Below are 57,671 nucleotides of genomic sequence, written 5' to 3'. Positions count from 1 at the left end.
AAATTTCTGGTGAAGAACGATACAAATTAGTACGAAACAGATATCTCGAATTTAAAGAAGATGAAATCTTTGTACAAGACGATACCCCATGCTATTATGTGTATAAAATTGTAAATCGGGAACAAGAATCTTTTTGCGGTATCGTAGCTGCTACAAGTGCAGAAGATTATGAAAACAATGTTATCAAAATTCACGAAGACACTTTACAGCATCGCGAAAACACCTTTAAAGAATATCTCAAGACTGTTGGTTTTAATGCAGAACCTGTATTGCTAACTTATCCTGATAATAATACCATAGAAAAAATAATTGATCAAACCACAGCATTTAGATCAGAATATGAATTTACCACTACCTATCGGGACACTCATTATTTATGGAAGATAGACGATCAAACATCTATTGAAACAATACAAAAAGCATTTTCTAAGGTAAAGACAATTTATATCGCAGATGGCCATCATCGCTCGGCTTCCTCATATCTTTTGGCAAAAGATCTTAAGGAAAATAATCCACAACATACCGGAGAAGAGCCTTACAACCATTTTATGAGTTACCTTATTCCTGAGTCTGATTTAAAAATATATGAGTTTAATAGATTAGTAAAAGATCTTAATAGTTTAACCAAAGAGGAGTTTTTAATACGGCTTGACGAATGGTTTAGAATTGAAAATAGAGGTATCGAAGTCTATAAGCCTTCAAAACCTCATCATTTCAGCATGTATCTAGATGGTGAGTTTTACTCACTGTATCTTAGAAAAACTATATATAAATTCGATAATGCTTTAGAGGAATTAGATGCTCAAATACTTTATCAAACCGTACTCAAACCGATCTTAGGAATACTTGATCTTCGAACCGATACCAGAATTGAATATTCACATGGTAAAAATGACATTATTTCCGTAAAAAGTAAGATCGACAATAACGAATACCAAGTAGGTTTTGGGTTGTTTCCGGCATCAGTAATACAAATGAAAAAAATCGCAGACGCAGGTTTAAAAATGCCCCCTAAGAGTACCTATATAGAACCTAAATTACGAAGCGGTATTACCATTTACGAATTTTAGAACATCTAACACTATTCTTTCATCCTATCTAAGGCTCTAAGTAGTTTACATTAAGCAATATTACTTTATGGATTTTAGATATCTTTGCAAACTATGAATGACATTGAACAAAATCTTCAAAGCATAAGGGAATCAATCCCAAATGAGGTTACTCTGGTAGCCGTTTCCAAAACTAAACCAATAGAAGAATTAATGAAGGCCTACAGTGCTGGGCAACGGGTTTTTGGAGAAAACAAAATTCAAGAAATGACCGAGAAGTGGAGTAAAATGCCAAAAGACATCAGTTGGCATATGATTGGGCATGTACAAACCAACAAGGTAAAATATATGGCTCCCTTTGTAGATCTTATTCATGCGGTAGACAGCCTTAAATTATTAAAAGAGATTAATAAACAAGCAAAAAAATATGATCGAGTTATCGGTTGTTTGCTACAGATAAAAATTGCTGAAGAAGATAGCAAATTTGGACTTTCTACCGCAGATGCTGAACAAATTTTAGAATCCAAAGAGTTCGCTGAGTTATCCAATATTCGTATTCAAGGACTCATGGGAATGGCAACATTTACAGATGATCTTGACCAAATTAAAAATGAATTTAAGGTAATTAAGACTCTTTTCGATAAATTGCAACCTAAATACACTAATTTTCAAACACTTTCAATTGGCATGAGTGGTGATTATAAGACTGCCATTTCTAGCGGAAGTACAATGGTTAGGATTGGAAGTTCTATATTTGGAGCAAGAAATTATGTGTAACATAAAACTATTTTGATTAATACAAAAAAGAGCTACTGAATTTAATATGTACGCAATTTTAGATATAGAAACCACTGGTGGAAAATATAATGAGGAAGGGATTACCGAAATTGCTATATATAAATTTGACGGACAGAAAGTCGTAGATCAATTTATTTCTCTGGTGAATCCTGAGCGTCCCATACAACCTTTTGTAGCAAATCTTACTGGAATAAATAATGATATGCTACGAAACGCTCCAAAGTTTTATGAAGTAGCCAAACGAATTGTAGAAATTACTACCAACTGTGTAGTTGTAGCACATAATGCCAATTTTGATTATCGTATTCTAAGAACGGAATTTTCAAGATTAGGTTTTGATTTTGAACGACACTCTTTATGCACCGTAGAGCTTTCTAAAAAATTAATCCCAGATCAAAAATCATATAGTTTAGGAAAACTGGTACGAGGTCTAGGCATTCCTTTGTCAGATCGACATCGTGCCAATGGAGATGCACAAGCTACCGTTAAACTCTTCAAACTTTTGCTTACAAAAGACACAGAGAAAAATATTATTAGTGATACCGTGCGAGTTGATCCCAAAAAGCAAATAGATGATAAACTTCTACGACTTATAGAGCAAGCTCCTTCTGCAACTGGAGTATATTACATGCATCGTGAAAACGGAGACATCATCTACATTGGAAAAAGTAAAAACATCAAAAAAAGATTGAACCAGCATTTTACCAATGATAATAGAAAGTCACGTAAAATTCAAGAAGAAGTTGCCAGTGTATCTTTTGAAGTTACTGGTAGTGAACTCTTAGCCCTTCTAAAGGAAAGCGAAGAAATAAAACAAAATAAACCCAAATATAATAGAGCTTTAAGAAAAAGTATATTTGATCAGGCACTCTATCATTTTACTGATAAAAACGGATACATTAATCTTAAAGTAGAAAAAGCATCTACTAACAAAGTGAGCATAACTACCTTTACCAATAAGCAACAAGCAAAAAGCTTTTTACACCGTTGGACAGAGGAATTCAATCTATGCCAAAAGCTTGTAGGACTTGATAAAGGAAAAGGGAACTGTTTTCATCATACTATAAAACAATGTGAAGGCGCTTGTATTCAATCTGAAACACCCGAAGATTATAATAAAAGGGTGCAAAAACTTATCGATCAAAACTCCTTTATCAGTCTAAATATGATGATTATAGATCAGGGAAGGGATATTGACGAACAGGGGGTCATATTAATTGAAGAAGGAAAATTTAAGGGTTTTGGATATTTCAATCTTAATTATCAAATTAATAATATTGAAATCCTAAGGTCTATTATCACTCCTATGCAACATAATAGAGATGCCCAACATATTATACAAAGTTATATTCGCCAGAATAAAAAAATAAAGATTATTCCAATTCCCAAAGTTTAATTTTTAAGTTTTAGTACATTTATTGAAAACCATAAAGTTTGACCACAAAAACAGAACATAAAAACTGGAAAAACAAGTTGCACGAGATTATCTATGAAGCAGATACTCCTCTAGGAAAAGCATTTGATGTAGTCTTACTCATTCTCATTGTTTTAAGTATTATTTTCGTAATGCTAGAAAGTGTAAAAGGTTTACCTATCAAAACCTATGAATTTTTATACTATGCAGAATGGATTATTACGGTATTTTTTACGTTTGAGTATATTGCTAGAATTATTTCTATAAAACAACCCTCTCGTTATATATTTAGCTTTTACGGTATCATCGATCTATTATCTACCTTACCACTGTATTTATCTTTTTTTATTACCGGAACGAGCGCACTGCTAGCTGTAAGGGCATTAAGACTACTTAGAATCTTTAGAATCTTAAAGATTTCGAGATATATTGGTGAATCTAATCGTCTTGCCAAAGCCATCCGTGATAGTGGAGCAAAAATATCTGTCTTTCTGTTTGCTGTTCTAGTACTTTGCATTATCATGGGTAGTGTTATGTATTTAGTAGAAGGAGAAGAAAGTGGTTTTAGAAGCATCCCGATAAGTGTCTATTGGTGTATCGTAACATTAACCACCGTAGGATATGGAGATATTGCCCCCACTACTCCTTTAGGGCAATTTCTCGCGGCTATTATTATGATTATGGGTTACGGCATCATTGCTGTACCAACCGGTATCGTGAGTGCAGAATATGCCCAACAATCCAAAAAAGTACATCTAAATACTCAATCCTGCAGTAATTGCCATGAAACAGAGCACCAAGATGGTGCCAAATTCTGTCACAGATGTGGAGAAAGCCTATACAATGAATAACAACCTTATTGTAATTGTTGGACCAACTGCTATTGGAAAAACAAGTTTAAGTATAAAATTAGCACAGCATTTCAAATGCGAAATAGTTTCAGCAGATAGTCGGCAATTCTATAAAGAGATGTATGTAGGAACTGCAGTGCCATCTCCAGATGAACTTAAAGCAGCACCCCATCACTTCATACAACATAAAAGTATTAAGGATGCTTATAATGTTGGAGATTTTGAAAAAGAAGCTCTGGAAAAGTTAAATGATCTTTTTAAAACCAATCAATATGCAATTTTAATTGGTGGATCAGGTTTGTATATAGATGCCGTAATCAAAGGATTAGATTATTTCCCAGAGGTAGATGCTTCGATAAGAATGAAGCTCCAAAAAGAACTAGAAAACAAAGGAATTTCCTTTTTACAAGAACAACTAAAAACCCTGGATCCTACATACTACAAAATTGTTGATCTTCAAAACCCACATAGAGTAATGAGGGCATTAGAGATATGCATAGGCAGTGGAAAACCTTACTCTTCATTTATCACATCTACACAGAAGAACAGACCTTTTAATTGCATCAAAATTGGTATTACCGCAGATAGACAAACTATATATGACCGAATTAACCAAAGAGTTGATATAATGATCCAACAAGGTCTTATTGAAGAGGTAAAATCATTATATCCAAATAAGGATTTAAACGCGCTAAATACGGTTGGATACAAAGAAGTATTTAATTATTTAAACAACGCCTGGGAAAAGGATTTCGCTATCTCAGAGATTAAAAAGAATACCAGAAGATTTGCCAAAAGACAACTCACCTGGTTCAAAAAGGATAGTGAAATTGAATGGTTTGATTACCTAGAAAATATTACAAACATTATCAATCATGTACAAAAAAAAACACTATGATTATAGTCTCATAGTGTCTTTAATTTAGTATGGTTACCGTTATTGTTAAAGTCTGTCCTATCCTTCTTCTCCTCTTACTACTAATCTAAATCCTTCTCCATGGATATTTAGGATTTCTACATTTTCATCCTTTTTGAGATACTTTCTTAATTTTGCAATGTAAACATCCATACTTCTAGAAGTAAAGTAATTGTCATCTCTCCATATTTTGGTTAACGCCAATTCTCTTGGCATTAAATCATTGAGATGTAAAGCTAATAAACGAAGTAACTCATTTTCTTTTGGAGATAATTTGATAGGGTCTTCTTCTTTGAAAGTTAAGAATCTGAGTTTAGAGTTTAAGTGAAAACCTCCTATTTTAAACTCAAACTGTTTACTATCTGCAACTGATTCTGTACTTTTTCGTTGCATTATAGCTTGTATTTTCATTAATAGCACTTCACTATCAAAAGGTTTATTTAAGTAGTCATCGGCTCCTACTTTATATCCCTTTAATACATCTTCTTTCATCGCTTTTGCGGTCAAAAAGATAATTGGTATTTCTTCGTTTTTATCCCTAATCTCTTTGGCTAGGGTAAATCCGTCTTTATAAGGCATCATAACATCAAGGATACACATATCATAGTCATCCTTTTTAAATTTTTCGAAGCCTTCCATACCATTTTTAGCATGCACTACATCATAATCATTCATTACTAGATAATCCTTTAACACGGTTCCGAAGTTTGGATCATCTTCTACAAGCAAAATCTTTTTGTTTTCTGTTTCCATATTTTATGATATTAACGGTAATTTAATTATAAATGTGGAGCCTTTTCCCCTTTCGCTCTCCACCCATATCTGACCATGGTGGTCGTCAATTATTCTTTTTACGTATGTTAACCCTAAACCATGACCTTTTACATTATGAAGATCTCCTGTGTGTTCTCTAAAAAACTTCTCAAAAATCTTCTTCTGTGCCACTTTACCCATACCAATACCTTGGTCACGAATCTTAAGGACAATACTATTTTTTACGTTTTCAGTATAAATATCTATTTTAGGTTCTTTCTCAGAATATTTTATCGCATTATCTAAAACATTTACCACCACATTGGTTAAATGGCTATCATTTGCCAATACAGTTGTTTTAAGCGCACCTAAATGTGTTTTTATATACCCTTCTCTATTTTCCACAATTAAAGATACATGTGTCACAGCATCTTCTATAATATCATGCAGTTCTTGCCTGTCTTTTTTGATATTAAGTTCGTTTTTCTCTAATTGCGAAATTCTCAATACATTTTCAACTTGAGCGTGCATACGTTTGTTCTCTTCACGTATCATGCTCATATAACGCTGAACTTTTTCCTGATCACCCGAAATTTTAGGGTTTTTCACAGCGTCTAATGCTAAATTTATTGTAGCAATAGGTGTTTTAAGTTCATGTGTCATATTGTTAATAAAATCGGTTTTAATTTGCGATATCTGCCTCTGCTGCATCAATTGTGATAAAGCACTTGAATACGCTACCACAATAATCAAAGTGAATATTATAGACAATATGGCCATACCTTTAATAGTCGATAAGACATACTGTTTCTTACCAGTGAAATTCACAAACAATTGATATTCACTAGCTCCTTGATCATCTACAAATAATGGTATTGCATATGTAGCAGGGTGATCTAAACTAAAATCTTCAGAACGTACTTTTGTAGCTAATGATTTGCTATAAATAGCATATTCAAAACCTACTTTTATATCTCTTTCTTCGAGTTCTTTTTTCAGTAGATACTCAACTTCTTTCTTTTTTACCCTTCTATGAATTGGGATAAAACTAGCTATCTCACCAATTACAATTTCATAGTCTTTTCTTTGAAGATCGGTTAACCCTTTTATTCTTCTTTCTAATTTAGACTTAGAATCGAGTTTTAAACCTCCTCCTGTTTCCTCTTCAATTGCGCTATCTACATTACGGTTTAAAATATTTTTTAACTTAACCGTATCTATATTAAAATTTATGAACGAAGAGAACAACTTAGAATCTTCATCCAAAATATCATTGGCATAACCAAATGATTTAGTTGAATTGTCGATACTAATATTTAAGAGCTGTCTTATTGTTCTATTATCAGGTTCTTCTATACTATCCAGAATTTCCCTTAAAGGAAAAAACATTTCTTCAAATTCTCGATACTGAATCCCATTGGATACTGAAATTAGAATTTGTTTGGCATTATAAGAGAACTGCTCTTCATTATTCTCTACTGTGTTATTAATCCAATATCCCTGAACGAAAATAATCCCGATCAGTGACAAACTCATAAGGATTATCAGCAATACGAATAACCTTTTGTTCATAGATCAAAAGTAAGACTTTAACATTTAGCTACTTTACGGTTTAACCAAATGTTAACAAAATGAAGGATTAGGATTACACGGATCTTTAGAAGACAACTCTCTATGAATGCTACTTACTTGATTTTCAGTTTTTTCAATATCTATATTAGGTACAATATAGTCGGCCAAAGGAATTTTTTGATCATCCTCCCATTGGTTATTCATCCTAGAAATGACCTCTTCTCTGGTGGTTTTATCTCTATCGAGAACTCTAAGTATTCTTATTTCCTTGGGAGCTGTAACCAAGATTGTGAAATCACACTGCTTATATCCTTCGTTTTCAAAGAGAATTGCAGCTTCTTTTATCACATATTTACTTTTTTGCTTCTCTTTCCAGGCCATAAAATGACGTGCTACTGCAGGATGAACAATTGCGTTTAATTTATCTAATTGTTCTGCATTATTAAAAACAATACCTGCAATATAATTCCGATTAAGCTGTCCGTCGATATAGGCGTTACTTCCAAATAAATCTATAATTTGTTTTTTTAGAATTTCATCGGTGTTCATCAATTTTTTTGCTTCAACATCTGCAATATATACAGGAATCCCGAGTGTACTAAACATTTTTGCCACGGTAGATTTTCCACTTCCTATTCCTCCTGTTAGACCAACAACTATCATAACATTACCCTTTATTTAAGTACCACAAATTGAATCTGCTTTTCTTGCAAACGAACATCATGAATAGCAGTGGGTTTATTTGTAAGTTCCAAAGTCAGAAAAGCACTCTCTTCTGAAGCTTTTGCATAATCTGCAACTACTCTAAAGTCCCTCTCACTGATTTCATTATACTTATCTAACCCTACTCGGTAGACCACAGAAATTTCTTTTGGAAATATTTTAATCTCAACCCCTTCCGGAACATTATTCAAAGTAATAGGGATTTTTTGGCTGCCTTCGGTAAATTTACTTACCAAAACACTAGCTTGTACTGTGCCTGGACTTACTGTTATATTGGTCGGCAGCTGTTCGATATCAAGTTCGAGTTCTGAAACATAATTTAGATTAAGTCCTTCTAGATCCAGTAATTTTGTTGAAATACTTTCAATGGTATCTACAACTTTTAAAGCTCCACTTATTAATACAGAATCTGGAGTTACTTCAACCCCCTTATCGCTACCATAACCCACAGCATATTGAATGTTATGATTAATTTTGATAGGAATTTTCTTTTCTTGATTAATATCTAATCGTAATCGTATTGTGTCTTTTTTTAATGCTAAAACCCTACCTTGAAAATCTAATTTACTTTTTAAGATGGATGATTCTTTATTTACATAAAAAAGATACTCCTCGTCTTCATTTATAATGGCGTCTTCTACATTAAATTCTAGTACTGGTTCTTTCCAATTATGATTTATAAGCCGGAATCCATTACCATTTAATGTCATTCTTAATGTTTGATCACTATCTTCATTAAATATTTTACCTTCAGGAATATTGGTATAGCGCACACCAACTTCTACTTCTTTAGTATAGTTTTTTGAAAATTGAATCAACAGCCATAAAATGGAAGTAAAAACCAGGAAAAATAAAAAGGTCTTTACATTGGTTCTTTTAAAAGAAAAGGGTTTTCTTTTTCTACTAGACATAACGATTACTTTGAGAAAAACAATGCTGGGAATTGTTTTTCTGGATCTCTTTTCAATAGATGAATATAATAATAAGATTTAAAGAATCCTTTTCCATATCCGTAAAATTGAATAAAAACAGCCAAAATAGATTGCAAAGCAATAGATATACTTCTATAGGTAAACAGCGCTCCAATAAAAATCAAAACGAAATACACCCCTAAAAAAGCAGCAAAATACCACCATCCACAAAACACAGTGACCAAAGCAAACAATATATAGCATAAAAACATTGAAGGTAACCAATATGTTAGCTTTGCGGTTTCGGGGTGCCATTTATTTAAAATAGGACGTACCAGACCAAACTTATGGACCTGAATATGAAATTTTCTCCAGGAAATTCTTCTTTTATGAAACACTATTGCATCTGGAATTAACGCTGTATCATATCCTAATTTCCATAGTCTTATGGTAAGATCGGGATCTTCTCCAGGATGTATTTGACCAAAACCTTGCGAAGATTTAAAAGCATCCTTAGACAAGCCCATATTGAAACTTCTGGGCTGAAACTTTCCCATCGTATTTTTTCTACCTCTTATACCTCCGGTAGTAAGGTATGAAGTCATACTATAACTAATAGCTTTTTGCAAATTTGAGAAACTTTTATGAGCATCATCTGGCCCTCCAAAACAATGCACAAAGTTTCTAGACAAAAATTCATCAACCTTGGACAAGTAATCCTCTGGTAAAATCACATCACTATCAAGAATAATAAAATAGTTACCTTTTGCTTTACTCATCCCGTAATTACGAGAATCTCCAGGTCCTGTATTCTTTTTATAGTAATAGCTTATAGATAACTTATTTTGATACTTTTCTATAACTCTTTCTGAAGTATCTGAAGATCCGTCTTCTACAATTACAATTTCAAATGGTTTATTATAATTCAACACCATCATACTTTGTAACAATTCGTCTATTTCTACAGGACGATTATATACCGGAACTATAAAAGAGAAATTTAGCTGCATTTTATCTATGAAAAGACTAATCAAATAAAAATCCCATTATAACTATTAATGGGATTTTTAAAGATAACTTTATTTAGTACTTTTTATTTTTCTTCTACAAACTTATCCATCACCATTTGGCTTACCCCCATATTTGAGAAGCCACCATCATGATATAAGTTTTGTAAAGTTACTTTTTTAGTAAGATCTGAGAATAAGGTAACCGTATAGTCGGCACATTCATCTGCAGTAGCATTTCCTAATGGAGACATCTTATCTGCATATTCTATAAAACCATCGAATCCTTTTACTCCTTTACCAGCAGTAGTAGGTGTAGGCGATTGAGAAATTGTATTTACACGAACTTTTTTATCTCTTCCGAAAAAATACCCAAAACTACGCCCGATAGATTCTAAATATGCTTTATTATCTGCCATATCATTATAATCAGGAAACACACGCTGCGCAGCCATGTAAGTAAGAGCAACAATACTACCCCACTCATTCATAGCATCCTTCTTGTATAAAGTTTGCATAGTCTTATGAAAAGAAAGTGCAGATACATCCCATCCTTTTTCACTCCAGCTATAATTTAAATCTGTATAGTGACGTCCTTTTCTTACGTTTACAGACATTCCTATAGAGTGTAAAACAAAATCTATTTTGCCTCCCAAAATTTCCATTGATTTTTCTACTAGATTTTCTAAGTCTTCTAGCGAAGTAGCATCTGCAGGTATAACCTGAGAATTGGTTTTTTCTGCCAACTCGTTGATCGCTCCCATTCTCATAGCAACAGGGGCATTGGTAAGAACAAAACTCCCACCTTCTTCAAAAACTCTTTCGGCAGTTTTCCAGGCAATTGAACTATCGTCAAGTGCTCCAAAAATAATTCCTCTTTTACCTTTTAATAAATTGTGTGACATTTAGATGTAAATTAAAGTATGGTTATACGAGCGGTAAAGATAACAAAACCCTATTAATAGCTACACAAGAAAACAAATTTTAGGGCAATCCTTAAATTGACCTTTAGTTTAATAATGCAACAGAGACTTAGCATGAGTCAAAGCAGTATCTGAAATATCTTTACCCCCTATCATTTCGGCAATTTCTCGTACTCGTTCTTCCTTAGACAACAACTTGAGCTGTGTAACTGTAGTATCGTTTATATCTTCTTTAAAAACTTTGTATTGACTTTGGCCATTGGCAGCTATTTGAGGTAAGTGAGTAATGCTAAACACCTGCAAATTGGAACTCATATTCAACATAAGATCTGCCATTTTATGTGCTATTTCACCAGAAACCCCGGTATCGATTTCATCAAAAATAATGGTTGGCAATTGCGTATACCTAGAAAGAATAGTTTTAATAGCCAACATAATTCGAGATAGCTCTCCTCCCGAAGCTACTTTCCTAAGTTCTCCAAAACTCCCTCCTTTATTTGCTGAAAAAAGAAATTCTAGTACTTCCTTTCCATTCGAGAAATATTGCTCTCGCATTTTTACTGAAGCCTGAAAAGTAGCATTAGGCATTCCCAAAGCTTTAAGAATTTCCTCTAACTCCACTATCAATGCAGGTAGTGCCTTTTCTCTTTTCTTATGAATTTTAACAGCTACCTCATCTAATCGATCTTTGGTTGATTGAATTTCTGTCTTAAGTTTTTCAATATCTTCTGAAAGCGATTCTGTCTTCGAAACCTTTTGTTGCAACTCTTCTTTCAATTCTATCAACTCCTCAATTCCTGATGCACTATGCTTTACCTGAAGATTATGTAATAATTGAAGTCTTTGATTGGTCTCTTCCAATTTTTGTGGATCAGCTTCCAATTTTTCTAGTTCATCGACCAATGCCGTATGCACATCTTCTAATTCTATTGCTATACTTGCTACACGACCCGAAAGCTCTTTCAACGATCCAGAATACAATTCAATTTTAGACAGGCTTGCTTTTACCGTGTTTAATTGATCTGATATCCCAATATCTTCTGAAGAAACCATACCAATTGCACTTGACAATCGTTCCTGTATTTCCTCTATGTTATTAAGTTTTTCATATTGCTCTTCGACCTCTTCAAGCTCTCCCGGTTTTAGTTTTGCATCCTCAAGCTCTTTTAAAAGAAACGAATTATAATCATATTCTTTGGTGAAGTTTTCTTGGTTAGCAATTAATTGCTGCACCTCTTTTTCCTTTTGCTTAAGGATACGAAGTCCTCTCTTGTACGACTCTACTTCTCTATGAGTTTCTGCCAAAGCATCAAGCACTGTAAACTGAAAATCATTACTAGTTACTTCTAACGTTTGGTGTTGACTGTGAATATCTATAAGTTTTTCTCCAAGAGCCGCCAATGATTGCAACGTTACTGGAGTATCGTTTACAAACGCACGTGATTTACCTGATGGTAAAATCTCACGCCTTATTATAGTTTCATCTTCATAATCTAAAACTTCTTCTTCAAAAAGCTCCTGTAGTTTATATTGCTGTATAAGAAACTCTCCTTCTATAATACATTTTTGAGAACTATCTTTTACACTACTTAAATCTGCTCGTTTACCAAGTAACAAACCTAGTGCTCCTAGTAATAAAGATTTACCTGCTCCTGTTTCTCCGGTAATTGTTGTTAAACCAGAATCAAAAGAAACTTGTAATTGTTCTATTAACGCAAAGTTTTTTATAGAAAGTCCTCTTAACAAAAGGTAGAAAAATTTTAAAGTTCGAAGTGGTAAAGATAATATAGTTTACAAAAGAATGTATTCGCTTGTTTCTAATTTTTTAAAACTTTATATCTTTCCAATTATCTCTGTAGGTGGGTGCAATTTTATTTAATACCTGAATTGTATCTGCAATATTTACTGATGGTCCTCCTGACAATATACTAGAAACCTCTACTGCTTTAGCGTCAAAAAAGACTCTCATAATAAAAGAATTAGGTCTCACACTATGTAGCTTTTCCAAAGTTTTCATAGCTTTAGTGATCACTTGTTTTCCCTGCTTTACATTATTATGCATCACGTCTAACCCTTCTCTATGATAGGTATACATTGCCTCTCTATACCCATCGAAGGTTCCAGAAAGTAAATCATCGTTAAGTCGAAATCTAGACTGTAAACCATCTGCCGGATTCCAACCAAGCGCATTGCTACTTTGGGCATTTCCAACTATATTTTTAGCTTCTTGGTAATAACTAGTTCCTCCGTTAAGTTCGAAAGTATCTGCATCAACACCAAGAATAGTATATAGATAATAAGATACTACGGAGATTAGGTTAGACTCGAAATTATTCGGATTATAATTCAAAGGTTGAAATTCGAGATAATTAAAATTAAATTGACGATCATTAACATTCAAGATCGTAGTAGAATAGTTAGAACCATATACCGGACGCGAAGCCTGTACCTGAACTGTTGCAGTAAACGCATCGTTATCATACCCAACTATGGTTACAAAAAAACTGCAGTCTATTCTCTCTTCTGTTCTATAATCAACTGTCGTCCAAACCGTATTATTGATAAATTCTGTCAATGATCTTTCTAAGGTCTTAAAAACTTGTAAATTGGGATTTCCTGTCTGCTCTGCATTAACAACAACAGTCGCATTAAATTCCTGACCATAAATGGTACTCCCAAAAACAAGCAGCAGTAAAAGAAGGAATTTATTCATCTTTTTTAAGTTGATTAATTGTATCGAATATATCTTTGGCAACCTCAGATTTTGTTTTTAGTTCAAACGCTTTAATTTCTAATTTATGATTAATCAAGGTTACTTTATTTGTTTGTCCTTTAAAACCTGCTCCTTTATCATTGAGAGAATTAAGAACTATCAAATCTAAGTTTTTCTTCTTTAATTTACCTATTGCGTTCTCCTTTTCATTTTCTGTTTCTAAAGCAAAGCCTACCAAAAATTGATTTTTCTTTTCTGCACCCATCCACTTTAGGATATCTTTGGTTCTTTCTAATTCAATAGAAAATTCAGTATCGGCTTTTTTTATCTTTTGATCTGAAACATGCTTTGGTCTGTAATCTGCCACCGCAGCAGAAGCAATAGCAATGTCACAATTTTCATAACGTTCTATCACCGCTTGATACATATCCTCTGCACTAACCACAGGAATAACATCAATCAAACCATGACTTACCGTTAAAGATGAAGGACCGAGAACCAAATATACTTGTGCTCCCAGGTTTGCTGCAGTTAAGGCCAATTCGATTCCCATTTTACCGCTTGAATGATTCCCTATAAATCGAACTGGATCTATAGCCTCATAAGTTGGCCCTGCAGTAATAAGAACTGTTTGTCCTTTTAAAGGAAGTTTTTCTAAAATATCTTTTTCGAGAAAATCAATAATATTTTCTGGTTCTGCCATACGTCCTTGACCTACCAATCCACTCGCTAGCTCTCCAGATTCCGCAGGAATCATGATATTTCCAAATTCCTGAAGTTTTTCAAACGTTTCATGAGTAGATGGATGATTATACATATCAAGATCCATCGCAGGTGCAAAGTACACCGGACATTTAGCCGAAAGATATGTTGCCAACAGTAAGTTATCACTGTTACCACTTGCCATTTTAGACAAGGTATTGGCAGTAGCTGGAGCAATGAGCATAACATCTGCCCAAAGACCAAGCTCTACATGATTGTTCCATAAGGCGTTTTCATCTTCTTCATCAAAGAAAGAAGATACTACCGGATTTTTTGATAATGTTGAAAGGGTAAGTGGTGTTACAAAGTCTTTGGCAGCGGGTGTCATCACCACTTTCACTTCGGCTCCAGACTTTATAAAAAGTCTGACCAAAGAAGCTGTTTTATATGCAGCAATACCAGCGGTAACACCTAATAAAATCTTTTTACCGCTTAAAATCGACATAAATTTATAAAGATTCTGAGTCTGTCTTTGTGTTTCTATGATAGATCTTATCTTCCAACCATTCCTGAACTGCTAATGCATGTGGTTTTGGTAATCTTTCATAAAACTTAGATACCTCAATTTGCTCTTTGTTTTCGAAAATTTCTTCAAGACTATCATTATAAGTAGCAAATTCATCTAATTTTTCTAACAACTCTTTTTTAATATCTGTATTAATTTGAGTAGCTCTCTTAGAAATAATAGAAATTGCCTCATAGATATTACTTGTAGGCTGATCTATTAGGTTCTTATCTATAGTAGTTGTATTTACCGGCGCATTGCTTTTTTTCAAATCCATCGTTCTACTTATTTTCTATTTATATTGTTCTAATCTTTGTTTTATGTCCTCGGCTATAGTTTCTGCTTTTTCTGTAAGCTCTCCTTCTTTATAGTACTTCTTGTAATTTTTGTAATACCCTTGAGCTACTTCAAGCCTTTCCTTCACTAAATCTTCATAACTACCTATAGCAAGTAAATATTCTGACTCTAATTTGTAATAAAGTACTTTTTCTCTGTATATGGAACCAGGATAATCTACCAAATAGTTATCAAAAGCAGAAATAGCTACTTTATAGTTTTCTCTATGGTGATACTGCTTTGCTATTTCATATGCCTTTTTCTCTTTTTTCTCTCTAAGCTCTGCAACCATTGCATTCGCATCTTTCAACTTATCGCTTTCAGGGTATTCGTTTATATATGCCTGAAGTTTCTCGATAGCCTCGGTCGTCTCTTTTTGGTCAAGACTATATCTAGGAGATAGCTCGTAGTAGCTTTTCGCAGATTTAAAGGCTGCTTCTTCTCTTTTCTCACTTCTAGGATATGATTTTGTAAATCTCTCAAACTGATATCCTGCCAGATAATGATCCCCTAGTTGATAATAGGTGTCTGCATAATAGTACATGATTCGCTCTGCCTGAGGCTTCCCTCTGTATTGCGGAACAATCTGTTCAAAAAGTTTCAAAGCTTTTGCATACTTACCCTCTTTATAAAGGTTTTCGGCCATCTTATATTTGGGCGGAACTTCCTCTTCTCTTAAGACCTTTTGATATTCGCTACAAGATCCAAAGAACAATACACAAATAAGTAAATACAATAATCTCTTCATACGTAAAAAAACATCTGGCAAAAATAGATATTTCTGCCGTATTACAAAAACTTTAATTCATCAATTAGTCGATCTTGCTTCACATCACAAGCAATATGACCTCAATTAGGATACAAGATTCAAATAAGAACAGAAACAAACCCATTCTTATTTCAATAACTCATCAATACAAGCATTGTTGCAAAACTTAAAAAAGACTTTTAACAAGATGAAGCTCTTAATCTTTAGTATGAAATGAAGATGTTTTATCTAATTTATTATGATCTAATATAGTATACCCTTCCTCATCATGATAGAAAGCAGGCATAAAATCCTCATCTATCTTTATATTTTTTAATAGATACGAATGAACTTGATGTACTTCTTGTGTATAGGATTCATCATAGTAGCTCACCAATATTAAAACTTCTCCATTTAGAGTTTTTAAGCTTTTTCTGTTAAACTCGTGTAACGGACTAGATTCCTTTATAGCATGCACTACGGTCCAAGTTGTGGGGAGGTAAGTAATATTATCTCGTTCTAACTTAAGTCGATAAAAACTATTGGTAAATTTACCTGTTTTATCTTTTTGCGACAGTGCCAAAGTTGCCTCTATACGAGGTTTAATCATAACATTAGCGCTCCTACTCATAAGCCTAAACATAATACAATCAACGTCGTTATGTTTTTTCAGAATAATAGTCTTACTAAACTGAATATTTGCCTTAGGTTTAGAAAACCTTCCATAGAGTAATCCTGTAACAAAAGAAAAACTAAGTAATCCTATTAATGCTTCAAACGAAGAAATCAGTCCGAAAAGCAATCCTTTTGGAGCCATTGCACCATAACCAACTGTTGTTAAGGTTTGAGCTGAAAAAAAGAATGCGTTTAGAAAATCTCTATAAACACTCCCTGTAGGCTCTGCGATTCCTGAAACCCCTAAAAAGGTATAAATAAGAGCAAATAGGGTATTCAAAAGTGTGTACCCCAAAATCACCCATAGGAAAAAGCTTGTCCAACTAATGCTCGTCAGATAATTATAACTTTCTGACAAAGTTCCTGGTCTGTTAATGTGCTTGATATTAAAAGAACCATCAGAATTAATAAACCTCTTCGCATCTTTAAAAGAAGATTTACCAATACCTGGATCTTTTATTTTTCTAGCCATTTACCAAACTATTTATTTGCAATAAATTTTTTAATCTTATCAGACAACTTCGAAGATACCGCAACCAAAGGCAAACGAACATGATCTTCGCATATACCTTTCACTTCAAGAATATGTTTTATACCCGCCGGGTTCCCTTCTTCAAAAGCGTAATCTAGTACAGGTAAGAGTTGATATAGTATATCAAAGGCTTTTGCGGTATCTCCCGACAATCCAAGTCGAATCATTTCTGAAAACTCTTTCGGAAATCCCTGCCCTACTACACTAATTACCCCATCGCCTCCTGCAGCTACGGCCGGTAAAGCTAGAGCATCATCACCAGAAATCACCAAAAAACCTTCAGGTCTATCCTTAATAATTTTAAGAACCTGAGTGAAATCTCCCACTGCTTCCTTGATTCCAATCACCTTATCCATTTCAGCAAGACGCAAAGTAGTTTCTGCAGTCATATTCGTTCCTGTTCGTGAAGGAACATTGTACAACAAAATCGGGATTGGCGCAACCTCGTTTATAGCTTTGTAATGCTCGAATATTCCATCCTGAGTGGGCTTGTTATACATAGGCACTACAGAAAGTATAGCTGCAAAATCAGATAGATCAGTGTTTTTTATCTCGTTAATTACCGAATGCGTATTATTTCCCCCAATACCTAATACCAACGGAAGTCGTTTATTATTTACTTTTATAATATGTGCCACCAACTCTTCCTTTTCTTCTTTTGAAAGAGTTACAGATTCTGCAGTAGTTCCTAAAACTACCAAATATTCAATATTACCTTCAACACAGAAATCAACCAACGATGATACTCCATCGTAATCTATTGAACCATCTTTTTTGAAAGGTGTAGCCAAAGCTACCCCAGTTCCCCTCAGAAAACTACTCATATTACTTGTAAAATTTTTAGATACTTTTTAAGTTCAATTATAAATAAATTAGTGTTATTCATAGTCGCTCCAATAATGAGATCATTAATGCGATGATCTACCTCAGCAAAACCAACCTTTAGTTTTGCCTGTGATGCAGCTGCTACAAAATTCAACTCTACTCTATTTTCGTTGTAAAAATTAATTAAAACATCATAATCTTTTTTAACGAATCTTGAAATGACTTCACTTTTTACAGAACCATTTACTCCGAAACTCTTTTCCGTATAATAAGAAGCGTCTTTATCCTCCACAACATCCTTTTCTTCTTTATACCCAATTATGGTAAGATTTTCTGATGTAACATTAAGCTCATTGGCCATTTTCACCAAAGCTAATGTATTTACAGGTTGAGAAGCATCAACTAGAATTGCCAATGTAACAAGGTTAGAAATACCCTGAGAAGAAGAATCTCTTTTTTGTAAATGAGATTCTATATTTTTCTTTATTGCATTTCTTTTAAGACCTTTTAAAATCATTTATCAAAAAGATTAAGAAGCCACAAATGTAGCTATTTTAAGGCTTAAAACCATCTTAGGCCTCTTAAGAAAAGGAAAGTCACTGATTATCAATACAACTCAAAAGAATTCCTTATCTAAAGAACGTGTAGTTAAGGGTTTTGTTTCAATAAAAAAGCTTGTAAAAAAATAGAGCCCTGCAATTTCTGCAATATTAATAAGCGTGGTAAAAACTCTAGTATAATAATATAGTTCATTAACAGCAAGAAGAGCATCAACAAAAAGGGTACAACAGGCTGCTATGAAAAGAAATACAGATTTTTCGAATCTATCTGCTGTATAGATAAAAAAACAAACACCTACAAAAGACACCAAACTGACAACAATAATAGCAATTGAGCCCACAGAATTTTCAATTTTTGGTAACACCAACTCTGTAATTGAATATACCAAATAAGAGATCAACAGAACACTTACAACCACAGGGGGTGAAAGTAGTTTTTTAAGCACTATATCCTTTCGAGCAATATACTTTCTTAAAGAAACAATACAACATGCATAAAATAAAGCTATTAACAATGCTATAAATTCATAATACTCCAGAAAATCTATGTATGTAAAAACATCGGTCACCAAAATTACCAACATTGCTAATAAAAAAAAGTAGCTTACCTTTTTGACATATTGAAGATGTAAAATGATTAAAGAAATAGGAACTAAAGGCTTGAAATATATCAAAAGTTGTTTATCGAAAAACACAGATAAAACAAGAACAACCAAAAAAGAGAAATAAAACAGTAAATATGTAATCGTGGTATACTTCAAAAGATTTTAACAATTCTAATATTTATTCAACTCCAAATCCCTGTAAACCTAAGGTTCTTTTAAAAAAAATCCTCCTCATTGGGTGTTAATTTATGCTGTTCTATAAAAAATTTAACTAAGAAAAACTGTCCAAAGACCTGCAAAAGGTTTCCAATGACCATAAAAACTTCTAAAAAAACATATAATTTATATAGAGCAGTAATAATATTCACAATTAAAAAACAAGATGCTGCTACCATTAGAGAAGAACTCACCACTGTTTTACTGTTTAGATAGATATAATAACATGAACATACAAATACGGTAAAAAATAGAATAAGAATAACAAGATACATGCGATCATCATATACACTTGGCAATATAAGCCCCGCAACTGAGGCCAATACATAAACAATCAAAGCCATCGTAATTATAAGCTGAACTGTAAACACCTTGTTTAATCTGATTTTAATTTTCTTTAAGCTTTTCCAGAGTAAAATAATATTTAACAAATAATACACCGACAACAAAACATTAAGCACCCTAAAATACCTTATAAAATCTTTCATAGATAGCACCTCTGCAACCAGAATCACGCCCATTGCAATTAAGACCAGGGCGTTTTTATGCTCTGCCCTAAGAATATAAATAGCAGATAAAAGAAGTAGTACTACAGGCTTTAAAAAAATAGAGAGATGCTCCATAAATATGGAAGCGGTTATAAAGAGCAAACTCGTGAAATAGAATAGCTGATATGCATAATTTTCTGTTTTCATTTGCTGTTGTTTAGAACCTGTAAACCTCCAAATGATATATCTAAAGGCTTTACATTCAATTAATTTAATAAAAAAATCAATGCAACAGATATTACAACCAACATAATAACTTTAAAATTGGCTGATTGAAAACAAAAAAATCCATAAAAACTCACTTTACAATTCCTTCAACTTAAGAGGAGTGGCACTTGAGATCTTAAATTGTACTAAAAAGAAAACTGCAAGTAACTGGTAAATGGAATTTATAATTTCAAAGTGAATAGAAGAGACATAAAACTTATTGAGAGCAAAACAAGAATCACTTATTACAAAATTTAAGACAGCTATTAAAAACCAAAGAGATTTTGAAGACCTTACATTAATATAATGAATCACAGCACCAATAAGTAATAAATACAGAATAACTATATAACCAATCCCATAAGGACGAATAGGCCCCATTTCTTTTTCGGTAACCTCATAAATCTCATACACGATGAAGGTCCATGCAACAAAAAATATAGCCAGATAAATAATATCTGTAATATTATAATCAATAGGCTTATAATTTTTGTATAAATAATAGAACAGTATGAGATAACACAAGGTATAACTTAATAGCACATAAATAAAACTATTCTGTATGTCGGTAAGTAAAAAAATATCTCCAAAAAAACACAGCAATAGAACAATTAAAAACAGCCCATCAACCTTTTTCACATTAAACCAATACAACATAAAAAACAGTGGAACCGTAGTTGGTTTAACATACAACTCTAGCTCTGACCACTGCATTGCTGTGCTTAATACACACAACCCTCCAGTAATTAAAAGCAATATTTGTATTAAGGTTCTAATTTTCATTTTATTTTAAGAAGAAAATCATCTTCTCCGATAATTGGAATTTCTAATTTATTCGCTTTTTCTAATTTACTAGGCCCCATATTTGCTCCCGCTACGACAAATGATGTCTTAGATGAAATAGAACTCGATACTTTACCTCCATTATCTTCAATCATTTTTTTGAGTTCATTACGTGATATTTTCTCAAAAACACCAGAGACTACAAACGTTTGCCCCTTTAAAGTATCGGTTTGGTTGGCCAACTTTTCTGCCGATATTTCCAGTTGTACTCCAAAATCTTTTAATCGAGTCACCAACGTTCTATTTTTTTCCTGACCAAAAAATTCCCGTACACTTTCTGCTATTTTTATCCCTATTTCATCTACATTTACCAAATCTTCTTCAGAAGCATCTATAACAGCATTAATAGTTTTGTAGTGCTTGGCCAACTTCTTAGCTACGGTTTCTCCTACATAACGAATACCCAAACCAAATAACACTCTTTCAAACGGAATTTCTTTTGACTTCTCGATTCCTGTAATAAGATTATCTGCACTTTTCTCTGCCATTCTTTCTAAAGGAATTACTTGCTCCTTTTTCAGTTCATACAAATCTGCATAATCGGTAATTAGGCCTTCATTCACCAACAAAGCTACTGTCTCACCTCCCAAACCTTCTATATCCATGGCCTTACGAGATATATAGTGTTGAATTCTACCTATAATTTGAGGAGCGCACCCATCTACATTCGGACAATAGTGCTGAGCTTCACCCTCTTTTCTAATTAATTCGGTTCCACACTCCGGACAATGGGTTATATATTGAGTAGGTTTCGATTTTGAATCTCTTTTCTGAAAATTTACTCCTACTATTTTAGGAATAATCTCTCCTCCTTTTTCTACAAAAACCGTATCTCCAACTCTTACATCTAATTTTTCAATTTGATCAGCATTATGTAAAGATGCTCTTTTTACTGTTGTACCTGCTAGCGCAACTGGAGCTAGATTTGCCACAGGAGTTATAGCACCTGTTCTACCTACCTGATATGTAATCTCTTCAAGAATTGTAGATGCTTGTTCTGCCTTAAATTTATACGCCATAGCCCATCTCGGGGCTTTAGCGGTAAAACCAAGCTCGTCTTGTTGTAGCAAGTCATTTACCTTGATAACCACTCCATCGGTTTCATAAGGAAGCGCATGCCTGTGCTCGTCCCAATAGTTCACAAACTCTAGTACTTCATCTATAGTATTGACCAGTTTTGATTCAGCAGGAACTTTAAACCCCCAGTCTCTAGCTTTTTCCAAATTCTCAAATTGCGTCGCAATCCCCAGCCTTTCACCTACAATACTATATAACAAACAATCTAATGGACGTTTTGCCACCTCACTACTATCTTGCAATTTTAAACTGCCAGATGCTGTATTTCTTGGATTTGCATAAGGTTCTTCACCCAAAGCAATTCTCTCCTCATTCATTTTGGCAAACCCTTCAAAAGGTAAGATGATCTCTCCTCTTATATTAAATTTAGGCGGATAATTCCCATTCAATTTCAAAGGAACAGATTTAATTGTCTTTATATTGGTAGTCACATCATCACCTTGTATCCCATCACCTCTGGTCACAGCCCTAACCAGCTCACCATTTTCGTAGGTCAAATTGATGGAAGCACCGTCATATTTTAGCTCACAAGTATATTGAATCTCACCATCAACCATTTTTTTGATTCGTTTCTCCCAGTCTAACAAATCTTCTTTGGAGTATGAATTATCCAACGAATACATACGTTGTTCATGAACTATTGTATCAAAATTTTTGGTAACAGCACCCCCCACCCTTAAGGTAGGTGAATTTGCATCATAATACTCTGGATACTTTGCTTCTAGATCTTGCAGCTCTTTGAGTTTCATATCAAACTCATAGTCACTAATTGTTGGAGCATCTAGTATATAATAATTATGATTATGCTGTCTAAGCTCATTTCGTAATTGATCAATTTGTTGTTCTATACTCATTTGTGTCAATATATATAACGTAAATCAAAGATAATGGCTGCAATATCCCCAATCTAGTTTACAATTTTATTCTCTACTAATCTATTTATATTATGTACGATCTGGTTTTAACCATTTTGGAACTTGAACAGGTTTGAATTCCCGCATTTTCTCTAACAACCTATCAATATCATTATCTACCAAAAGGAGTTCATAATTCTCCATTTTCAAAAAACCTCTCTTTACCATATTTTCTAACAATTCCAGTAAATCATCGTAGAAACCTCCTGTGTTTAACAACCCAATTGGCTTTTGATGTAATCCTAACTGAGACCAAGTAATAATTTCAAATAGTTCCTCCAATGTTCCAAAACCACCAGGTAAAGTAATAAACCCATCACTTAGCTCCTGCATTTTCATCTTTCTTTCATGCATATTTTTGGTGGTTACTAATTCCCCTAGACCTTGATGAACGACCTCTTTCAATTTAAGAAATTCTGGAATAATCCCAATTACTTCTCCTTTATGCTTAAGGGCACCCTTTGCGACTTGGCCCATAACTCCAATTTTTGCAGCTCCATACACTAAAGTAATTTCCCGTTGCGCCAGTTTTTCTCCGAGCAAAAAAGCTTCTGATATGATTTCATTATCATTACCTTCACTACTCCCACAAAAAACACAAATCGACTTTAACTTATTCATAATTTATTATTGTTTAAACTAGCCCTTATCATTCGGTCATTATCATATATATCTTTTCGTAACGTAACCGATTCATAACCATAACTTTCAATCATATTTTTGGTTTCTTGCCCCAAATATTGATTAATCTCAAAATACAGAACCCCTTCCTCTTTTAACCTTTCCTTGGCTAACTGAGTAATTCTTTCATAAAACACCAACGGATCATTATTAGGCACAAAAAGTGCCTGCGATGGTTCATTATCCAAAACATTAGGTTGCATTTCTTTCTTTTCCAACTCTCGTACATACGGAGGATTCGATACAATTATATCAAAATCTTTTTCTTCTATGTCTTCGTTTAATACATCTAATCTGACATAGTTCACAACCACATCATTCAATGTTGCGTTATTTTGAGCAACAGATAGGGCTTCGCGTGAGATATCAATAGCATACACTTGTGCTTTTTCTAGTTTTTTGGCTAAGGTAATCGCAATACATCCGCTACCGGTTCCTATATCAAGTATTTTGACATTTCTCTTCCCCTTATGATCCTTTACAATCCAATCTACCAATTCCTCCGTCTCAGGTCTCGGAATTAACACATGCTCATTTACCAAAAATGTAAACCCATAAAAGCCAGTGTCCCCTATGATATATTGAATAGGTTCTTGTTCTTTTAAGCGTCTTTTTGCTTCAGAAAAAAAACTTACAATCTCTTCTTCTACCACATGTTGCAAATGCAAAGCAATATCAACTCTACGCCAACCTAGCTTTTTTTCGGTAAGCATATAAAAGAAAGACAACACTTCTTCTGCATCATACGTCGCAGCTAAAGATTTTAGAAAACTATTCCTTAATTCACTAATATTCAATGTCCCTAAATAAAATTATAAATCTTTGATCATCCAGGTTTGACAACTATAATGCCCCGTGTCCCCAACAGGCTCTGTTAATGCTTTAAAACCAACTTTCTTATAGAGTTTCCTGGCAGCCTCCATATACGGCATAGTTTCTAAATAACATTGAGCATATCCCTGTTCTTTTGCAAATTCAAGGCAAGTTTGTATCATTTTTACTCCAATTCCTTTTCCTCTTACCTCTGGAAGAAAATACATTTTCTGGAGCTCACAAATTTCTGAAGAGGCTTTTTCCAAAGGAGCAATACCTCCTCCTCCAACAACTTTACCACCTTGTTCTAAAACAAAATAAGAACTTCCCTTTTGCGTGTAGGTTTCAAACATCTTATCAAGCGATTCATCTTCATAGGCAGTACCCACTTTAGGTACTCCCATTTCTAACAAAACCTCTCTAATTATCTGAGCCAAAGCACTATTGTCTTCAGACTTTATTGTGCGGATTTTAATTGTATCCATTATAATTTTTAAACTACTTTTGTGCTATTATTTATCAATATGATTTTAACCTTAACTATCCTTTCCCAATAGGATAAATTATGTTTAATAAATGATATTGAAAGATACATTAAATCTATGCAGGAATCAATGAAGAAAATTCTAATATTATCAACAATATTAATAGGTATAACTGCTTGCTCTTTTTCTAAAAAACCTACATTTAAATATGTAGATAATCTTTTTGTTAAAAATGTAAGTATGCGTGAAATAACCTTGAATGCAGATGCTATTTTTGACAACCCAAATCACTTAGGAGGAAAACTATCTGTAGAAGATATTCATGTTTTTGTTGATAACATTGATGTGGGCACTATTTCTGCACAGGAATTTAACGTTCCTGCAAAAAGTGAATTCTCAATTCCTTTGCAAGGTACTTTCTCACTATCAAAGATTTATGAAGAAAATAAAAATTCACTTTTAGGCAGTGTATTAAAAGTTATTCAGACCGATTCTCTTCAAATTCAATACAAAGGAGTTATTCGGTATCACTTAGGCAACTTTTCTTACCCTTACCAAATCGATAAACAGCAAAAAGTAAGTTTAAAAAAATAAATTGGTGAATCACGAAAAATACATACAAAGATGTATTCAACTTGCAAGAAACGGATTAGGAAGCACCTACCCTAACCCTCTTGTTGGAAGTGTTGTTGTCCATAATAATAAGATTATTGGCGAAGGGTGGCACTACAAAGCAGGGGAAGCTCATGCAGAAGTGAACGCTATAGGCTCTGTTAAAAATCCTGAGCTTTTAAAAGACGCTACCATATATGTAAGCCTGGAACCATGTAGTCACTTTGGTAAAACACCTCCGTGCAGTGACCTAATTATTAGTAAAGGCATAAAAAAAGTGGTTATTGGCACTATAGATTCTTTTGCAAAAGTATGTGGCGCAGGAATACAGAAACTTATGAATGCAGGCTGCGATGTCACTCTTGGTGTTTTAGAAAACGAATGTAAGGATCTAAACAAAAGGTTTTTTACTTTTCATGAAAAAAAGCGACCATATATTATCTTAAAGTGGGCTGAAAGCAATGATGGATTTATAGCTCCAGAGAACATTCCTGACAGAAAACCTGTTTGGATCACCAACAAACAGTCCAGGCAAATTGTTCATAAATGGCGTGCCGAAGAACAAGCGATTTTGGTAGGAAACAATACTGTCACAAAAGACAACCCAAAACTCACTACAAGAGATTGGGATGGGGATAATCCCACTAGAGTCATCATTGATAAATCTGGGATAATCCCCAATGACTCCAGTGTTCTTGACAACTCAACACCTACTATTATCATTACTACAGATATGTTTAGAAAGACTAACACCTCCAACATCATATATGAAACCGTAGATGAAGCAAAAAATATTGCCCAAGAAATTTGTGATATACTATATAAACATCAAATTCAATCGGTAATAATAGAAGGAGGCTCATTTACACTACAATCCTTTATTGATAAAGACTTATGGGATGAAGCCAGAGTTTTCGAAGGATCTACTACCCTAAAAAACGGTGTACTTGCCCCTAATATTAATGGAAACATTGTTACCAAACAACAGATAAAAAAAGACACCTTAATAGTTTACAGAAATGATTAAAAACATAATATTTGATTTTGGAGATGTCTTTATAAATCTAGACAAACCTGCTACTTTAACAGAACTTTCTAAATTAGGAGAAATTAATGATTGGAAAGATTTGACTAAGGTTAATCAACTTTATGAAACAGGTGAAATTTCTACAGAAGAATTCTTACAACACTACCACAATGAATTTCCCAACGCCACCAAAGAACAATTAATTGATGCATGGAATGCAATTTTGATTGATTTCCCCGAGTATCGCTTAGATTTTCTTGAAGAGTTATCTTCTAAACAAGAATTTAATCTTATCCTACTTAGCAATACCAATGCATTACATATTAATTGGATAAAAGAAAACATATCCTTCTACAATCGATTTAAATCTTGTTTTAAATCCTTTTATCTTTCACATGAAATTCATTTAAGAAAACCCAACACAAATATTTTTGAATTTGTTCTTGAACAACACCAGATACAACCATCTGAAACGATTTTTATAGACGACACTAAGGAAAATACCGATGCAGCGTTCTCTTTAGGAATACATGTTTGGAACAATAATCCAAAAACCGAAGACATCACAAACTTATTTACAATAAAATCTAATTTATTTTGATCTATTTACTACTAAGCATATTAGCCTCCAGTCTGATATTCATTATATTTAAATTGTTTTCTAAATACAATGTAGACACCTTACAGGCAATCATCATTAATTATATTGTAGCCTCTATTTCTGGTATTATCGCCTACTCTGAACCTGTTAACCTTACTACCATATCTGAAGAAGGTTGGTTTTTTGGAGCTATGATTCTTGGGGTAATTTTTATTTCAGTATTTAATCTTATGGCTATTACTACACAAAAAAATGGTCTTTCGGTTGCCGCAGTAGCTACAAAAATGAGTTTGGTCATTCCTATTCTTTTTGGAATATTTATGTACAAAGAAAGTACTGAGGTTTTAAAAATAATCGGAATTATCGTAGCACTTATTGCTGTTTATTTAACCTCAATGAAAAGTACTGGTGGAGTTTCAATCAACAAAAACAATCTTATTTTTCCAATATTAGTATTTATAGGAAGTGGAATTATTGATACTAGTCTTAAATATTTCGAAACCAATCATGTTGCCCAAAACGATGTACCTATTTTCTCTGCTTCCATTTTTGGTTTCGCGGCTATCGTAGGAATCATAACTCTTGTATACAAATCGATAACCAGCAATCTACGCCTATCCATTAAAAATGTTATTGCCGGTATTGGTTTAGGTGTTCCTAATTACTTTTCAATTTATTTTTTAATAAAAGCGCTTCGCCATGACAACATAGATAGTTCTACTATATTTACAGTAAACAATGTTGCTGTTTTAATTGTATCTACCATTGCGGGCATATTACTTTTTAGGGAAAAACTATCTTTAAGGAATTGGATAGGAATTGTCCTTGCGATGGTAAGCATCTATCTTGTAGCTCAATCTTTTTAATTATTGGAAACTAAAGACACATACAAAACAATCGCATCTCCTGGAGAAGAGGTTTTGTTTAAAGATCGTAATAGCAAATTTTTCGGCTATTCGTTTCCTGTGTCTTCAGAAGAAGATATCAAAGTAGTGATAGAATCCTTGAAAAAGAAGCACCACTCTGCCAGACATTGGTGTTATGCTTGGCAAATAGGGACAGAAAATATTAAATACAGAGTAAATGATGATGGTGAACCTTCGAACTCTGCTGGACAACCTATATATGGTCAAATTCAATCTTTTGAAATCACTAACGTTTTACTTGTTGTAGTTCGCTATTTTGGCGGAGTTAAACTTGGTGTAGGAGGTTTAATAAATGCATACAGATCTGCAGCAAAGTTGGCCATTGAATCCTCTGTCATTATTGAAAAAACTATCGACGTCTTTTACAATATTACATTTGAATATAAAGACATGAATAAGGTAATGCGAATTATTAAAGAACACCAACTGAACATCATTAAACAACAACTTGAATTAAACTGTAAAATTCAATTTTCTGTAAGAAAAAAAAATTCCCATAAAATAAAAGAGGTTTTTTCCCCGTTGTACGATATAGAAATTGAAGAATTATAAAATCAATAATTTTTTATTTTCTCAAGTAAGTAAGATGGACAGGGAATTGGTTTTTTGGTTTTACTATCAACAAATGCTAGGGTCGTAGACGCTATTGTTAATAATTCTTGATTTTGATTATAAATTTCATAGTCAAAAATTATTTTTACTGTAGGAATTTTCCGGAGCAAAGTTTTAACAGTTAAGGTGTCGTCGAAGAATGCAGATTTCTTAAATTTAAAGTCTAGAGTAAATACAGGGAGTATAACACCACTTTCTTCCATCGATTTGTAGGAGATACCTAGCCGGGATAACCAATCAATTCTTGCTAATTCCAAATATTGTGCGTAATTTCCGTGATGAACCACGCCCATCTGGTCGGTTTCGGAATAGCGAACAGTTAATTGAGTTTCTGAAGAGATTGGCATAAATTGAAATGAATAATTATTAACATTTATAAAAGTAGTACTATCAAATTATGCAAAAAAAATAATTAAAATTCAACACCTAAAACGTTTTTTTTTTACATTTTTTGTTCACATATTTGTCATGCAAAATCAGTAAGGAGTTTTTCAACAATTTCTTTTTAATAACCTAAATAAAAACAGTAAATCTAACCACTCGAATGAATGTAACTGCGCAATCGGTTTGGGATAATTGTTTATCGTTTATAGAAGATAACATTACACCACAAGCTTTTAAAACTTGGTTTGAACCAATTAAAGCTGTAAAACTTACAGACGGTGCATTAAGTATTCAAGTTCCCAGTAAATTCTTTTATGAATGGTTGGAGGAGCACTACGTTAACCTTCTAAAGGTTTCTCTTACAAGAGAATTAGGAGAAAGTGCTAAACTAGTATACGTTATTAAAATGGAAAATACCTACGGCAATAAAAAGCCGTTTACAGAAAAAATTCCAAGTGCTAACCGTACTCCGGTAAACTCTCAAGAGGTAGATGTTCCTATTAAAAGTAAGAATCCAGAATTAAAAAACCCCTTTGTAATTCCTGGAATTCGAAACGTAAAGATCGAATCACAATTAAATCCTAGCTATAACTTTGAAAACTTCTTAGAAGGAGATTCTAATAGACTAGCAAGATCTGCAGGTATGGCTGTTGCCAATAAACCTGGCGGAACTTCTTTTAATCCTCTTCTTATTTTTGGTGGCGTTGGATTAGGAAAAACTCACCTAGCTCATGCTATTGGTGTAAATATAAAAGATAATTATCCCGAGAAGACAGTTTTATACATATCAGCAGAAAAGTTTACTCAGCAATATATAGAATCAGTAAAAAAGAATAATAGAAACGATTTTATTCATTTTTATCAAATTATTGATGTTTTAATTGTTGATGACATACAACTGTTATCTGGTAAAGCTGGTACTCAAGATGTATTTTTCCACATCTTTAACCACTTACACCAAAATGGAAAGCAGGTTATTTTAACTAGTGACAAGGCTCCTGTGGACATGCAGGACATTGAACAAAGACTACTTTCTCGTTTCAAATGGGGATTATCTGCAGAGTTGCATCAACCAGATTTCGAAACAAGAGTTTCGATTATTAAAAATAAATTATACAGAGATGGTGTTGAAATGCCAGAGGAAATTGTTGAATTCCTTGCAAACAACATCAAAACAAATATAAGAGAACTGGAAGGAGCTATTATCTCTTTAATAGCACACTCTTCTTTCAACAAGAAGGACATTACTATCGACCTTGCCAAAGCCATTGTTGACAACTATGTCAAAAACACCAAACGCGAGGTATCAATAGACTACATCCAGAAAGTAGTAAGTGATTATTTCCAAATGGATGTTGAAACCCTTCAATCAAAAACTCGTAAGCGCCATATTGTTCAAGCAAGACAGCTAGCTATGTTCTTTGCCAAGAAACTTACCAAAGCATCTTTAGCAAGCATAGGTACTCAAATAGGGAAAAGAGACCATGCCACTGTTCTACATGCTTGTAAAACAGTTGATAATCTTTCTTCTACCGATAAGCAGTTTAGAAAATACGTAGAAGACCTAGGAAAGAAGCTTACTCTGTAAATTTTCCAAAATGAAAACCAAAATATTAATGGTATGCCTTGGAAATATCTGCAGATCTCCACTAGCAGAAGGCATTTTAAAATCTAAACTTAACCCTGAACAATATCTTGTTTCATCTAGCGGAACCAGTAATTATCATATTGGGAATAAACCAGATATAAGATCCATTCAAACTGCAAAAGCTCACGGTATAGATATCACCGATCAGAGAGCTGCTCAATTTAAAAGTGATGATTTTCAAATATATGACTTCATATATGCAATGGACAATTCCAATTATGAAAACATTATCAAACTAGCCAACACTCAAGAAGATAAAAACAAAGTCAAACTCATTCTAAACGAGACTCACCCAAACAAAGGTTTTGATGTTCCAGATCCCTATTATGGCGGAGATCAAGGCTTCGAAGAAGTGTTTCAAATGCTAGACGAAGCTTGCAATGTAATCGCTAGTAGACTTGAAAAAAAGAATTAACTCATCAGATACAAAGTTTTTGTATATTTAGAATTGCTTATTAAATCATAAACCTAATTAAGCAATAACTATAAACTAAAAAAAGGTTCTTAACCAAAAATACTCTATACAACCTATGGAATTTAAACCCCTAGATACCAAAGGAAAACTATATTTAATTCCAACGCGATTAGGAGACGACATCCCTCTTGAGGTTCTTCCTATATCTATCAAGAAAGTACTAGAACAGGTAAACCACTATATTGTAGAAAATGAAAAACCTGCCCGAAGATTTATCAAAAAGGTTAGTCCAAGTAAATCACAACGGTCTCTAGTTATACACACGGTTAACAAATACACCGATTCTTCAGAAATACCAGGATATTTAACACCATGTATTAATGGAGAATCTATAGGATTAATGTCAGACGCAGGATGCCCTGGTATTGCAGACCCAGGTGCCGAGGTTATAAAAATAGCCCATGAAAAAGGAATACAAGTAACCCCTTTGGTAGGCCCTTCTTCAATTCTATTGGCCATGATGAGTAGCGGAATGAATGGACAAAGCTTTACGTTTAACGGATATTTACCCATAGACAAAAATGAAAGAAAGGCAAGTATTAAATTACTAGAAAGAACTTCTTTAGAAAAAAATCAGGCCCAAATATTTATTGAAACCCCTTACAGAAACGACAAAATGCTTGACGATCTAAAAACAATCTTGAACAACAACACACGATTATGCATCGCCAGTGACATCACATTAACCTCTGAATTTATAGCAACTAAAACTATTGAAGAATGGAAAAAAGAAGAGGTTAGCCTTCACAAAAGACCAACCATCTATATCATTCAAAGAGATTTTTAGAAAAAACTTAAGCTTTCGCTTTTCTATTTGCAGAAACCGAAGAAAGATCGTACCCTGCAAATCGCTTCATGTAATACCGAATTGTAGTACCAAAAGCATCTTCAAACCCAACTACTCCTCCTGTTCGCAAGTATCTTTTTACTGCATTAGGACCAGCTAAATGTGCTGCAGCCAGGATTCCCGATTCTGTTACTTTCACCCCATTTATAGTTTTACCCACCGACCATTTAATATCTCTACGTAAAACCCATTTGTTTCTCGATAAATACGCATTAAACGCTCGCTCCTGAAGCTCTGGATTACTTAAAAAATCTTTCTTGCTTATTTGCACACCAACCAAAGCGAGAGTACCACGACCAAATTGATACTTCCCCATATAACCGAATTGATTCTCTACACCGTAATCTCCTCTAGATTCTTTAAAAGCTAACGCTTCTTTAAAACCCAAAAAGCCTTTACCAAGCTCTACAGAAACAAATTCCTCTTCGGTTTCAATTTCGTTAAAATTAGGAGCAACGTAATACAGGTCTAATCCAGCTGTACTATAAGAACTAAAGTCTATGCTTTTTTTTGTTGTAAAACTTAACAAAAGTATCCCCCCAATTGTAAGTAGTATAGATAATCCTATTATCTTCTTTATCATATAAAAAATTTCTAAGTAGACACCCAAAAAGATGTTCCCCTCTACTTAAATTTTTGCCGTGCAAATATACGGCTTTTTCATAAAATAACAACCAGATTATGTTAAAATAATTATAATGCTGAAAAACAGTTATTTACAGTTAAAAAAAACCAAAAAACCCTAAAAAAAGCTATGAAAATCAACCAAAAAACACACTTAAACGTCAAACTAAGTTCTTTTGTCGAGAAAAAGTAACATCTAATATCTAATTGAAATTCACAAAAACAATGCGATATTTGTTAATAAGTTCAGTCCTTTTTAGCAATCTCAAAAGAAAAACCCAACATTTTCTTATCAAAAAAAGGATTGATTTCTACCGCTTAATACCTTGCTTATTAACCCAATCGATATATTGCTTTTTATTACGATTGTGCTGCTGAATTGTCTTAGCAAATTTGTGATACCCAAAATTCTGAACATTAGCAACAAAAAAGTAGTAATCATGCTTTTCATAATTTAGCACAGCATCTATAGCAGATATATCTGGCATAGCAATAGGTCCTGGAGGTAATTCTGCATATTTATAAGTATTGTAAGGACTATCTAGCTCCAAATCTTTATATAAAACCCTTTTAATAACTGTTTGCCAATCTTTACGGTGTTTCTTTAAAGCATAAATTACTGTAGGATCTGCATCCAGTTTCCACCCATTTTTATATCTGTTCATATACACCCCTGCTACACGTGGACGCTCATCAATTTTGGCGGTTTCCTTCTGCACAATTGAAGCTATAGTTATCACTTCCAAAGGCGATAATTCTATCGCCTTAGCTTTGTTTATTCTAGATTCATTCCAAAATCTCTTATACTCTTTCAACATTCTTTCTCTGAACTGACTCGCTGAAGTATTCCAAAAGAACTCATATTTATTTGGGATATACATAGCTAAAGCAGACTCAGTCGTAAAACCGTTTTTCTCAACAAAAGCAGTGTCCTGGAAGACATTTATTAAAGAAAGACTATCTGCTTCAATTTGCATCGCAATCCTTCCTGCTAAATTCTGCAACCTCTCCTGATTATTAAAGCTAACCTGAACTGGCGTATTCTTACTTCTTAGCAGGTTTATTATTTCATTATTATTTAATCCTTGTTTAAGAATGTATTTACCTGCTTTAATATTATTTGCGTAACCTTTTTTTCTTGCAATTCTATCAAAACTATAGATATCTTTTACAAGGGGGGTTATCTTTTCAACTACTTCTGTATAAGTGGCTCCTGTTGGAATAAAAAGTGTAGTCGTTTCAGATTCAAAGTTAGTATTTGGTGAAAATATTGCTTGATATACATAATAAGCAAAAATACCCCCTACTACTAAACCTATTAATACTATTGCTAATAATATTTTTTTAATGTACATATATTAATTGATATAAAAATTCGTCCTTGTAATCGTTGTTAATTAGGTTCCAGTCTTTTTTCGTTCCTATTTTTTTGAAACCCTTATTTTCGAATAATTTTACACTGGAAAGATTATCTTCAGATATATTGGCATATAATTGATGTAGTCTTAAATGAGTGAAGCCATATTTAATGATCAAATCTAGTGCTTCAGATCCATATCCTTTTCCTCTATTTTCAGGCTCAGCAATTACAATCCCCACTCCTGCTCTATTATGTGTTGGATCAAAATCAAACAAATCAATAAGACCAAGAGATGCGTCATCATTAGAGCAAATCACCAATCGTAACTGTTTGATCTCATAAATATCCTGATGAGCATTCTCGAGATATTGTTTAATCAAAAAACGGGAATATGGGGTTTGCGTAGAACTCATTTCCCAAATTTGTTCATCATTTTCAATAACATAAACAAAATCAAGATCTTCGGGCTCCAAAGCGCGCAAATATATATTTTTTCCTTTTAGCGTTAGCATGTGATCTCTCCTTTGAAGACTTGTTCTGCCGGACCGATCAAAAATATATTTTTATATCCCGAAGGTTCCTTTCTAAAAGTTACTTTTAACTCTCCTCCCATAGTATCTATACTCACCTCTTCCTTCTCTGTTTGTTGAGTTGCATGCATAGAGAGTGCCACGGCAGTAACTCCAGTCCCACATGACAACGTTTCATCCTCTACTCCTCTTTCATAGGTTCTTACAGCAAATCGACTTCCGTTTTTCTTTTCTACAAAATTCACATTACTTCCCGTTTCAAAATATGGCGCACCATTTCGTATTTCTCTTCCCACATTTTCAACATCAAAACTCTGCAACCCTTCAACCATAGTAACGTGATGTGGAGATCCAGTATCTAAAAAAAGATGCGAATCAAATGTTTCTATCTCAAAAACATCTTGCATTTGCAGATATACCAGCCCGTCTTTTATCTCAGCATGATGTTTACCATCTATTGCGGTAAAAGTCGCTTTGTCCTCAATCACCCCAAGAAAAGCCGCAAAAGCCACTAAACATCTACCTCCATTTCCACACATAGAGCTTTCATTACCATCAGCATTAAAATAAACCATCGTAAAATCATCTTCTTCATTTTCAGGAAGTTCCAAAAGCATTAATCCATCTGCTCCAATTCCAAATTTCCTGTCACAAAGTCTTTTAAATAATTTGGTATTATTTTTGGATACTAATTGATCACGGTTATCAATGATTACAAAATCATTTCCTGTACCTTGATATTTATAAAATACTAGATTCATTAATTTAAAATTAAGATGACAAAGGTACAAAGAATGTAAACATAAAATCGTTGTTAATTGTGAGTTAAAAATCATAAAAAAAGTATACTATAATTGTAATTTTAAGAGTTATTGATAGTCTATAGAGATACTACTAGTTAAATCAAATAAAAAAATAAGGAGATGAAAAGATTTTTGAGTTTATTGATTGTAGCTATTTTGGCAGGAGTTCTAACCTTAGGAGCCTATAAAGTATTTTTAGAACCAAAGCCAGTGGCAATCACACAAAACGAAACCCAACCCAACGTAATACCAGCTACATATACGGTTACAAACACCAACTTATCGAGTATCGAGACGGATTTTACTGTTGCCGCAGAAAAAACTGTGAATGCGGTAGTGCATGTAAAACAGTATGGTATTACAAAAACCCCAAGAAATTTAATGGAGTTTTTTAGAAACGGTGGATCTGAAGAAAGAAGAATTCAAGGAGCCGGTTCTGGTGTAATCATTACAGAAGATGGTTATATAGTAACTAACAACCATGTTATCGATGGCGCTACCGATCTTGAAGTGACTTTAAACAATAATAAATCCTATAAGGCCGAAGTAGTAGGAACTGCACCTGAAGCCGATATTGCACTTATCAAAATCGATGCTGATGATAAATTATCATATATCCCTTTTGGAGACTCTAATGCTGCAAAAATAGGGGAATGGGTATTGGCAGTAGGTAACCCTTTTAATCTAACCTCAACCGTTACAGCAGGAATAATAAGCGCTAAATCTCGAGATCTTAATGAGCAAGATTCTAATGTTCAATCTTTTATTCAAACCGATGCGGCAATAAATCCCGGTAATAGTGGTGGTGCTTTAGTAAACGTGAAAGGAGAACTTATAGGAATAAATACGGCTATCACATCGCAAACCGGTAGTTATGTTGGGTATGCATTTGCTGTACCTTCCAATAATGCTAAGAAAATAATAGATGACATTATTGAATTTGGAGAGGTACAACGAGGTATTTTAGGGATAAGAGGCGGCACTATAAACCCACAAGCCATGGAAGAATTTGATATTCCGGTTTCACAGGGGGTTTATGTAGCATCAGTAGAAGAAAATAGTGGTGCCAATAAAGCAGGACTTCAGAAAGGAGACGTTATTAGAGAAATTGATGGCTTGCCTATTCGAAAATTCTCAGACCTTACTGGTTATGTAAACAGCAAAAGACCAAGAGATATTATCAATGTTAAGGTTCTTAGAAGAAACAAAGAGCTTGTACTACCTGTTACCTTATCTAAGTTTGAAATTCAAAACTACAATATCAAAGATGTAGGTGTAGAAGTTGTAAATCCACCAAAGGATTATTTAAAAAGATTCAATGTAGATCACGGTGTTGTGATTAGCAAAGCTCTAAGCTCAAGAATGCAACGATATAACTTAGAAGGACTGGTCATAAGTGAAATTGACGGAAAAAAGGTTAAGAATGTAGTTGAAGTAAAGAAAATTATTGAAAGCAAATATCAGGATGAAGATATCACTATAAGTCTGATTGACAGAAATGGTGAAAAACGAGAATTTGTTTTTCAATAAAAACACTTCGAAACCCTTATAAAATAAGACATCCCATTGTTGTAAAAAGACAATGGGATTTTTTTATGAAAAAAGGTTTTACGAAAACGTTTGAAATATATACTTTTGCACGAAATTTCAAGACTGTAAAAAACACAACAAAATTATGAGTTCTAACGAAGTTTATGAAAAAGAACTAGCCTTTCAAGCTGATAGGCGTCGCGCAACCGTAGCATTTATCAAAACAGTTAGTGATTTATGGTACGACAATGCTGTTGAATTAGTCCTTTTTAGAAATCAACTAATCGACAAAAATGTAAGCGAGATCATTAATCTGCACGAATATGCTGGAGAGTTTGTTCAAAAACCTATTTCAATTTTTGACTCCGTAGAAATTGCACAAGCAATTAAACTAATGGATTTACCTCCTGCAAAGTTAGACATAGGTAAATTAACTTATGAATATCATTTAGCAAGTGATGAGTTTGGTTCTATCAATCGTTTTGTTCAAAACAAACTTAAAGATGCTAAAAAATTCAAACCTATTTCTCCTAAAAATGTTGTTTTATACGGTTTTGGAAGAATCGGTAGATTAGTTGCAAGAGAACTTATGACCATTACCGGTAAAGGTAGCCAACTAAGATTAAGAGCAATCGTAACAAGAGGTGCGATTACTGAAGAGGTTTTAGAGAAAAGAGCTTCTTTACTAAGAAACGACTCTGTACACGGGGATTTTGCAGGAACCGTAGAAACTGACATTGCAAATAGCTCCCTTATTATAAATGGAACTACCGTACATGTAATAAGCGCCAACAATCCTGAAGATATTGATTACACTAAATACGGAATAGACAATGCTTTATTAATTGACAATACCGGTGCATTTAGAGATCAAGAAGCATTAAGCAGACACTTAACAGCCAAAGGAATTGATAAGGTTTTATTAACTGCGCCAGGAAAAGGTATTCCAAATATTGTTCATGGAGTAAATCATAAGGAACATGACCCGGATAAAGTAAACATTTTCTCTGCGGCGTCTTGTACCACAAATGCAATCACTCCTATATTACAAGCTGTAGAAGAAAGTTTTGGTGTTGTAAACGGACATTTAGAAACTATTCACGCATATACCAACGACCAAAATCTGGTAGATAATATGCACAAAAAATACCGAAGAGGTCGTGCAGCTGCATTAAACATGGTTATCACAGAAACCGGTGCAGGAAAAGCAGTTTCCAAAGCACTTCCAAGTTTTGAAGGTAAACTTACTTCAAATGCGATTCGAGTTCCTGTGCCTAATGGTTCTTTAGCTATTCTTAATTTGAATTTGGAAAAGAAAGCCTCTAAAGAAAGTATGAATGCAATTATAAAGAAGTATGCTTTAGAAGGAAATTTAGTAGAACAAATTAAGTATTCATTAGATAACGAGCTAGTATCTTCTGATATCGTAGGCTCTTCTGCTCCATCAATATATGATAGTAATGCAACCATAGTTGATACCAAAGGACATAATGCAGTATTATATGTTTGGTATGACAATGAATATGGATACAGCCATCAAGTGATTAGATTGTCTAAGTATATTGCTAAAGTAAGACGCTTTACATATTACTAGAATACATAAAAACATAAGTTTAAAAGCTGTTACAACATTTTGTAGCAGCTTTTTTTATCTTATTAGTTTGATGTTGTAAAAGCGAAACAAAAACCTACATAACAATACCATTATTATTCTTTGAATTATTAAAACCACAACTTCTTAAAAATTAAAATTAAAGAACCACGTTACAAACAACTAACTATCAAACACTTAAACTTCAACACTAAATCAGGTAAATTCTTACAAAAAAAACTTTCTAATTACCAACAATATCGTACATTTATTACCGTTACAGAAGAAATTAACCGCTAACAAAAAAGTAAAAACCTTAGTAAAAACATAGGATTGTAAGCGGCTAAATTAATTTGAGCTCTAAGTAGTTTAATAAACAAGGCTTTAGCATAATTACCAAAAACAAGATTATTCACATGAAATTACCACAGTACCTATTCGTTTTAACCATATTATTATTTTCTTTTTCGATAAAAGTGAATGCTCAAGAAGAAAATATTACGGCAGAACAAGCTTTGCGACAAGAGAGCATAGAAGGTCAATTTGATGTAGTTATAAAAAAATCAGGGAGATATCAGGAATATAAAGTTGTAAAACAGGTTTGGTTAAACAAGTTAAAAAGTAATACTATAGATTCTATTAAAACCTTAGAATCTAAGTTGCAGACTTCTAACCAACAAATTTCTGAACAAAAAACCACTATAACAGGTCTTCAGGAATCTTTAGCTAAAACTAACGAAGATTTAGCTAATGTTACCAATGATAAGGATAGTATTAACTTTATGGGAGCTTCCCTAACCAAATCAAGCTACAAAACCATTATGTGGCTTATTATTGGAGGTCTACTTTTATTTCTTGGTTTTTTTATTTTCAAATTTAGAAACAGCAATGCTGTGACTGTTCAGGCCAAAAAGGCTCTTGCAGAAACAGAGGCAGAATTTGAGGACCATCGCAGAAGAGCATTAGAACGCGAGCAAAAAGTAATGCGCAAATTGCAAGATGAGATCAACAAACAACGTAAGGCCGGAGCAAAATAAAATTGTTTTAGATTTTTATCTTATTCTTTCGCATCTTTGCACTCCTTTTCAATACTATTTTGTAGATGCGTATAGATATTATAACTGTTGTACCCGATATTTTAAAAAGTCCTTTTGAAGCTTCAATAATGAAACGTTCTATAGAAAAGGGACTTGTTGAAGTACAATTACACAATTTACGAGATTATACCACTGACAACTACAAACAAGTAGATGATTACCAATTCGGTGGTGGCGCTGGAATGGTCATGATGATTGAACCTATAGATAAATGTATCTCGAAATTAAAATCAGAAAGAGATTATGACGAGATAATCTATATGACTCCAGATGGCGAGACACTAAATCAAAGTATCGCCAATCAATTATCCTTAAAAGGAAATATTATTATATTATGTGGTCATTACAAAGGTGTAGATCAACGGGTAAGAGATCATTTTATAACCAAAGAGATATCAGTTGGTGATTATGTATTATCAGGAGGAGAGCTCGGAGCTTTAATCCTTTGTGATGCGATCATACGACTTATTCCTGGAGTTTTAGGGAATGAAACCTCTGCCCTAACCGATTCTTTTCAAGACGATTTGCTTGCTCCTCCTATTTATACAAGACCCGCCGACTATAAAGGATGGAAAGTACCTGAAATTCTCACTTCTGGAAACTTCCCTAAAATAGAAGCTTGGAGAGAAGAACAAGCCTATGAAAGAACCAAAAAAAGAAGACCTGATTTATTGGATGAATAAAATCTGAAATAAATCTCATTAAAACATTGCAAATAAGGTAATAATAGTTATTTTTGCACCCTGATTGAAACAACCTCTGGCGAGAATCGTGAATGTTGCTTTAATAAAACTATAGAAACTATATCAAAATGGAAGATTTAGTAAAATTCGTTCAAGACGAGTTTGTAACAAAAAAAGAATTCCCAGAATTCTCTGCTGGTGACACGATCACAGTATATTACGAAATTAAAGAAGGAAACAAAACCCGTACTCAGTTCTTTAGAGGGGTTGTAATTCAAAGAAGAGGTTCTGGATCTACAGAAACTTTTACAATCAGAAAAATGTCTGGAACTATTGGTGTAGAGCGTATCTTCCCAGTAAATTTACCAGCACTTCAAAAAATTGAAGTAAACAAAAGAGGTAAAGTACGCAGAGCTCGTATCTTTTACTTTAGAGGACTTACTGGTAAGAAAGCCCGTATCAAAGAAAAAAGAAACTAAGATTTTATGCTTATATAAAAAAGGGTCGTTATATACGACCCTTTTTTTATGAACAAAAGTTAATATCTTCGGTTCATAAGTAGTTGATAACTAATAAAATAAGAAATATTGACCATGCCATCAATTTTTCTTATATTTATAATAGAAATTACAAGATTTAGAGATGACACAAGGATTCCTAACAATGTAATTCACACAATACGTTCTTTGAACTTCTTAAGACCAATTTGAAATTAAAATAAATATGGAACGAAAGTTATTTTTTTGAGTACATCCTTGAAATAACTTTAAGGGCTTTACTTTAAAATCATTTCAAAATGAAATTCGGAAGAAAAAATTAAGTTCTGACACCTTTTTAATTTTAGATGGCATTAGACTATCTGAATGAAAAATCTGAAAATTACGTAGTAATAGACAAATTCAAACATTCTTAAATAGTCGTAGGAGTAGAAATAGATTATACAAATTTTTTGTTTGACAAATTTAAGTCTACTCAAAATCGGAAATAAAATATCATGGTATAAATAACGAAAGTTTTTATTTCATTGCGGGTAAAACAGCTAACATCATATTCTTATTTCCAATGAAGCCATATCAAAATACTTGTATTCTTGATATGGCTTTTTATTTTAAAAGACTAATAAAAAAAGAAACCTATTTTTTATTACATCCTTATTTTACCCACTTAATTTTTAATAAATTACAAATCCCTCCCTTTAACTCAAAACTAACATCTCGCAGGTTGCATTTACCTTAGTAGATTTGTATCTTCGCGCTCGGAAAATCTATGACCGACAGTATCGCTAGTGGCAATAACACTGAAGATATACTATAAATAAGTTTCTACTGTTTGTCTTAGAACAAGTAAACGACTAATTATTCTTCAAAATAATAGTTTAGCTATAAATATTAGGTGCACGGTTATAACAAACTGATTTCAAAAAAGGTACCTAAAACAAAATTTTTAAATATGGGAGTTAATACCTCAAAGATTATTTACACAAAAACAGACGAAGCACCCGCTTTAGCAACGTATTCGTTTTTACCAATAATTAAAAAATTTACTGAATCGGCAAATATTGAACTTGAGACTAAAGATATTTCTCTAGCAGCTCGTATTTTAGCTAATTTCCCAGAAAACTTAACAGATAAACAAAAGCAAGATGATGCTTTAGCTCAATTAGGTGAACTAGCACAACAACCAGAAGCCAATATCATTAAGCTTCCTAACATTAGTGCATCAATCCCCCAACTTAAAGCTGCGATTGCAGAACTACAACTTCAAGGGTTCAACTTACCTAATTACCCGGAGGAGCCTGAAAATGCAGAAGAAAAAGAAATAAAATCTAGATACGATAAAATAAAAGGTAGTGCGGTAAACCCGGTTTTAAGAGAAGGAAACTCTGACCGAAGAGCTCCAAAACCGGTAAAACAATACGCCAGAAAGAATCCACATTCTATGGGCGCATGGAGTTCAGATTCAAAGACCCATGTAGCTACAATGTCTAGTGGAGATTTCAGGTCAAACGAAAAATCTGTTACAATCTCTGAAGCGGGAGATGTACGCATTGAGTTTGTTGATAACAATAACACCACCACCGTACTTAAAGAAAAAACTGCTTTGCTTAACGGAGAAGTAATTGATGCTACGGTAATGAGTAAAAAAGCATTAATAAAGTTTCTAGAGGAACAAATCGTTGATGCAAAAGAAAAAAATGTGTTGTTTTCGTTACACATGAAAGCTACAATGATGAAGGTTTCTGACCCTATCATTTTTGGTCACGCCGTAGAAATCTTTTTTAAAGATGTATTCGAAAAATACGGAGAAACTCTTGAAGAAATTGGTGTAGAAGCTAATAATGGTTTTGGAGATGTCATTAATAAACTTAAACGAGTACCTGACACTCAGCGTTCAGAAATAGAAGCTGCCATTAAAGCTTGTTACGAAAATGGACCGAAATTAGCTATGGTAAATTCTGATCAGGGAATTACCAACCTTCATGTTCCTAGTGACGTAATTATCGATGCTTCTATGCCGGCGATGATTCGTAACTCTGGACAAATGTGGGACGCAGATGGAAATACTCAAGACACCAAAGCAGTGATTCCTGATAGTAGCTATGCTGGCATTTACCAAGAAACTATAGACTTCTGTAAAAAGCACGGAGCATTTGACCCTACTACTATGGGAACTGTTCCTAATGTAGGTTTAATGGCAAAGAAGGCAGAAGAATATGGTTCACATGATAAAACTTTTGAAATCCCAGGGAATGGAACTGTAAGAATAGTAGACGCTTCAGGAAATACATTAATTGAACATAGTGTAGAACAAGGAGATATCTGGAGAATGTGTCAGACGAAAGATGCTCCAATTAAAGATTGGGTAAAACTTGCAGTAAATAGAGCAAAAGCTACCAATACACCTGCAATTTTCTGGTTAGATAAAAACAGAGCACATGATGCTGAACTAATTAAAAAAGTAAATACATATTTACCAGAACATGATACCTCTGGCTTAGATATTCAAATCATGTCTCCAGTTGAGGCTACTCGTTTCTCATTAGAAAGAATAAAAGAGGGTAAAGACACCATTTCTGTTACTGGAAATGTATTGAGAGATTATAACACCGATCTATTTCCAATCTTAGAACTTGGTACCAGTGCAAAAATGCTTTCTATAGTTCCTTTAATGAATGGCGGGGGTCTTTTCGAAACTGGAGCCGGAGGATCTGCACCAAAGCACGTGCAACAATTTAACAAAGAAGGTCATTTAAGATGGGATTCTTTAGGGGAGTTCTTGGCACTAGCAGTATCTTTAGAACACTTAGGGGAAACCAATAACAATCCGAAAGCTTTAGTCATTGCAGAAGCATTAGATGAGGCGACCATCAAATTTTTAGATAATAAAAAATCACCCTCCAGAAAAGTAAATGAGCTTGACAACAGAGGAAGTCACTACTACTTAGCTTTATACTGGGCTCAAGCACTAGCTTCTCAGACTAAAGATACCGAATTACAAAATGAGTTTGAAGTTATCGCCAAACAACTTGGAGACAATGAGACTAAAATTATTCAGGAGTTAAATGATGCTCAAGGAAGTGCTGTAGATATGGGTGGATACTACTGGCCAAATGTTGAAAAAGTATCGAATGCGATGCGACCAAGCGAAACATTAAATAGTATTATAGGATAAAAAACAATAATTGTTTTTAAAAAAAGGCTTGTAAAATAAGATTTTACAAGCCTTTTCGTTTTTTAACAATCCAGACAAAAAAATTAGAGTACATGCAACCCTTATGAATATCATTTGTCTATACAAATACTAAACATCATCTAATGAAAACGCTAACTAAGTTCTTATTATTCATAATTCTTGTCAACTCCACTGTTCATGCCCAAGAAGATACAAGTACTGATTATATTGAGTTCAACGATCGAAACAATATTTTACATGGAATATATCTTGGTATAGATGCCACTTATGGTCATCTAGACGGCAAAAACAAGGTATCTATTTTAGGAGCAAAACTAGCCTATGTTGCTAATAGAAAAATGGAATTAGGGATTGCAGTAAGGACATTTTACTCGGCACTAAAAGAGGCAGATCGAGCATTTAACACCAACTACAATGTATTTGGAGTCTATGGAGGTTTACATATCGAAAACGTAATCTTTAATGCTAAAAAAGTGAAGTTATCTATCCCCGGACTTATAGGGATAGGATACATAAAAGGTTCAGAAAACTTCACCAAAAGTACAGATATGATGCTGGTCGTAGAGCCGGGAATTAATGCGCTTTTTAATATCAATAAACACATACAGCTAGAAGGAGGCGTTAAATATCGTTTTTCAAGTCCTATCGACCCGGTTCCCACAGTAATAGAAAATATTAATGGACTTTCAATTGGTGCAGGTGTAAAAGTAGGGGTATTTAACCTGGGGAAAAACAGATACAAAAAACCAATTAAAAATTCTCAAAATTAGAGTCTAATCTGGTTTTCTGAAAAATAATTCAGAATTACTCTTGAATTTAAAAAAAGCACAAAAACCAACACAAACAACTAAACACCAAAAACTTACATATTTTCAAATTATATTCAAAAGCGCTATAAATCTTTGTACCACCCCTCTTCTATACTTGATTCTAAATTTTAGGCACAATAATTGATAAATTTATCACATAGGTAAAAATAGTTATAAATGCCCCGGATGAAAAACGAAAATAAAGTACAAACCAAAAAAATAAAAAGCGCCTATGTATTTTCAGAAAACAACCAAGTATATCTTAAACACGATATCAATAGTAAATCCGGAAGTGGTCATTCTTTACACTCCACAGAATGGATACCCGTTAGCTTTTGCTGGGAACCTTAATTAGTCCGCTAATCTTGCTAACCATTTTAATCATTTAACAATCTTTTCAGTAACAAACAGCCAGAGTATTCTTCTTAAAGGTATGTTCATTTTGGAAGAGGAGATATTTAAGTAATTATTTAATATTCACAATACTCCAAATACAATCCATAAATAACATATATTTAGGAACTCCAAACGGTGATTTAGGATGAATATTTATTAAATTTAACACCAAAAGTGTATTAAAAACACCTTCCTAACCGTACAATTTTTTAAAAAAATTGCTTTTGAAAAAGAATCTTTTGTTGAGCCTTCTGGCTATTTGTACAGTGCAACTTTCAATATTTAGTCAAGAAAAATTTACTGTAAGTGGTACCATTACTGAAAAATCAAGTAATGAAACCCTTATTGGTGTAAATGTAATTTTTCCTGAAGTGGGAAAAGGAGTAGTTACCAATGAATATGGATTTTACTCTATCACTTTACCCGAAGGAACTTATAAGTTGCAAATAAGTTATCTTGGTTTTAACGATATCACTCAGGATATTAATTTAAATGAAGATAAAAAACTCAATTTTCAGCTCACTGAAGCTTCCGAAATGTTAGACGAAGTTGTTATTACCGAAAAAGTAGAACAACTCAATATCAAAAAACCCCAAATGAGTGTAAATCGGTTATCGGCCGAGACTATAAAACAAATTCCGGTAGTTTTAGGAGAAGCCGATGTTATTAAATCGATCATACTTTTACCTGGGGTTACAAGTGGTGGTGAGGGCGCTGCTGGTTTTAATGTTCGAGGAGGAGCTGTAGACCAAAATCTCATCTTACTAGATGAAGCCACTATTTTTAACTCATCTCACCTTTTCGGATTCTTTTCTGTATTTAATCCAGATGCTATAAAAGATATCAAACTATATAAAGGAGGAATCCCCGCCAGATATGGGGGACGTATTTCGTCGGTATTAGATATTTATCAAAAAGAAGGGAATAGTAAAAATTATAAACTTAGCGGAGGGCTCGGAGCAGTAGCAAGTAGACTATTGGCAGAAGGGCCTATCGTAAAAGACAAAGGTGCATTTTTGGTAGGCGGGAGAGCCTCATATGCACATCTTTTTCTTCCCCTTTTTGACAATGATAATGTAGCTTATTTCTACGATCTTAACACCAAACTCAATTATAAACTCAATGAAAATAACAATCTATACCTATCAGGGTACTTTGGAAGAGACGTTTTTGGAATTGCAGAGAGTTTCGAAAATATTTACGGAAATACGGTACTTAATTTAAGATGGAATCACCTATTTTCTGACAAGTTATTTTCAAACCTTTCTCTAATATATTCAGATTATTTCTACGGACTCGAACTAGATTTTGTAGGCTTCGAATGGGACTCTGGAATACGAAACTTCAATATCAAATACGATTTGAAACACTATATCGGTGATAATTTTCAACTTAATTATGGAATCAATAACATCTACTTTCGTTTTAATCCTGGAGAAATAAAACCTAACAGTGAAGATTCTGGAATAATTAGAGAAAAGCTTATTGACAAATATGCCAATGAATTTGGAGCATATATAGATGCCGAACATAAAATTTCAAACAACCTTACTTTACAATATGGATTGCGATTAAGTAATTTTATTAGGCTCGGGCAAAATGAACTAAATGTTTATCAGGATGACAACCCTCTGCTGTTCAATCAAGAATTACAAATATATGAGTCTGCAGAACCTATAGGCACCGAAACCTTCAGCAGAAATGATCAAATCGAGACCTTTACCAACTTCGAACCAAGGTTTGCACTTGCCTACGCTTTTAATGATAATACCTCAATTAAAGCTAGTTATAATCGCATGGCACAATACTTACATCTTTTATCAAATACAAACTCCCCCACTCCATTAGATGTTTGGACACCTAGCGGAAAATATATAAAACCTCAATTACTCAATCAATATGCTTTAGGATACTTCAAAAACTTTAAGGACAATGAATACTCTATAGAAACTGAAGTTTTTTATAAAGAAATAGAGAATCGAATCGATTATATAGACGGAGCAGATCTTATCGCTAACAACGCTATAGAACAAGATATCCTTAATGGCGAAGCAAGAGCATATGGATTAGAACTATTACTTCGCAAAAATGAAGGTAAATTTAAAGGCTGGTTGGCATATACCCTATCTAAATCTGAACAAAGAACTCCAGGGAGAACACCTCAGGAACCAGGTATTAACAACGGAGAATGGTATAATACTCCATATGATAAAACCCATGATATATCCTTTAACGGAAGTTATGAAATAAATGAAAAGTGGAAATTTGGAGCTAATTTTGTATTTCAAACGGGGCAACCTACAAACTACCCAACAGGGCAATTTGAATTTCAAGGATTAACCGTACCTGTTTTCGATGGGCCTAGAAATAGTAATCGCTTACCATCGTACCATAGAATTGACATTTCGGCAACCTTAACCCCTAGAAAAAACAAAGCCAGAAAATGGAAAGGTGAATGGGTATTCAGTATATACAATCTTTATAATCGTAGAAATGCTGCATCTATTACCTTTACCAGAAATCAAGATACATTTGCCAATGAAGCTATAAGAACGTCAATTTTCGGAATTATACCTGCTGTAACCTACAACTTTAAATTCTAAAACAATGAAGAAAGTACTTTTTATATTATTAGTATTATTCACCATAACAAGTTGTGAAGATGTAATCGATGTAGATGTACCCAACGGAGAACCTCGTTTAGTTATTGATGCTTCTTTTGAGGTATATCTCGATGAAACACCTGTTTCTGTAGAAGGAGGTGTACGGCTTACCTTATCTGCCCCATTTTTTGATGAAGAAGTCCCTATGGTTAGCGACGCAACAGTTTTTATTACAGATTTAAGTGATAATTCGGTCATCAATTTTTTTGAATCTGGTAATACAGGTTTTTATATTCCTAACTCACAATTTATCCCAGATTTCAACACCACATATCAACTTACCGTTATTCATAATTCTGAAACCTATACCGCTTCTACAGAACTTATTCCTACTGTACCTATAGATAATATTGTACAAGGAGATGCTACTTTGTTTGATGGTGATGAGACTGAGGTCATTATATTCTTCACCGATGATGGAAACCGTGATGATTTTTATCTATTCGATTTTGATTTTAGTTTGTTCCTGGCTAGTGAAGATAGATTCTATCAGGGAGAATCTTTTAACTTTTCATATTTCTATGAAGACATGGTAGTAGGACAAGATGTTACTATTAAAATTTTGGGGATAGATGAACGCTACTATAACTACGCTACTATTCTCATTGAACAGAGTGAACAAGATGGAGGAAACCCTTTTCAAACTCCTCCCGCAGTACTAAGAGGAAATATCATCAACACTACAAACTCAGATAACTATCCTTTAGGATATTTTAACCTTTCTGAAGCCAGTCGTTCTGATTTTACAATAGAAGAATAATTTTTAGCCAGTAATTCTGAAAAGATAAGGGCTTGATCTCAAAAATGAGTATTTTTGAAGCATGTCTTTTACAAAAACTACAGAAAAAACTTCTCATTATAATCATTTAGAAAAAATGACCATTAATGAGTTGCTTACCAATATAAATACCGAGGATACTACAGTTCCCAATGCGGTCAAGAAAGCAATACCCCAAATTGAACAACTCACCGAGCAAATCGTTCAAAAACTAAAAGAAGGCGGAAGACTATTCTATATGGGTGCAGGAACTAGTGGTAGGTTAGGAATTGTCGATGCTAGCGAGTGCCCTCCTACATTTGGAGTTTCGCATGATTTGGTCATAGGGCTCATTGCAGGAGGAGATACGGCAATACGGAAAGCAGTAGAATTTGCAGAGGACAGTACAGAACAAGGCTGGAAAGACCTGCAAACCTATCACATTTCAGAAAAAGATGTCGTAGTGGGTATTGCCGCTTCTGGCACTACACCTTATGTTATTAGTGCTTTAGAAAAATGTAACCAACAAAATATTATTACGGGTTGCATTACTTGTAACGAAGGAAGTCCGTTAGCTCATACTGCTCAATTTCCAATCGTTGTAACGGTAGGACCAGAATTTGTAACTGGTAGTTCTAGAATGAAAGCAGGTACTGCACAAAAATTGGTGTTAAACATGATTTCTACAGCCACCATGATTCAATTAGGGCGGGTAAAAGGAAATAAAATGGTCGATATGCAATTGAGTAATAACAAACTAGTCGATAGAGGTACCAGAATGATTATGGAAGAATTGAATATAGACAGACCGTTAGCCGCCGAATTACTACAAAAATATGGTAGTGTACGAAATGCAATAAACAATTATGGAAACTAAACGAACAAATAAAGAATTATTAGGGAAAGGCGTACAACGTATGGCTATTGCACTTATTTTCATGTTTATTAGCCCAGTTATCATTCACTCTGCCTTCAAAAATCAAGACCACCCCTTGTACATCCCTATTCTAATTTTGGGATTAGCGGGAGCAGGATTTGCTATATTTATGGCATTCAGAGGGATTCGAACCATTATGGATTCGATGTTTGGGAAGAAATAATTTTCTATAAAAAAGAAATAACCCCTTGTAGAGATTATTCCTTTTTTAAATTTGATGGTAATTTATAATTTCACTTGACCTAAAGCGCCATCAACTTCTGCTCCATAATATTTTTCTGGATCAGAAAGAGTCTCTTTAACAGCGTGATACATTACAGTAAGTGCTCCTCTTAATAAGGTAAAACCTAAATCTCCTCCATTTACAACAGATAATTCATTGTCATTTAACGGCTCTACTCCAGCTTTTTCTAAATTTTTCATTTTTTGATTGTTTTATATTTAACATTTAACAAACACCCTTAATTGTGTTTTTCTTGATGCAAGAATAGAACCTAGTAATCTCAAATTCTGAGACTAAGAAAAAAATAAATTAAATTTTTAATTCGATAAGAAAAAAAGTACTGAATACTATCTTAAATACCTTCTCTATTATTAATAGGTGAAGTAGGATTATAACCAAACCCAGGAATTTTTATAGCAACTCCTAATTGATCCAGAATATAACCAATAACTGCGTAATGATGAATAGCATGGCTATTTGCATGACAAAGAATACTATCTAATGTATAATTTACAGTCACCTTACCCTTACCCATATTATCGGTAACGTGAATCAAATAGTCGGTATTCACATCTACGTATGAAGTTAAGGTCTCCTGAAGATTATAAATATGTTGTTTTGCAACTTCTTTATCTGTAGATAAAACTTCATCCCGTTTACGAGCCGTTAAATCAATATCATTAGTATCAAGACCAGTAATAATACAATCAAAAAAGTCTAATGTATGTCTGATATGAGAGCCTATACTCGAAAAATAAGGCCCAATTGAAGTATCTTGATAGGTTTTTGAATCTATTGCGTCTAATAAAGCAACGGCGCTATTAAGGGTATGGTTAATTGAGGATATAATTTGTCGTTTCATAGGAAATATAGACGTAATATACATAATTAACTTACAAGATGATGCTATTGAAGTGCAAAATTTATTTTTTTAAAGACGACTTAAAATATTAGAAAAAGATTAACGTTAAGAATACTACCCCTATTCTACCCAAATAAATACCTTACTCACAAAACAGTAGGATATTTTCCACCTTATATATGGTTTACCCGTAAAATTCAAGACAAAGTGCGTATTTTATCGATTAATGACGTTTTTTTTTGGACATTACATAAAAAATATTGTATAATTGCTTAGTGATTTAAAAGCCCCAGTATGATGAAGAGAATTTCACTTATAGTATTTCTATCTTGTTTCATCCCCCAAATTAATGCACAAGATACCTACGATGATGCCTTAACTGCAGCCAGTTATGCATACTCTCACAGTAAAAAAGCGCATGGCGCAAATAATGTATATCATACACAAGAATATGCCGATAAAGCTATAGAAGCATTTGAGAAAGTAGAAACGTTAGCAGAACAATGTAAATGTAAAAAAGCTAACGAAACTGCTTATCAGGCAAGAGTTGATATGGAAAGTTCATTAGAACAAGACACATATGAGCGTAGTAGATTTTTTGCAAAACGTGCCAAAGACTTAGGTTCTAAGCTATTAGAAGAACTTACTCAGTGTCAAGCAAATTCAGGAACGTATGCATATGAAGAAGACCCTGTGGCTGAAGAAGAAAGTGAAATCGCAGAAATCTCTGAAGAAGTTTCTCAAAAACAACAAGAATTAGAAGAAAAGCGTCGTCAGTTAGAATTAGAACAACAAAAACTACAACAGCAAATAGCTGAACAGAATAAGAAAAGAGCTGAATTTGAAGCAAGACGTGCAGCAGAATTGAAAGAGCAAACACTAGTAAAGTCAAGAGCCGAAGATGCTCTTAAAAAGCTCGAAACGGCCCTACAAGAATTAAGTGTTGTACTCAATGAAGAGTCAACTTTTGAAGTTCAGGCAGATTATCTTAGAAGTGAAAATGATTTAAAGAATGAATCTCTTGACGATACAAAAAATTACTATGTAAATAGAGCAAAAGAACTTACCCAAACCGCTATGCAACAATTTGCAGGCTATAATATGGAAAACTAACAGATACTGAATTTTATTTTGTAGCCCCAAAATAAAATTTTTAGAACGGCGCCTCTTCTTAAAGGGGCGTCGATTTTTTTACCCTATTGTGAATAAAAAACAGGTTTGAAATATATTAAAATTGGAAATATTCCATATATTTGGAAAAATTCCTAATTATTCTATTTTTGAGAACCATATTACATCTCGATCTTGATACATTTTATGTCTCTGTAGAGCGTATTATAGACAGTTCCCTAATGAACAAACCATTATTAGTAGGAGGAACCAGTGATCGTGGTGTTGTAGCAGCTTGTAGCTATGAAACCAGAACATTTGGTGTTCACTCGGGAATGTCGATGAAAATTGCAAAAGAATTATGCCCAGAAGCTATTGTCATAAAAGGAAATGCAGGTACCTATAGTAAATACTCAGATGTAGTTACAGAAATCGTCAAAGAAAAAGTACCTGTATTCGAAAAATCAAGCATCGATGAATTTTATGCAGACCTATCTGGGATGGATAAGTTTTTTGGAGCTTATAAATATGCTTCAGAATTACGCCAGAAAGTAATTTCAGAAACAGGACTTCCTATATCTTTTGGTTTATCTACAAATAAGGTAGTTTCAAAAGTTGCCACAAACGAAGCCAAACCCAACAATCAACTAAAAATTGATTTTGGTACAGAAAAGCCTTTTCTCGCTCCACTATCGGTCAAAAAAATTCCAATGGTGGGAGACAAAACCTATCATACACTCAGAAATTTGGGTGTTCGTTATATCAAAACCATACAAGAAATGCCCGTAGATGTCATGAAAGGCGTTTTAGGCGCAAATGGACTTACTATCTGGAAAAGAGCCAACGGCATAGATAACACTCCTGTTATTGCTTTTTCTGAACGTAAATCTATATCTACAGAAAGAACTTTTGATCGAGATACGATAGATATACATAAGCTCAAAAATATTCTAATTGCGATGACCGAAAATTTATCGTATCAATTGCGAAGAGGTAGCAAACTTACTGCCTGTGTAGCAGTCAAAATTCGATATTCAGATTTCAATACATACTCCAAACAACTTAAAATACCATATACCAGCGCAGACCATATTCTTATACCTAAAATTTTGGAGTTGTTTGAAAAACTATATCAAAAACGATTATTGGTACGATTAATAGGGATTAGATTTAGCCATCTGGTGGGGGGTAATTACCAGATTAATCTATTTGAGGATGATGAAAAGCAGCTTAATTTATATCAGGCCCTGGATAACATCAGAATTCGATACGGGGATCGAAGCGTTATCAGGGCCGCTGCTATGGGGGCTTCTACTATAGGTAGAATGCACAATCCTTTTAATGGTCAGCCTCCAGTAGTATTGGCGCACAGAAAACAATAAAAGATTCTATATCATAAGGGCGTGTCCACCAAAGTGGCCGGGCTATACACGCTACACGGTAGCTAGCTCCTATCCCTCACGCAATTGATAGTTAAAATAATATCAGGATATGTACCTTAATTGTCATTCATATTATAGTCTTCGTTTTGGAACCTTTTCCGAAATAAATCTTCTCGAATTGGCAAAAAAAAACGACATAGAATGCATCGCTCTCACAGATATCAATAATACTTCTGCCTGCTTAAATTTTATTAGAAAGGCTGTAGATTATGCGATAAAACCCATTATTGGTATCGATTTCAGAAATAACCATCAACCATTATATGTAGGACTTGCCAAAAACAATGAAGGGTATAAAGAATTAAATGATTTTTTATCATATCACTTACATCATAAAATCGAATTCCCTCAATCTCCTCCTTCTTTTAAAAATGCTTTTATCATTTACCCTTTTGAACATGTCATAAAACAAAACAGAACTCATTTTGAGCCTCATGAGTTTATTGGCATAGCCATAAAAGATATTCCTAAACTACGCCTTTCCAGGCTACACCCTTTAAAAAAGAAACTGGTCATATTACAGCCGATAACCTTCAGAAATAAAAAAGATTTCAATGCACATCGTTTATTAAGGGCTATTGATAACAACATCTTACTAAGTCGTTTATCAGAAGATCAACAAGCTTGTTTTTCTGAACAAATGCTACCAAAACAGAAGATCAAACAGCATTTTATAGGGGTTGAGTATATTTTACACAACACAATTAAAATTCAAGAACAATGTAACGTTCATTTTGATTTCTCGAAAAATAAACCTTCACTCAATCAAAAAACATACACTGGTTCTATTGAGGCTGATAATAGATTATTAAGAAAACTTTGTGTAGAAGGCCTTAGCTACCGATATCCAAATGCCGATCAAAAAGTTCGTGATCGATTACATAAAGAACTTGGCCTCATTACCAAAATGAATTTTGTCTCCTATTTTCTAATCAATTGGAGAATCATTTCCTACGCCAGAGAAAAAGAATATTACTATGTTGGTCGCGGTAGTGGAGCCAATAGTATTGTTGCCTATCTATTACGTATCACCGATGTAGACCCTATAGAATTAGACTTATATTTTGAGCGATTTATAAATACGCATCGTACCAGTCCACCCGATTTTGATATTGATTTTTCCTGGCGAGACAGACAGGATATCACTCGTTTTATATTCGAAGAATTTGATCATGTCGCACTATTGGGAACCTATGTTACTTTTCATTACAAAGGTGCCGTAAGAGAATTAGGTAAAGTATTTGGACTACCTAAATTTGAAATAGATAAGCTATCAGAAGGGGATTATAATTACAACACTTTAGATCATATACATAAATTAGTAATTATTTATAGTCAACTCATTCAAGGAATTCCAAACTATGTGAGTATACATGCTAGTGGAATTCTAATCAGTGAAAAACCTCTACATTATTATTCTGCTACCGATTTACCTCCCAAAGGTTTCCCTACTGTTCAATATGATATGATCATTGCAGAAGATCTAGGACTATACAAATTTGACATTTTAGGACAACGAGGACTAGCCAAAATAAAAGATGCTATAAAAATCATTAAATACAATCAACCAGAGTTAGCCAATTTTGATATTCATGATGTAAAAAAGTTCAAAGAGGATCCAAAAATCAATACCCTAATTAAAGAAGCAAAATGTCTGGCGTGTTTTTATGTTGAATCTCCTGCTATGCGCATGCTCTTAAGTAAACTTAAAACCGATAATTATTTAGGGTTGGTCGCGGCTAGTTCAATTATTCGCCCTGGAGTAGCCAAAAGTGGTATGATGCGGGAATATATTCTACGTGAGCATGACAAAGAAAGAAGAAAGAATTCTCACCCTATCATGCTTGATCTCATGCACGATACTTATGGAATAATGGTATACCAGGAAGACGTGATAAAAGTTGCTCATTTTTTTGCCAAACTCACCCTCGACGAAGCCGATGTGCTCAGACGTGGAATGAGTGGTAAATTTAGATCAAGAAAAGAGTTTAAAGAGGTTCAGCTAAAGTTTTTTAGTAATTGCAGAGCAGAGGGATATTCTGAGTCGTTAATTTCAGAAATATGGGATCAAATAGCAAGTTTCGCAGGGTACGCCTTCCCCAAAGGACATTCTGCTTCTTATGCTGTAGAAAGCTATCAGAGCTTATTCTTAAAAGCCTACTTCCCTATAGAATATTTGGTAGCTACATTAAATAATGGGGGAGGTTTTTATCGTCCCGAAGTATACTTACATGAGGCAAAATTATTGGGAGCAAATGTTGTTACTCCATGTATAAACACCAGCGAATATGAGCATATCCTAAAAGGAAAAACAATATTCCTAGGGTTTATGATGCTACGGAATCTAGATTATAAAACATCAGAAATTATACTTAATAATAGAAAATTCTATGGTAGATATCACTCGCTAGATGATTTTATTGATAGAGTCCCCATAGGAATAGAACAAATTAGTATTCTTATCAAGATTGATGCTTTTAGGTGTACTCAAAAAAACAAACATGAATTATTATGGGAAGCACATTTCAAACTTAATAGTACGCCTCAGGAAATTAACTCTCAACCTCTGTTATTCCAACAAAAACGTACCAAATATAAGCTCCCACAATTAGAAGTATCTAAACTAGAAGCTACTTTCGAGCAAATCGAATCTTTTGGTTTCCCGTTATCTGGGTATTATCCCATATTAGCCACGATGCCTCTTAATAAAAACAGAGCTACTCAATTACATCTATACCTCAATAAACGTATCGATATCTACGGATACTTAATTGCTATGAAAAACACAAAAACTCATACAGGAAAACGTATGGCTTTCGGAACATTTTTGGATCAATATGGTGATATTTTTGATACTGTATTATTTCCAAAAGTTCAAGAAAAATACAAGCTCAGAGGCAAAGGTATTTATAGGATGTATGGTAAAGTAGTGAAGGAGTTTGGTTTTTTAAGTATTGAGGTTATCAAAATTGTAAAACAAGATTACATTCAAGATCCCAGATACAGCTAAATAAAAAGTTTTTAAGACAAGTCTCATAGTATCAGTTCTATATATAAAAAATGACATTCTCTGTTCGAAAATGTCATTTTTTATACATTAACAATTATGATACAAAACTAGTATGCGTTTTCTAAAATGCGCTCGGCTACATCTAGTGTTAAATCTCCTGTTTCTGATAAGGCTACCATACCATGAGATTCTAACTGAGTGATGATATCTTTCAACTCTTCTTTTTTAACACTGTAGTCACTAATTTTTGTAGGTACACCTAAGCTATTAAAGAAATTTTCTGTTTGTTGTATTGCTGCCTCAATTCTCTCATCAGCATTTCCTTCAGTAATGCCCCAAACTCTTTCAGCATACTGTAATAACTTAGCTTTTTTATTTTCTTTTCTTTCTCTAAGAAGAGAAGGTAATACCATAGCTAAAGTTCTTCCATGGTCTATATCAAACTTAGCAGTAAATTCATGTCCAATCATATGTGTACTCCAATCTTGCGGTACTCCAGAGCCTACAACTCCGTTTAAGGCCATAGTAGCACACCACATAAAGTTTGCTCTGGCATCGTAATCTTCAGGATTATTTAATGTATAATCTCCTATTTCAACTAACGTTTGTAAAATACCTTCTGCTGCCCTATCTTGAAATTTGGCATCTACGGGAAATGTAATATACTGTTCAACTACATGTATAAAAGTGTCTACAATACCATTGGCAACTTGCTTTTTTGGTAATGTATAAGTGAGCGTTGGGTCTAAGAATGAGAATTTTGGAAAAAACAATGGAGAATACACTGCATACTTTCCTGTTTCATCACTAATTACCGAAAAAGCATTCATTTCAGAGCCTGTCGCAGGCAATGTTAGTACAGTTCCAAATGGTACAGCTTCTGTTACCGGTACTGGTGTAAACCCGTGTTTAATTAAAGACTTATAATCATTACCATAATATTTCGCTGCAATAGAAATATATTTAGTAGCATCCAATACAGAGCCACCCCCTACTGCTAAAATAAAATCAATATTGTTTTCTTTAATATACTCAGCAGCTTTAATACAGGTTTGCAGTTGCGGATTTGGTTCAATACCTCCAAATTCAAATATTTCAAAACTTTCCAGAGCCTTTACAATTTTATCAAAAGTTCCAAATTTCTTTATACTTCCGCCTCCGTAAATAATTAAAACCTTAGCATTTTCTGGTATTAATGTAGCTATTTCAGACAATCTGTCTTTTCCAAAAACTACATGTGTTGGGTTGTAGAAATTAAAATTAAGCATAATGATTCATTTAATGTTTTTTATACAATAGATTGCAACTTTTACAATCCACATGATAAAGCACTTAATATAACGTATAAGATGATACTAATTTATTGTAAACTCACAAGCAAAAAATTGATGTATGATAATAAATCTATGCAAAACACTTAAAGATTTCCTAAAAAACAACGGTGTTCTGGTTTGATA

General features: G+C 33.6%; 57 protein-coding genes (1 of these 57 running past the window's edge). 28 read left to right on the top strand and 29 right to left on the bottom strand.

What is annotated here, in order from left to right; translation table 11 throughout:
- From M0D21_RS20720 to miaA, 5 genes are all read left to right on the top strand, one after another.
- On the top strand, positions 1-1,070 hold the 3' portion of the coding sequence (locus M0D21_RS20720; protein WP_248333068.1) for a DUF1015 domain-containing protein. Its footprint begins 169 nt before the window's first position; only the last 1,070 of its 1,239 coding nucleotides appear in the window; its start codon lies beyond the left edge, outside the window; the stop codon is at positions 1,068-1,070.
- Positions 1,071-1,163: 93 nt separating this feature from the next.
- Positions 1,164-1,826, top strand: coding sequence for a YggS family pyridoxal phosphate-dependent enzyme (locus M0D21_RS20715; RefSeq protein WP_248333066.1), 663 nt, complete (start codon positions 1,164-1,166; stop codon positions 1,824-1,826).
- A 46-nt stretch (positions 1,827-1,872) separates the two neighbouring features.
- Entirely contained in the window at positions 1,873-3,243 is a 1,371-nt protein-coding gene (locus M0D21_RS20710) for an exonuclease domain-containing protein (RefSeq protein ID WP_248333063.1), read from the top strand.
- Positions 3,244-3,281: 38 nt separating this feature from the next.
- The gene (locus tag M0D21_RS20705; protein ID WP_248333062.1) at positions 3,282-4,112 is read left to right on the top strand and encodes an ion transporter; all 831 of its coding nucleotides are present in this window, start codon (positions 3,282-3,284) and stop codon (positions 4,110-4,112) included.
- On the top strand, positions 4,105-5,010 hold the full coding sequence (miaA, locus tag M0D21_RS20700; protein WP_248333184.1) for a tRNA (adenosine(37)-N6)-dimethylallyltransferase MiaA: 906 nt from the start codon (positions 4,105-4,107) through the stop codon (positions 5,008-5,010). The genes M0D21_RS20705 and miaA overlap by 8 nt, the downstream gene beginning before the upstream one ends.
- Positions 5,011-5,067: 57 nt before the next feature.
- On the opposite strand, the gene M0D21_RS20695 is transcribed toward miaA, so the two are convergent.
- The 21 genes from M0D21_RS20695 to M0D21_RS20595 form a co-directional block, all read right to left on the bottom strand.
- Positions 5,068-5,781: a response regulator transcription factor gene (locus tag M0D21_RS20695; RefSeq protein WP_248333060.1), complete on the bottom strand. Its 714-nt coding sequence runs from the start codon at positions 5,779-5,781 to the stop codon at positions 5,068-5,070.
- A gap of 3 nt (positions 5,782-5,784) precedes the next feature.
- On the bottom strand, positions 5,785-7,353 hold the full coding sequence (locus M0D21_RS20690) for a sensor histidine kinase (RefSeq protein WP_248333058.1): 1,569 nt from the start codon (positions 7,351-7,353) through the stop codon (positions 5,785-5,787).
- Between the two features lie 51 nt (positions 7,354-7,404).
- On the bottom strand, positions 7,405-8,016 hold the full coding sequence (gene coaE / locus M0D21_RS20685; RefSeq protein ID WP_248333057.1) for a dephospho-CoA kinase: 612 nt from the start codon (positions 8,014-8,016) through the stop codon (positions 7,405-7,407).
- Between the two features lie 11 nt (positions 8,017-8,027).
- The gene (locus M0D21_RS20680; RefSeq protein WP_248333055.1) at positions 8,028-8,987 is read right to left on the bottom strand and encodes a CdaR family protein; all 960 of its coding nucleotides are present in this window, start codon (positions 8,985-8,987) and stop codon (positions 8,028-8,030) included.
- Positions 8,988-8,992: 5 nt separating this feature from the next.
- The gene (locus M0D21_RS20675) at positions 8,993-9,997 is read right to left on the bottom strand and encodes a glycosyltransferase (RefSeq protein ID WP_248333053.1); all 1,005 of its coding nucleotides are present in this window, start codon (positions 9,995-9,997) and stop codon (positions 8,993-8,995) included.
- 83 nt (positions 9,998-10,080) lie between these two features.
- Positions 10,081-10,899, bottom strand: a complete 819-nt coding sequence (locus M0D21_RS20670) for an enoyl-ACP reductase FabI (protein WP_248333051.1) — start codon at positions 10,897-10,899, stop codon at positions 10,081-10,083.
- Positions 10,900-11,007: 108 nt separating this feature from the next.
- Entirely contained in the window at positions 11,008-12,663 is a 1,656-nt protein-coding gene (recN, locus tag M0D21_RS20665; protein WP_248333049.1) for a DNA repair protein RecN, read from the bottom strand.
- Positions 12,664-12,742: 79 nt separating this feature from the next.
- Entirely contained in the window at positions 12,743-13,630 is an 888-nt protein-coding gene (gene porD, locus M0D21_RS20660; protein ID WP_248333047.1) for a type IX secretion system protein PorD, read from the bottom strand.
- On the bottom strand, positions 13,623-14,837 hold the full coding sequence (gene coaBC, locus M0D21_RS20655) for a bifunctional phosphopantothenoylcysteine decarboxylase/phosphopantothenate--cysteine ligase CoaBC (RefSeq protein ID WP_248333046.1): 1,215 nt from the start codon (positions 14,835-14,837) through the stop codon (positions 13,623-13,625). Before coaBC ends, porD begins: the two co-directional genes overlap by 8 nt.
- Positions 14,838-14,841: 4 nt before the next feature.
- Positions 14,842-15,174: a DNA-directed RNA polymerase subunit omega gene (locus tag M0D21_RS20650; RefSeq protein ID WP_248333044.1), complete on the bottom strand. Its 333-nt coding sequence runs from the start codon at positions 15,172-15,174 to the stop codon at positions 14,842-14,844.
- A 15-nt stretch (positions 15,175-15,189) separates the two neighbouring features.
- A complete protein-coding gene (locus M0D21_RS20645; protein WP_248333043.1) occupies positions 15,190-15,981 on the bottom strand; it encodes an outer membrane protein assembly factor BamD in 792 nt (263 codons plus the stop codon).
- A gap of 217 nt (positions 15,982-16,198) precedes the next feature.
- Complete coding sequence (locus M0D21_RS20640) at positions 16,199-17,128, bottom strand: ion channel (RefSeq protein ID WP_248333041.1); 930 nt, start codon at positions 17,126-17,128, stop codon at positions 16,199-16,201.
- Between the two features lie 8 nt (positions 17,129-17,136).
- Positions 17,137-18,012, bottom strand: a complete 876-nt coding sequence (gene dapA, locus M0D21_RS20635) for a 4-hydroxy-tetrahydrodipicolinate synthase (protein WP_248333039.1) — start codon at positions 18,010-18,012, stop codon at positions 17,137-17,139.
- Positions 18,009-18,530, bottom strand: coding sequence for a DUF6913 domain-containing protein (locus M0D21_RS20630; protein ID WP_248333037.1), 522 nt, complete (start codon positions 18,528-18,530; stop codon positions 18,009-18,011). Before M0D21_RS20630 ends, dapA begins: the two co-directional genes overlap by 4 nt.
- Before the next feature lie 99 nt (positions 18,531-18,629).
- The gene (locus M0D21_RS20625) at positions 18,630-19,247 is read right to left on the bottom strand and encodes a hypothetical protein (protein WP_248333035.1); all 618 of its coding nucleotides are present in this window, start codon (positions 19,245-19,247) and stop codon (positions 18,630-18,632) included.
- Positions 19,248-19,393: 146 nt separating this feature from the next.
- A complete protein-coding gene (locus tag M0D21_RS20620; protein WP_248333033.1) occupies positions 19,394-20,089 on the bottom strand; it encodes a hypothetical protein in 696 nt (231 codons plus the stop codon).
- A gap of 156 nt (positions 20,090-20,245) precedes the next feature.
- Complete coding sequence (locus tag M0D21_RS20615; protein ID WP_248333031.1) at positions 20,246-20,932, bottom strand: lysoplasmalogenase family protein; 687 nt, start codon at positions 20,930-20,932, stop codon at positions 20,246-20,248.
- Positions 20,929-22,923 (bottom strand): NAD-dependent DNA ligase LigA, encoded by a 1,995-nt coding sequence (gene ligA, locus M0D21_RS20610; protein WP_248333029.1) that lies wholly within the window; start codon positions 22,921-22,923, stop codon positions 20,929-20,931. Before ligA ends, M0D21_RS20615 begins: the two co-directional genes overlap by 4 nt.
- A gap of 90 nt (positions 22,924-23,013) precedes the next feature.
- Positions 23,014-23,604 (bottom strand): LOG family protein, encoded by a 591-nt coding sequence (locus M0D21_RS20605; RefSeq protein WP_248333027.1) that lies wholly within the window; start codon positions 23,602-23,604, stop codon positions 23,014-23,016.
- Positions 23,601-24,461 (bottom strand): peptide chain release factor N(5)-glutamine methyltransferase, encoded by an 861-nt coding sequence (gene prmC, locus M0D21_RS20600; protein WP_248333025.1) that lies wholly within the window; start codon positions 24,459-24,461, stop codon positions 23,601-23,603. The genes M0D21_RS20605 and prmC overlap by 4 nt, the downstream gene beginning before the upstream one ends.
- 15 nt (positions 24,462-24,476) lie before the next feature.
- The gene (locus M0D21_RS20595) at positions 24,477-24,962 is read right to left on the bottom strand and encodes a GNAT family N-acetyltransferase (RefSeq protein WP_248333023.1); all 486 of its coding nucleotides are present in this window, start codon (positions 24,960-24,962) and stop codon (positions 24,477-24,479) included.
- Between the two features lie 240 nt (positions 24,963-25,202).
- On the opposite strand from M0D21_RS20595, the gene M0D21_RS20590 reads away from it, so the two are divergent.
- Genes M0D21_RS20590 through M0D21_RS20570 form a run of 5 tightly spaced genes read left to right on the top strand, consistent with a single transcriptional unit; the run spans position 25,203 to position 28,680 of the window.
- Entirely contained in the window at positions 25,203-25,556 is a 354-nt protein-coding gene (locus M0D21_RS20590; RefSeq protein ID WP_248333022.1) for a hypothetical protein, read from the top strand.
- Between the two features lies 1 nt (position 25,557).
- Entirely contained in the window at positions 25,558-26,601 is a 1,044-nt protein-coding gene (gene ribD / locus M0D21_RS20585) for a bifunctional diaminohydroxyphosphoribosylaminopyrimidine deaminase/5-amino-6-(5-phosphoribosylamino)uracil reductase RibD (protein ID WP_248333021.1), read from the top strand.
- A complete protein-coding gene (locus M0D21_RS20580; RefSeq protein WP_248333019.1) occupies positions 26,594-27,202 on the top strand; it encodes an HAD family hydrolase in 609 nt (202 codons plus the stop codon). Before ribD ends, M0D21_RS20580 begins: the two co-directional genes overlap by 8 nt.
- Positions 27,199-28,068: an EamA family transporter gene (locus tag M0D21_RS20575; protein WP_248333017.1), complete on the top strand. Its 870-nt coding sequence runs from the start codon at positions 27,199-27,201 to the stop codon at positions 28,066-28,068. The genes M0D21_RS20580 and M0D21_RS20575 overlap by 4 nt, the downstream gene beginning before the upstream one ends.
- Positions 28,069-28,071: 3 nt before the next feature.
- On the top strand, positions 28,072-28,680 hold the full coding sequence (locus M0D21_RS20570) for an IMPACT family protein (protein WP_248333015.1): 609 nt from the start codon (positions 28,072-28,074) through the stop codon (positions 28,678-28,680).
- Positions 28,681-28,682: 2 nt separating this feature from the next.
- Here the strand turns inward: M0D21_RS20570 and M0D21_RS20565 are convergent, their stop codons facing one another.
- Positions 28,683-29,087, bottom strand: a complete 405-nt coding sequence (locus M0D21_RS20565) for an acyl-CoA thioesterase (protein WP_248333013.1) — start codon at positions 29,085-29,087, stop codon at positions 28,683-28,685.
- 197 nt (positions 29,088-29,284) lie between these two features.
- Between M0D21_RS20565 and dnaA the strand changes: the two genes are divergently transcribed.
- The 3 genes from dnaA (at position 29,285) to M0D21_RS20550 (ending at position 32,034) form a co-directional block, all read left to right on the top strand.
- The gene (gene dnaA / locus M0D21_RS20560; protein WP_248333010.1) at positions 29,285-30,712 is read left to right on the top strand and encodes a chromosomal replication initiator protein DnaA; all 1,428 of its coding nucleotides are present in this window, start codon (positions 29,285-29,287) and stop codon (positions 30,710-30,712) included.
- 10 nt (positions 30,713-30,722) lie between these two features.
- Positions 30,723-31,187 carry a low molecular weight protein-tyrosine-phosphatase gene (locus tag M0D21_RS20555; RefSeq protein ID WP_248333008.1) on the top strand — a complete coding sequence of 155 codons (465 nt, stop codon included), beginning with the start codon at positions 30,723-30,725 and terminating at the stop codon, positions 31,185-31,187.
- A 115-nt stretch (positions 31,188-31,302) separates the two neighbouring features.
- Positions 31,303-32,034, top strand: a complete 732-nt coding sequence (locus tag M0D21_RS20550) for an SAM-dependent methyltransferase (protein ID WP_248333006.1) — start codon at positions 31,303-31,305, stop codon at positions 32,032-32,034.
- 7 nt (positions 32,035-32,041) lie between these two features.
- Here M0D21_RS20550 and M0D21_RS20545 read toward each other — a convergent pair whose 3' ends face one another.
- The 4 genes from M0D21_RS20545 to dapF all read right to left on the bottom strand — a co-directional run bounded on the left by M0D21_RS20545 (position 32,042) and on the right by dapF (position 35,369).
- Positions 32,042-32,677, bottom strand: coding sequence for a peptidoglycan-binding protein LysM (locus M0D21_RS20545; RefSeq protein ID WP_248333004.1), 636 nt, complete (start codon positions 32,675-32,677; stop codon positions 32,042-32,044).
- Between the two features lie 352 nt (positions 32,678-33,029).
- Positions 33,030-34,073, bottom strand: a complete 1,044-nt coding sequence (mltG, locus tag M0D21_RS20540) for an endolytic transglycosylase MltG (protein WP_248333002.1) — start codon at positions 34,071-34,073, stop codon at positions 33,030-33,032.
- Positions 34,063-34,590: a GNAT family N-acetyltransferase gene (locus M0D21_RS20535; RefSeq protein ID WP_248333000.1), complete on the bottom strand. Its 528-nt coding sequence runs from the start codon at positions 34,588-34,590 to the stop codon at positions 34,063-34,065. Before M0D21_RS20535 ends, mltG begins: the two co-directional genes overlap by 11 nt.
- Positions 34,584-35,369: a diaminopimelate epimerase gene (gene dapF, locus M0D21_RS20530; RefSeq protein ID WP_248332998.1), complete on the bottom strand. Its 786-nt coding sequence runs from the start codon at positions 35,367-35,369 to the stop codon at positions 34,584-34,586. The genes M0D21_RS20535 and dapF overlap by 7 nt, the downstream gene beginning before the upstream one ends.
- A 162-nt stretch (positions 35,370-35,531) precedes the next feature.
- Here dapF and M0D21_RS20525 point away from each other — a divergent pair, with 162 nt between their 5' ends.
- The 12 genes from M0D21_RS20525 (at position 35,532) to M0D21_RS20470 (ending at position 49,730) form a co-directional block, all read left to right on the top strand.
- Positions 35,532-36,941: a S1C family serine protease gene (locus M0D21_RS20525; protein WP_248332997.1), complete on the top strand. Its 1,410-nt coding sequence runs from the start codon at positions 35,532-35,534 to the stop codon at positions 36,939-36,941.
- A 145-nt stretch (positions 36,942-37,086) separates the two neighbouring features.
- A complete protein-coding gene (locus M0D21_RS20520) occupies positions 37,087-38,535 on the top strand; it encodes a glyceraldehyde-3-phosphate dehydrogenase (RefSeq protein ID WP_248332995.1) in 1,449 nt (482 codons plus the stop codon).
- A gap of 413 nt (positions 38,536-38,948) precedes the next feature.
- Entirely contained in the window at positions 38,949-39,569 is a 621-nt protein-coding gene (locus M0D21_RS20515; protein ID WP_248332993.1) for a tRNA (guanine-N1)-methyltransferase, read from the top strand.
- A 65-nt stretch (positions 39,570-39,634) separates the two neighbouring features.
- On the top strand, positions 39,635-40,312 hold the full coding sequence (gene trmD, locus M0D21_RS20510; RefSeq protein WP_248332990.1) for a tRNA (guanosine(37)-N1)-methyltransferase TrmD: 678 nt from the start codon (positions 39,635-39,637) through the stop codon (positions 40,310-40,312).
- Positions 40,313-40,440: 128 nt separating this feature from the next.
- Entirely contained in the window at positions 40,441-40,791 is a 351-nt protein-coding gene (rplS, locus tag M0D21_RS20505; protein ID WP_248332988.1) for a 50S ribosomal protein L19, read from the top strand.
- A 970-nt stretch (positions 40,792-41,761) separates the two neighbouring features.
- Complete coding sequence (locus M0D21_RS20500) at positions 41,762-43,984, top strand: NADP-dependent isocitrate dehydrogenase (protein ID WP_248332987.1); 2,223 nt, start codon at positions 41,762-41,764, stop codon at positions 43,982-43,984.
- Positions 43,985-44,127: 143 nt separating this feature from the next.
- Positions 44,128-44,775, top strand: a complete 648-nt coding sequence (locus M0D21_RS20495) for a hypothetical protein (protein WP_248332986.1) — start codon at positions 44,128-44,130, stop codon at positions 44,773-44,775.
- Between the two features lie 225 nt (positions 44,776-45,000).
- A complete protein-coding gene (locus M0D21_RS20490; protein WP_248332985.1) occupies positions 45,001-45,165 on the top strand; it encodes a hypothetical protein in 165 nt (54 codons plus the stop codon).
- Between the two features lie 269 nt (positions 45,166-45,434).
- Positions 45,435-47,813 carry a TonB-dependent receptor gene (locus tag M0D21_RS20485; protein ID WP_248332982.1) on the top strand — a complete coding sequence of 793 codons (2,379 nt, stop codon included), beginning with the start codon at positions 45,435-45,437 and terminating at the stop codon, positions 47,811-47,813.
- Positions 47,814-47,817: 4 nt separating this feature from the next.
- Positions 47,818-48,633 (top strand): DUF4249 family protein, encoded by an 816-nt coding sequence (locus tag M0D21_RS20480; RefSeq protein WP_248332980.1) that lies wholly within the window; start codon positions 47,818-47,820, stop codon positions 48,631-48,633.
- Positions 48,634-48,694: 61 nt separating this feature from the next.
- Positions 48,695-49,507 carry an N-acetylmuramic acid 6-phosphate etherase gene (gene murQ, locus M0D21_RS20475; RefSeq protein ID WP_248332978.1) on the top strand — a complete coding sequence of 271 codons (813 nt, stop codon included), beginning with the start codon at positions 48,695-48,697 and terminating at the stop codon, positions 49,505-49,507.
- On the top strand, positions 49,497-49,730 hold the full coding sequence (locus tag M0D21_RS20470) for a DUF6095 family protein (protein WP_248332976.1): 234 nt from the start codon (positions 49,497-49,499) through the stop codon (positions 49,728-49,730). The genes murQ and M0D21_RS20470 overlap by 11 nt, the downstream gene beginning before the upstream one ends.
- Before the next feature lie 62 nt (positions 49,731-49,792).
- On the opposite strand, the gene M0D21_RS20465 is transcribed toward M0D21_RS20470, so the two are convergent.
- Both M0D21_RS20465 and M0D21_RS20460 read right to left on the bottom strand, forming a co-directional pair.
- A complete protein-coding gene (locus M0D21_RS20465) occupies positions 49,793-49,990 on the bottom strand; it encodes a hypothetical protein (protein WP_248332974.1) in 198 nt (65 codons plus the stop codon).
- 152 nt (positions 49,991-50,142) lie between these two features.
- On the bottom strand, positions 50,143-50,652 hold the full coding sequence (locus M0D21_RS20460) for a DinB family protein (protein ID WP_248332972.1): 510 nt from the start codon (positions 50,650-50,652) through the stop codon (positions 50,143-50,145).
- Between the two features lie 294 nt (positions 50,653-50,946).
- Here M0D21_RS20460 and M0D21_RS20455 point away from each other — a divergent pair, with 294 nt between their 5' ends.
- The 3 genes from M0D21_RS20455 to M0D21_RS20445 all read left to right on the top strand — a co-directional run bounded on the left by M0D21_RS20455 (position 50,947) and on the right by M0D21_RS20445 (position 56,214).
- Entirely contained in the window at positions 50,947-51,765 is an 819-nt protein-coding gene (locus M0D21_RS20455; RefSeq protein WP_248332970.1) for a hypothetical protein, read from the top strand.
- A gap of 167 nt (positions 51,766-51,932) precedes the next feature.
- Positions 51,933-53,144: a DNA polymerase IV gene (gene dinB / locus M0D21_RS20450; protein WP_248332968.1), complete on the top strand. Its 1,212-nt coding sequence runs from the start codon at positions 51,933-51,935 to the stop codon at positions 53,142-53,144.
- A 109-nt stretch (positions 53,145-53,253) separates the two neighbouring features.
- Complete coding sequence (locus tag M0D21_RS20445; RefSeq protein WP_248332966.1) at positions 53,254-56,214, top strand: DNA polymerase III subunit alpha; 2,961 nt, start codon at positions 53,254-53,256, stop codon at positions 56,212-56,214.
- A 107-nt stretch (positions 56,215-56,321) separates the two neighbouring features.
- Here M0D21_RS20445 and M0D21_RS20440 read toward each other — a convergent pair whose 3' ends face one another.
- Positions 56,322-57,482: an iron-containing alcohol dehydrogenase gene (locus M0D21_RS20440; protein WP_248332964.1), complete on the bottom strand. Its 1,161-nt coding sequence runs from the start codon at positions 57,480-57,482 to the stop codon at positions 56,322-56,324.
- Positions 57,483-57,671: the final 189 nt, after the last annotated feature.

The organism is Aquimarina acroporae (genome assembly GCF_023195925.1).
Lineage (GTDB): Bacteria > Bacteroidota > Bacteroidia > Flavobacteriales > Flavobacteriaceae > Aquimarina > Aquimarina acroporae.
The sequence above is the reverse complement of the archived record's forward strand: the minus strand, read 5'-3'. Positions and strand labels throughout refer to the sequence as shown.

Excerpts from the sequence above, each read along its gene's own strand:
- M0D21_RS20715 (WP_248333066.1), top strand. The coding sequence starts at position 1,164 with ATGAATGACATTGAACAAAATCTTCAAAGCATAAGGGAATCAATCCCA.
- M0D21_RS20710 (WP_248333063.1), top strand. The coding sequence starts at position 1,873 with ATGTACGCAATTTTAGATATAGAAACCACTGGTGGAAAATATAATGAG.
- miaA (WP_248333184.1), top strand. The coding sequence starts at position 4,105 with ATGAATAACAACCTTATTGTAATTGTTGGACCAACTGCTATTGGAAAA.
- M0D21_RS20695 (WP_248333060.1), bottom strand. The coding sequence starts at position 5,781 with ATGGAAACAGAAAACAAAAAGATTTTGCTTGTAGAAGATGATCCAAAC.
- M0D21_RS20690 (WP_248333058.1), bottom strand. The coding sequence starts at position 7,353 with ATGAACAAAAGGTTATTCGTATTGCTGATAATCCTTATGAGTTTGTCA.
- coaE (WP_248333057.1), bottom strand. The coding sequence starts at position 8,016 with ATGATAGTTGTTGGTCTAACAGGAGGAATAGGAAGTGGAAAATCTACC.
- M0D21_RS20680 (WP_248333055.1), bottom strand. The coding sequence starts at position 8,987 with ATGTCTAGTAGAAAAAGAAAACCCTTTTCTTTTAAAAGAACCAATGTA.
- M0D21_RS20675 (WP_248333053.1), bottom strand. The coding sequence starts at position 9,997 with ATGCAGCTAAATTTCTCTTTTATAGTTCCGGTATATAATCGTCCTGTA.
- M0D21_RS20670 (WP_248333051.1), bottom strand. The coding sequence starts at position 10,899 with ATGTCACACAATTTATTAAAAGGTAAAAGAGGAATTATTTTTGGAGCA.
- porD (WP_248333047.1), bottom strand. The coding sequence starts at position 13,630 with ATGAATAAATTCCTTCTTTTACTGCTGCTTGTTTTTGGGAGTACCATT.
- coaBC (WP_248333046.1), bottom strand. The coding sequence starts at position 14,837 with ATGTCGATTTTAAGCGGTAAAAAGATTTTATTAGGTGTTACCGCTGGT.
- M0D21_RS20650 (WP_248333044.1), bottom strand. The coding sequence starts at position 15,174 with ATGGATTTGAAAAAAAGCAATGCGCCGGTAAATACAACTACTATAGAT.
- M0D21_RS20645 (WP_248333043.1), bottom strand. The coding sequence starts at position 15,981 with ATGAAGAGATTATTGTATTTACTTATTTGTGTATTGTTCTTTGGATCT.
- M0D21_RS20640 (WP_248333041.1), bottom strand. The coding sequence starts at position 17,128 with ATGGCTAGAAAAATAAAAGATCCAGGTATTGGTAAATCTTCTTTTAAA.
- dapA (WP_248333039.1), bottom strand. The coding sequence starts at position 18,012 with ATGAGTAGTTTTCTGAGGGGAACTGGGGTAGCTTTGGCTACACCTTTC.
- M0D21_RS20630 (WP_248333037.1), bottom strand. The coding sequence starts at position 18,530 with ATGATTTTAAAAGGTCTTAAAAGAAATGCAATAAAGAAAAATATAGAA.
- M0D21_RS20620 (WP_248333033.1), bottom strand. The coding sequence starts at position 20,089 with ATGAAAACAGAAAATTATGCATATCAGCTATTCTATTTCACGAGTTTG.
- M0D21_RS20615 (WP_248333031.1), bottom strand. The coding sequence starts at position 20,932 with ATGAAAATTAGAACCTTAATACAAATATTGCTTTTAATTACTGGAGGG.
- ligA (WP_248333029.1), bottom strand. The coding sequence starts at position 22,923 with ATGAGTATAGAACAACAAATTGATCAATTACGAAATGAGCTTAGACAG.
- M0D21_RS20605 (WP_248333027.1), bottom strand. The coding sequence starts at position 23,604 with ATGAATAAGTTAAAGTCGATTTGTGTTTTTTGTGGGAGTAGTGAAGGT.
- M0D21_RS20595 (WP_248333023.1), bottom strand. The coding sequence starts at position 24,962 with ATGGATACAATTAAAATCCGCACAATAAAGTCTGAAGACAATAGTGCT.
- M0D21_RS20590 (WP_248333022.1), top strand. The coding sequence starts at position 25,203 with ATGCGTGAAATAACCTTGAATGCAGATGCTATTTTTGACAACCCAAAT.
- M0D21_RS20580 (WP_248333019.1), top strand. The coding sequence starts at position 26,594 with ATGATTAAAAACATAATATTTGATTTTGGAGATGTCTTTATAAATCTA.
- M0D21_RS20565 (WP_248333013.1), bottom strand. The coding sequence starts at position 29,087 with ATGCCAATCTCTTCAGAAACTCAATTAACTGTTCGCTATTCCGAAACC.
- dnaA (WP_248333010.1), top strand. The coding sequence starts at position 29,285 with ATGAATGTAACTGCGCAATCGGTTTGGGATAATTGTTTATCGTTTATA.
- M0D21_RS20555 (WP_248333008.1), top strand. The coding sequence starts at position 30,723 with ATGAAAACCAAAATATTAATGGTATGCCTTGGAAATATCTGCAGATCT.
- M0D21_RS20550 (WP_248333006.1), top strand. The coding sequence starts at position 31,303 with ATGGAATTTAAACCCCTAGATACCAAAGGAAAACTATATTTAATTCCA.
- M0D21_RS20545 (WP_248333004.1), bottom strand. The coding sequence starts at position 32,677 with ATGATAAAGAAGATAATAGGATTATCTATACTACTTACAATTGGGGGG.
- mltG (WP_248333002.1), bottom strand. The coding sequence starts at position 34,073 with ATGTACATTAAAAAAATATTATTAGCAATAGTATTAATAGGTTTAGTA.
- M0D21_RS20535 (WP_248333000.1), bottom strand. The coding sequence starts at position 34,590 with ATGCTAACGCTAAAAGGAAAAAATATATATTTGCGCGCTTTGGAGCCC.
- dapF (WP_248332998.1), bottom strand. The coding sequence starts at position 35,369 with ATGAATCTAGTATTTTATAAATATCAAGGTACAGGAAATGATTTTGTA.
- M0D21_RS20525 (WP_248332997.1), top strand. The coding sequence starts at position 35,532 with ATGAAAAGATTTTTGAGTTTATTGATTGTAGCTATTTTGGCAGGAGTT.
- M0D21_RS20520 (WP_248332995.1), top strand. The coding sequence starts at position 37,087 with ATGAGTTCTAACGAAGTTTATGAAAAAGAACTAGCCTTTCAAGCTGAT.
- M0D21_RS20515 (WP_248332993.1), top strand. The coding sequence starts at position 38,949 with ATGAAATTACCACAGTACCTATTCGTTTTAACCATATTATTATTTTCT.
- trmD (WP_248332990.1), top strand. The coding sequence starts at position 39,635 with ATGCGTATAGATATTATAACTGTTGTACCCGATATTTTAAAAAGTCCT.
- rplS (WP_248332988.1), top strand. The coding sequence starts at position 40,441 with ATGGAAGATTTAGTAAAATTCGTTCAAGACGAGTTTGTAACAAAAAAA.
- M0D21_RS20500 (WP_248332987.1), top strand. The coding sequence starts at position 41,762 with ATGGGAGTTAATACCTCAAAGATTATTTACACAAAAACAGACGAAGCA.
- M0D21_RS20495 (WP_248332986.1), top strand. The coding sequence starts at position 44,128 with ATGAAAACGCTAACTAAGTTCTTATTATTCATAATTCTTGTCAACTCC.
- M0D21_RS20490 (WP_248332985.1), top strand. The coding sequence starts at position 45,001 with ATGAAAAACGAAAATAAAGTACAAACCAAAAAAATAAAAAGCGCCTAT.
- M0D21_RS20480 (WP_248332980.1), top strand. The coding sequence starts at position 47,818 with ATGAAGAAAGTACTTTTTATATTATTAGTATTATTCACCATAACAAGT.
- murQ (WP_248332978.1), top strand. The coding sequence starts at position 48,695 with ATGTCTTTTACAAAAACTACAGAAAAAACTTCTCATTATAATCATTTA.
- M0D21_RS20470 (WP_248332976.1), top strand. The coding sequence starts at position 49,497 with ATGGAAACTAAACGAACAAATAAAGAATTATTAGGGAAAGGCGTACAA.
- M0D21_RS20465 (WP_248332974.1), bottom strand. The coding sequence starts at position 49,990 with ATGAAAAATTTAGAAAAAGCTGGAGTAGAGCCGTTAAATGACAATGAA.
- M0D21_RS20460 (WP_248332972.1), bottom strand. The coding sequence starts at position 50,652 with ATGAAACGACAAATTATATCCTCAATTAACCATACCCTTAATAGCGCC.
- M0D21_RS20455 (WP_248332970.1), top strand. The coding sequence starts at position 50,947 with ATGATGAAGAGAATTTCACTTATAGTATTTCTATCTTGTTTCATCCCC.
- M0D21_RS20445 (WP_248332966.1), top strand. The coding sequence starts at position 53,254 with ATGTACCTTAATTGTCATTCATATTATAGTCTTCGTTTTGGAACCTTT.
- M0D21_RS20440 (WP_248332964.1), bottom strand. The coding sequence starts at position 57,482 with ATGCTTAATTTTAATTTCTACAACCCAACACATGTAGTTTTTGGAAAA.